At 62.9% G+C, this 55,795-nt stretch carries 61 protein-coding genes (2 of these 61 running past the window's edge); 26 read left to right on the top strand and 35 right to left on the bottom strand.

All coding sequences use genetic code 11. From position 1 onward, the window contains the following. Positions 1-885 carry the final stretch of a T6SS phospholipase effector Tle1-like catalytic domain-containing protein gene (locus tag FHP91_RS05545; protein ID WP_144308612.1) on the top strand. Its footprint begins 1,044 nt before the window's first position, so only the last 885 of its 1,929 coding nucleotides appear in the window; the start codon falls outside the window, past its left edge; the stop codon is at positions 883-885. Between the two features lie 9 nt (positions 886-894). Then, positions 895-1,776 carry a hypothetical protein gene (locus tag FHP91_RS05540; RefSeq protein WP_144308611.1) on the top strand — a complete coding sequence of 294 codons (882 nt, stop codon included), beginning with the start codon at positions 895-897 and terminating at the stop codon, positions 1,774-1,776. A 15-nt stretch (positions 1,777-1,791) separates the two neighbouring features. Here FHP91_RS05540 and FHP91_RS05535 read toward each other — a convergent pair whose 3' ends face one another. Genes FHP91_RS05535 through fabG form a run of 3 tightly spaced genes read right to left on the bottom strand, consistent with a single transcriptional unit; the run spans position 1,792 to position 5,285 of the window. Next, positions 1,792-3,318 carry a class I adenylate-forming enzyme family protein gene (locus FHP91_RS05535; RefSeq protein WP_144308610.1) on the bottom strand — a complete coding sequence of 509 codons (1,527 nt, stop codon included), beginning with the start codon at positions 3,316-3,318 and terminating at the stop codon, positions 1,792-1,794. A gap of 49 nt (positions 3,319-3,367) precedes the next feature. Beyond that, positions 3,368-4,531 carry an acetyl-CoA acetyltransferase gene (locus FHP91_RS05530; protein WP_246116224.1) on the bottom strand — a complete coding sequence of 388 codons (1,164 nt, stop codon included), beginning with the start codon at positions 4,529-4,531 and terminating at the stop codon, positions 3,368-3,370. 10 nt (positions 4,532-4,541) lie between these two features. Then, positions 4,542-5,285: a 3-oxoacyl-ACP reductase FabG gene (gene fabG, locus FHP91_RS05525; protein ID WP_144308609.1), complete on the bottom strand. Its 744-nt coding sequence runs from the start codon at positions 5,283-5,285 to the stop codon at positions 4,542-4,544. 128 nt (positions 5,286-5,413) lie between these two features. On the opposite strand from fabG, the gene FHP91_RS05520 reads away from it, so the two are divergent. Next, a complete protein-coding gene (locus FHP91_RS05520) occupies positions 5,414-6,319 on the top strand; it encodes a LysR family transcriptional regulator (RefSeq protein ID WP_144308608.1) in 906 nt (301 codons plus the stop codon). Positions 6,320-6,332: 13 nt separating this feature from the next. Here the strand turns inward: FHP91_RS05520 and FHP91_RS05515 are convergent, their stop codons facing one another. Together FHP91_RS05515 and FHP91_RS05510 are read right to left on the bottom strand one after the other, a co-directional pair. Further along, a complete protein-coding gene (locus tag FHP91_RS05515) occupies positions 6,333-6,629 on the bottom strand; it encodes a hypothetical protein (protein ID WP_144308607.1) in 297 nt (98 codons plus the stop codon). Between the two features lie 68 nt (positions 6,630-6,697). Next, positions 6,698-7,615 carry a DMT family transporter gene (locus tag FHP91_RS05510; protein WP_144308606.1) on the bottom strand — a complete coding sequence of 306 codons (918 nt, stop codon included), beginning with the start codon at positions 7,613-7,615 and terminating at the stop codon, positions 6,698-6,700. A gap of 103 nt (positions 7,616-7,718) precedes the next feature. On the opposite strand from FHP91_RS05510, the gene FHP91_RS05505 reads away from it, so the two are divergent. Then, positions 7,719-8,612, top strand: coding sequence for a LysR family transcriptional regulator (locus FHP91_RS05505; RefSeq protein WP_144308605.1), 894 nt, complete (start codon positions 7,719-7,721; stop codon positions 8,610-8,612). A 148-nt stretch (positions 8,613-8,760) separates the two neighbouring features. Further along, a complete protein-coding gene (locus FHP91_RS05500; RefSeq protein ID WP_246116223.1) occupies positions 8,761-9,198 on the top strand; it encodes an oxidoreductase in 438 nt (145 codons plus the stop codon). A gap of 73 nt (positions 9,199-9,271) precedes the next feature. Here FHP91_RS05500 and FHP91_RS05495 read toward each other — a convergent pair whose 3' ends face one another. The 4 genes from FHP91_RS05495 to FHP91_RS05480 form a co-directional block, all read right to left on the bottom strand. Then, positions 9,272-9,610, bottom strand: coding sequence for a cupin domain-containing protein (locus FHP91_RS05495; RefSeq protein ID WP_144308604.1), 339 nt, complete (start codon positions 9,608-9,610; stop codon positions 9,272-9,274). A gap of 47 nt (positions 9,611-9,657) precedes the next feature. After that, positions 9,658-10,227: a Tll0287-like domain-containing protein gene (locus tag FHP91_RS05490; RefSeq protein WP_222105115.1), complete on the bottom strand. Its 570-nt coding sequence runs from the start codon at positions 10,225-10,227 to the stop codon at positions 9,658-9,660. Positions 10,228-10,332: 105 nt separating this feature from the next. Continuing rightward, positions 10,333-11,856 (bottom strand): helicase HerA-like domain-containing protein, encoded by a 1,524-nt coding sequence (locus tag FHP91_RS05485; RefSeq protein WP_144308602.1) that lies wholly within the window; start codon positions 11,854-11,856, stop codon positions 10,333-10,335. Between the two features lie 117 nt (positions 11,857-11,973). Then, positions 11,974-12,573 (bottom strand): hypothetical protein, encoded by a 600-nt coding sequence (locus FHP91_RS05480; protein ID WP_144308601.1) that lies wholly within the window; start codon positions 12,571-12,573, stop codon positions 11,974-11,976. Between the two features lie 148 nt (positions 12,574-12,721). On the opposite strand from FHP91_RS05480, the gene FHP91_RS05475 reads away from it, so the two are divergent. From FHP91_RS05475 to FHP91_RS05450, 6 genes are all read left to right on the top strand, one after another. Continuing rightward, positions 12,722-13,447 (top strand): YebC/PmpR family DNA-binding transcriptional regulator, encoded by a 726-nt coding sequence (locus FHP91_RS05475; protein ID WP_144308600.1) that lies wholly within the window; start codon positions 12,722-12,724, stop codon positions 13,445-13,447. 584 nt (positions 13,448-14,031) lie between these two features. Next, positions 14,032-15,162, top strand: a complete 1,131-nt coding sequence (locus FHP91_RS05470) for a branched-chain amino acid ABC transporter substrate-binding protein (protein ID WP_144308599.1) — start codon at positions 14,032-14,034, stop codon at positions 15,160-15,162. A 265-nt stretch (positions 15,163-15,427) separates the two neighbouring features. Continuing rightward, positions 15,428-16,360 (top strand): branched-chain amino acid ABC transporter permease, encoded by a 933-nt coding sequence (locus FHP91_RS05465; protein WP_144308598.1) that lies wholly within the window; start codon positions 15,428-15,430, stop codon positions 16,358-16,360. 14 nt (positions 16,361-16,374) lie between these two features. Beyond that, positions 16,375-17,463, top strand: a complete 1,089-nt coding sequence (locus FHP91_RS05460; protein ID WP_144308597.1) for an ABC transporter permease subunit — start codon at positions 16,375-16,377, stop codon at positions 17,461-17,463. Further along, positions 17,463-18,236: an ABC transporter ATP-binding protein gene (locus FHP91_RS05455; protein WP_144308596.1), complete on the top strand. Its 774-nt coding sequence runs from the start codon at positions 17,463-17,465 to the stop codon at positions 18,234-18,236. The genes FHP91_RS05460 and FHP91_RS05455 overlap by 1 nt, the downstream gene beginning before the upstream one ends. Beyond that, entirely contained in the window at positions 18,226-18,954 is a 729-nt protein-coding gene (locus FHP91_RS05450) for an ABC transporter ATP-binding protein (RefSeq protein WP_144308595.1), read from the top strand. Before FHP91_RS05455 ends, FHP91_RS05450 begins: the two co-directional genes overlap by 11 nt. 127 nt (positions 18,955-19,081) lie before the next feature. Here the strand turns inward: FHP91_RS05450 and FHP91_RS05445 are convergent, their stop codons facing one another. Next, positions 19,082-19,693, bottom strand: coding sequence for a hypothetical protein (locus tag FHP91_RS05445; protein WP_144308594.1), 612 nt, complete (start codon positions 19,691-19,693; stop codon positions 19,082-19,084). A gap of 328 nt (positions 19,694-20,021) precedes the next feature. Between FHP91_RS05445 and FHP91_RS05440 the strand changes: the two genes are divergently transcribed. Next, a complete protein-coding gene (locus tag FHP91_RS05440) occupies positions 20,022-21,218 on the top strand; it encodes an acyltransferase family protein (protein WP_144308593.1) in 1,197 nt (398 codons plus the stop codon). 13 nt (positions 21,219-21,231) lie between these two features. Here FHP91_RS05440 and FHP91_RS05435 read toward each other — a convergent pair whose 3' ends face one another. Continuing rightward, the gene (locus FHP91_RS05435) at positions 21,232-23,214 is read right to left on the bottom strand and encodes a UvrD-helicase domain-containing protein (protein ID WP_144308592.1); all 1,983 of its coding nucleotides are present in this window, start codon (positions 23,212-23,214) and stop codon (positions 21,232-21,234) included. Between the two features lie 201 nt (positions 23,215-23,415). On the opposite strand from FHP91_RS05435, the gene FHP91_RS05430 reads away from it, so the two are divergent. Beyond that, complete coding sequence (locus tag FHP91_RS05430; RefSeq protein WP_144308591.1) at positions 23,416-24,012, top strand: YIP1 family protein; 597 nt, start codon at positions 23,416-23,418, stop codon at positions 24,010-24,012. A gap of 22 nt (positions 24,013-24,034) precedes the next feature. Here FHP91_RS05430 and FHP91_RS05425 read toward each other — a convergent pair whose 3' ends face one another. From FHP91_RS05425 to FHP91_RS05365, 13 genes are all read right to left on the bottom strand, one after another. Beyond that, positions 24,035-24,718 (bottom strand): DUF4197 domain-containing protein, encoded by a 684-nt coding sequence (locus FHP91_RS05425; protein ID WP_144308590.1) that lies wholly within the window; start codon positions 24,716-24,718, stop codon positions 24,035-24,037. A 101-nt stretch (positions 24,719-24,819) separates the two neighbouring features. Continuing rightward, complete coding sequence (locus FHP91_RS05420) at positions 24,820-25,530, bottom strand: SIMPL domain-containing protein (RefSeq protein ID WP_144308589.1); 711 nt, start codon at positions 25,528-25,530, stop codon at positions 24,820-24,822. After that, positions 25,530-26,477 (bottom strand): lipoyl synthase, encoded by a 948-nt coding sequence (gene lipA / locus FHP91_RS05415; protein ID WP_144308588.1) that lies wholly within the window; start codon positions 26,475-26,477, stop codon positions 25,530-25,532. The genes FHP91_RS05420 and lipA overlap by 1 nt, the downstream gene beginning before the upstream one ends. 30 nt (positions 26,478-26,507) lie before the next feature. Then, the gene (lipB, locus tag FHP91_RS05410) at positions 26,508-27,158 is read right to left on the bottom strand and encodes a lipoyl(octanoyl) transferase LipB (protein ID WP_246116222.1); all 651 of its coding nucleotides are present in this window, start codon (positions 27,156-27,158) and stop codon (positions 26,508-26,510) included. Positions 27,159-27,161: 3 nt separating this feature from the next. After that, entirely contained in the window at positions 27,162-27,434 is a 273-nt protein-coding gene (locus FHP91_RS05405) for a YbeD family protein (protein WP_144308587.1), read from the bottom strand. Beyond that, on the bottom strand, positions 27,424-28,284 hold the full coding sequence (locus FHP91_RS05400) for a D-amino acid aminotransferase (RefSeq protein ID WP_144308586.1): 861 nt from the start codon (positions 28,282-28,284) through the stop codon (positions 27,424-27,426). Before FHP91_RS05400 ends, FHP91_RS05405 begins: the two co-directional genes overlap by 11 nt. Before the next feature lie 13 nt (positions 28,285-28,297). Continuing rightward, positions 28,298-29,425 carry a D-alanyl-D-alanine carboxypeptidase family protein gene (locus tag FHP91_RS05395; RefSeq protein ID WP_144308585.1) on the bottom strand — a complete coding sequence of 376 codons (1,128 nt, stop codon included), beginning with the start codon at positions 29,423-29,425 and terminating at the stop codon, positions 28,298-28,300. Between the two features lie 111 nt (positions 29,426-29,536). After that, positions 29,537-30,505 carry a septal ring lytic transglycosylase RlpA family protein gene (locus FHP91_RS21595; RefSeq protein WP_144308584.1) on the bottom strand — a complete coding sequence of 323 codons (969 nt, stop codon included), beginning with the start codon at positions 30,503-30,505 and terminating at the stop codon, positions 29,537-29,539. Positions 30,506-30,517: 12 nt separating this feature from the next. After that, on the bottom strand, positions 30,518-31,657 hold the full coding sequence (gene rodA, locus FHP91_RS05385; protein WP_391527559.1) for a rod shape-determining protein RodA: 1,140 nt from the start codon (positions 31,655-31,657) through the stop codon (positions 30,518-30,520). Positions 31,658-31,670: 13 nt separating this feature from the next. Further along, entirely contained in the window at positions 31,671-33,560 is a 1,890-nt protein-coding gene (gene mrdA, locus FHP91_RS05380; protein WP_144308583.1) for a penicillin-binding protein 2, read from the bottom strand. A 1-nt stretch (position 33,561) separates the two neighbouring features. Next, the gene (gene mreD, locus FHP91_RS05375; RefSeq protein WP_144308582.1) at positions 33,562-34,083 is read right to left on the bottom strand and encodes a rod shape-determining protein MreD; all 522 of its coding nucleotides are present in this window, start codon (positions 34,081-34,083) and stop codon (positions 33,562-33,564) included. 4 nt (positions 34,084-34,087) lie between these two features. Continuing rightward, positions 34,088-34,963 (bottom strand): rod shape-determining protein MreC, encoded by an 876-nt coding sequence (gene mreC, locus FHP91_RS05370; protein WP_144175931.1) that lies wholly within the window; start codon positions 34,961-34,963, stop codon positions 34,088-34,090. A 69-nt stretch (positions 34,964-35,032) separates the two neighbouring features. Continuing rightward, entirely contained in the window at positions 35,033-36,076 is a 1,044-nt protein-coding gene (locus FHP91_RS05365) for a rod shape-determining protein (protein ID WP_144175933.1), read from the bottom strand. Between the two features lie 90 nt (positions 36,077-36,166). On the opposite strand from FHP91_RS05365, the gene gatC reads away from it, so the two are divergent. From gatC to FHP91_RS05320, 9 genes are all read left to right on the top strand, one after another. Further along, positions 36,167-36,454: an Asp-tRNA(Asn)/Glu-tRNA(Gln) amidotransferase subunit GatC gene (gatC, locus tag FHP91_RS05360; protein ID WP_144175935.1), complete on the top strand. Its 288-nt coding sequence runs from the start codon at positions 36,167-36,169 to the stop codon at positions 36,452-36,454. 27 nt (positions 36,455-36,481) lie between these two features. Further along, positions 36,482-37,936 (top strand): Asp-tRNA(Asn)/Glu-tRNA(Gln) amidotransferase subunit GatA, encoded by a 1,455-nt coding sequence (gatA, locus tag FHP91_RS05355; protein ID WP_144308581.1) that lies wholly within the window; start codon positions 36,482-36,484, stop codon positions 37,934-37,936. A gap of 16 nt (positions 37,937-37,952) precedes the next feature. After that, positions 37,953-38,543: a hypothetical protein gene (locus FHP91_RS05350; RefSeq protein WP_144308580.1), complete on the top strand. Its 591-nt coding sequence runs from the start codon at positions 37,953-37,955 to the stop codon at positions 38,541-38,543. Between the two features lie 57 nt (positions 38,544-38,600). Beyond that, entirely contained in the window at positions 38,601-40,058 is a 1,458-nt protein-coding gene (gene gatB / locus FHP91_RS05345; protein ID WP_144308579.1) for an Asp-tRNA(Asn)/Glu-tRNA(Gln) amidotransferase subunit GatB, read from the top strand. A 78-nt stretch (positions 40,059-40,136) separates the two neighbouring features. Continuing rightward, positions 40,137-40,658 carry a DUF3617 domain-containing protein gene (locus FHP91_RS05340; RefSeq protein ID WP_144308578.1) on the top strand — a complete coding sequence of 174 codons (522 nt, stop codon included), beginning with the start codon at positions 40,137-40,139 and terminating at the stop codon, positions 40,656-40,658. Further along, complete coding sequence (locus FHP91_RS05335; RefSeq protein WP_144308577.1) at positions 40,655-41,113, top strand: DUF1499 domain-containing protein; 459 nt, start codon at positions 40,655-40,657, stop codon at positions 41,111-41,113. Before FHP91_RS05340 ends, FHP91_RS05335 begins: the two co-directional genes overlap by 4 nt. Before the next feature lie 28 nt (positions 41,114-41,141). Next, the gene (locus tag FHP91_RS05330; protein WP_144308576.1) at positions 41,142-41,963 is read left to right on the top strand and encodes a class II glutamine amidotransferase; all 822 of its coding nucleotides are present in this window, start codon (positions 41,142-41,144) and stop codon (positions 41,961-41,963) included. Between the two features lie 83 nt (positions 41,964-42,046). Continuing rightward, entirely contained in the window at positions 42,047-42,463 is a 417-nt protein-coding gene (locus FHP91_RS05325; RefSeq protein ID WP_144308575.1) for an HIT family protein, read from the top strand. Positions 42,464-42,555: 92 nt separating this feature from the next. Beyond that, positions 42,556-44,148 (top strand): hypothetical protein, encoded by a 1,593-nt coding sequence (locus FHP91_RS05320; protein ID WP_144308574.1) that lies wholly within the window; start codon positions 42,556-42,558, stop codon positions 44,146-44,148. A gap of 18 nt (positions 44,149-44,166) precedes the next feature. On the opposite strand, the gene phoR is transcribed toward FHP91_RS05320, so the two are convergent. Together phoR and phoB are read right to left on the bottom strand one after the other, a co-directional pair. After that, a complete protein-coding gene (gene phoR, locus FHP91_RS05315; protein ID WP_246116220.1) occupies positions 44,167-45,510 on the bottom strand; it encodes a phosphate regulon sensor histidine kinase PhoR in 1,344 nt (447 codons plus the stop codon). Positions 45,511-45,523: 13 nt separating this feature from the next. Next, on the bottom strand, positions 45,524-46,234 hold the full coding sequence (gene phoB / locus FHP91_RS05310; protein ID WP_144308573.1) for a phosphate regulon transcriptional regulator PhoB: 711 nt from the start codon (positions 46,232-46,234) through the stop codon (positions 45,524-45,526). Between the two features lie 190 nt (positions 46,235-46,424). Here phoB and FHP91_RS05305 point away from each other — a divergent pair, with 190 nt between their 5' ends. The 4 genes from FHP91_RS05305 to FHP91_RS05290 are packed head-to-tail and all read left to right on the top strand — an operon-like array spanning position 46,425 to position 49,027. Beyond that, the gene (locus tag FHP91_RS05305) at positions 46,425-46,853 is read left to right on the top strand and encodes a gamma-butyrobetaine hydroxylase-like domain-containing protein (protein ID WP_144308572.1); all 429 of its coding nucleotides are present in this window, start codon (positions 46,425-46,427) and stop codon (positions 46,851-46,853) included. After that, complete coding sequence (ubiE, locus tag FHP91_RS05300; RefSeq protein ID WP_144308571.1) at positions 46,853-47,593, top strand: bifunctional demethylmenaquinone methyltransferase/2-methoxy-6-polyprenyl-1,4-benzoquinol methylase UbiE; 741 nt, start codon at positions 46,853-46,855, stop codon at positions 47,591-47,593. The genes FHP91_RS05305 and ubiE overlap by 1 nt, the downstream gene beginning before the upstream one ends. 12 nt (positions 47,594-47,605) lie before the next feature. Then, positions 47,606-48,436: a Tim44 domain-containing protein gene (locus FHP91_RS05295; RefSeq protein WP_144308570.1), complete on the top strand. Its 831-nt coding sequence runs from the start codon at positions 47,606-47,608 to the stop codon at positions 48,434-48,436. Between the two features lie 3 nt (positions 48,437-48,439). Beyond that, positions 48,440-49,027, top strand: coding sequence for a ubiquinone biosynthesis accessory factor UbiJ (locus tag FHP91_RS05290; protein WP_144308569.1), 588 nt, complete (start codon positions 48,440-48,442; stop codon positions 49,025-49,027). A gap of 73 nt (positions 49,028-49,100) precedes the next feature. Here the strand turns inward: FHP91_RS05290 and FHP91_RS05285 are convergent, their stop codons facing one another. The 9 genes from FHP91_RS05285 to FHP91_RS05245 all read right to left on the bottom strand — a co-directional run. Continuing rightward, positions 49,101-49,526, bottom strand: a complete 426-nt coding sequence (locus FHP91_RS05285) for a F0F1 ATP synthase subunit epsilon (RefSeq protein WP_144175966.1) — start codon at positions 49,524-49,526, stop codon at positions 49,101-49,103. 54 nt (positions 49,527-49,580) lie between these two features. Continuing rightward, on the bottom strand, positions 49,581-50,981 hold the full coding sequence (atpD, locus tag FHP91_RS05280) for a F0F1 ATP synthase subunit beta (protein ID WP_144308568.1): 1,401 nt from the start codon (positions 50,979-50,981) through the stop codon (positions 49,581-49,583). Positions 50,982-51,006: 25 nt separating this feature from the next. Further along, positions 51,007-51,876: a F0F1 ATP synthase subunit gamma gene (atpG, locus tag FHP91_RS05275; RefSeq protein ID WP_144308567.1), complete on the bottom strand. Its 870-nt coding sequence runs from the start codon at positions 51,874-51,876 to the stop codon at positions 51,007-51,009. A gap of 21 nt (positions 51,877-51,897) precedes the next feature. Then, entirely contained in the window at positions 51,898-53,436 is a 1,539-nt protein-coding gene (gene atpA, locus FHP91_RS05270; protein ID WP_144175972.1) for a F0F1 ATP synthase subunit alpha, read from the bottom strand. Positions 53,437-53,446: 10 nt separating this feature from the next. After that, positions 53,447-53,983, bottom strand: a complete 537-nt coding sequence (locus FHP91_RS05265) for a F0F1 ATP synthase subunit delta (protein ID WP_144308566.1) — start codon at positions 53,981-53,983, stop codon at positions 53,447-53,449. A gap of 3 nt (positions 53,984-53,986) precedes the next feature. After that, on the bottom strand, positions 53,987-54,460 hold the full coding sequence (locus tag FHP91_RS05260) for a F0F1 ATP synthase subunit B (protein WP_144308565.1): 474 nt from the start codon (positions 54,458-54,460) through the stop codon (positions 53,987-53,989). A 47-nt stretch (positions 54,461-54,507) separates the two neighbouring features. Further along, the gene (gene atpE, locus FHP91_RS05255; RefSeq protein WP_144175978.1) at positions 54,508-54,756 is read right to left on the bottom strand and encodes a F0F1 ATP synthase subunit C; all 249 of its coding nucleotides are present in this window, start codon (positions 54,754-54,756) and stop codon (positions 54,508-54,510) included. A 63-nt stretch (positions 54,757-54,819) separates the two neighbouring features. Continuing rightward, complete coding sequence (gene atpB, locus FHP91_RS05250) at positions 54,820-55,647, bottom strand: F0F1 ATP synthase subunit A (protein ID WP_144308564.1); 828 nt, start codon at positions 55,645-55,647, stop codon at positions 54,820-54,822. Between the two features lie 2 nt (positions 55,648-55,649). Beyond that, positions 55,650-55,795, bottom strand: partial view of an ATP synthase subunit I gene (locus FHP91_RS05245; protein WP_144308563.1) — the 3' portion only. It continues 196 nt past the right edge of the window; the window shows 146 of its 342 coding nt (coding positions 197-342); its start codon lies beyond the right edge, outside the window — the gene reads right to left on this strand; the stop codon is at positions 55,650-55,652.

The raw sequence follows: 55,795 nt of genomic DNA, 5'->3' as shown, positions 1-55,795 counted from the left end.
TCGGATGTGGGTGGTGGTTATGCACCGGGCGAACAGGGCAAGGCACCGGGCCGTCGGGCCTTGCTGGCCTCGCAGGTGCCGCTGGTGAATATGTATCTGGAAGCGCGCAAGTCAGGGGTGCCGCTGCTCGATCCCACGACGCTTGTAACTGAAAACAAGGACGAAGTCGTCGACGACCTCAAAATCGACCCCACCCTCGCCACCCGTTTCCGCGACTACACCGTCTGGTCCGCCGGCTCGGCGGCGAAGGTCGAAGACCTGTTGTTCAAGCACATGCGCCTTTACTGGCGTTGGCGCCTGCGCGTGGCGCCGCAGTTCAAGAAGCTGACCAGCTACCAGCGCGCCAATGCGCAAGACCGCGAAGACCTGACGGCGAGTGAGGGCGACTTCCAGCGCGACGTTGCCCGGGCAATGGAGCGCAAGCGCCGGAAAGACGACATGGAGCGACGCCGGACAATGCACCCAATACCCGGCCGCCAGCTACCGCCGGCAACATCGACACCCGTGTATCAGGCGGCCATCGATGAAGCGGCGCGCACCAGCGAGGTGCCCGAACCGGTGCATGCCTTCTTTGACGAGCATGTGCACGATTCACATGCGTCGTTCTATCTTGCCGGCCCCTTGGGCACCTACGACAGGGCCGAAAAGCTGCAGTTAACTAAGGATAAGCAGCGTCGCGGCGAAACGCTCACCGCGTTCGAGGGACGCATGCTGGCAGAGGACGCCAGATCTCCCGGCAGCTTCCCGGTGATGCAAGACTCGGACTATGAGGACCTGCTGGACATGGAGGACAAGATCACTGAACTGACGGTCAAGCGCATGACGGACACGCGGCGAGAGAGCGACGGCCATGTGCGCCGCCGGGTGGTGTTTGATCGGAGCTGATTCGCAATCATGGAGAACACCCTCACCGAAGCCCCACCACCACACAAGTGCCGACTGGGCGTAGCTGGATGGGCAACGAGTTTCGCACTGCTGATTTCGGTGCTGACGCTGGCTTTGACCCTAATCGGCTACGGGTACGATCTTGCGTACCTGGAACCCTTCGGCCTAAGCCCAGAAATGGTCGGACGGTCGCCGCTGGATTTTCTGATGCGCAGCTATCGGCCGTTGATGCACTGGACAGAGCCGATGGCCCGCATATGGAATCTGGGAACCTTTCTTTCATGGCTAGAATCGTGGTTATCAAGCCAAACAGTCCAGCTGCTGATGGCGGCACTTGGCATAACATTGACGATCGCCATCTACCTGACCCAGGCTTGGCGCCCAATCATCAGGCCAACACTCGGCCAAATGACCACAACACTCAGAGCACATCACTACATCGCGCCAGCCCTTCGGGTGTTTCGCCGGCTGACACCTTGTCGATCCAGACTATTGGGGTATCTCGGCTGGCTGGCAGTGCCGTTGGGTTTTGTTTCCGCCGCCAGCGCGGTGTATTTGATCACGAGCCTCGTGCTTTCCTTGCTGTTTGTCATGATCGTGTATATCCCTTCTCTGGGGGTATCCAGCGGAAGCGCCGATGCAAAGATCCAAGTGATAACTGCACAGACGTGTGATCTTCGCCAAGCCCGAGTGGCGCCATGCGTGCGTATTCGCGACGAGAATGGTGCAGGTGAAAACGTCCAAGGACGGTTAATCGATATCTCCGGCGGCCGCGCCTATCTCTTCGTCGCAAATACCGGAAGTGACGGCCGGCAATTTGTTTCGGTACCCCTTGATCACAAGACGGTCGAGTTAGTAGCAACGCTTCGCGTCACCGAACCCCATCCATAATGGCAAGAGCACCTATCAAATCCGCCGCCCCGCCGCCTCCCAGTAAGGCTCACGCAACTCCCGTTTGAGAATCTTGCCCGCTGCATTGCGCGGGAACTGGTCAAGAAAGCCGAGCGAGCTGAGGCGCTGATAGCGGGCGCCGACGCGGGTGTTGGTCCATTCGCGCAGTACCTCGGCGTCGATGTGCTGGCCGGCTTTCAGGGTGACGGCGGCGGCGGGGGTTTCGCCCCATTTTTCGTCGGGGATGCCGAACACCACGGCTTCGAGCACGGCGGGGTGCTGGATGAGGATTTCTTCGATGTCGCGCGGGTAAACCTTCACGCCACCGGAGTCGATCATGTCTTTTTTACGGTCGACCAGGCTCAGGTAGCCGTCCTTGTCCACGAAGCCGAGGTCGCCGGTGTACAGCCAGCCGTCGCGGATGGCGTCGGCGGTGAGGTCGTCGCGGCGGTAGTAGCCGGGCATGAGGATGGGGCCGCGGCCGACGATTTCGCCGATCTCACCGACCGCCGCGGTCTTGCCGTCTTCGCGCACGATCTTCATGTCGAAGAAGGGCGGCGGTACGCCGACGGTGCCGCGTTTGCGCTTGGCGTCGTCGCGGTCGAGGATGGTGACGAAGCCTTCGGTGAGGCCATACAGCTCGTAGAAGCGGCCGGGCAGCGCGGCTTCGAGAATGTCTTTGTGCGCCACCGACAGCGGCGCGCCGAGCGAGAGCAGCATCTCAAGCGACTGCAGGCGCGCGGGGTCGAAGTTGGGGGCGTTGAGCAGGGCGACGATCTGCGAGGGCACCATCATGGTGTGGGTGACGCCCTCGGCGGCGATGGTGTCGATCGTCGCGGCGGCGTCGAAGCGCTCGGCCAGCACGTAGCGGGCACCGAGCGTGAAGCTCGGCATGAGGGTGACGAAAGCACCGTTGAAGACGATGGCGCCGGTGTGCAGCACCACCGATTCCGGCCCCATGCGCCAGGCATTGGCGAACAGCGTGCCGTAATGGGCGCGGATACGGTGGGTGTGCACGATGCCCTTGGGCAGGCCGGTGGTGCCGCTGGTGTACATGATGTTGAACATGTCATCGGGCGCAATGTCGGCGCCAATGTTACGCTCGGAGCGCCCGGCGGTGAAGTCGGCGTAGGGCCGGCAGCCATCGGCCAGTGCACCGACCAGCACACAGCAGCGCAGCGAGGTGAGCCGCGGCTTGGCGGGCAGCAGGATGGCGGCGGTTTCGCGCGAGGCGAACACGGCCTTGGGCGCGGCGTTGCGCATCAGGGATTCGAGCCCGTGGGTGGTCAACAGGGGCGACAGGGGCACAACGACGGCGCCGAGCTTGGCACAAGCCCAGTAGATGTCGAGCAGCTCCAGGCAGTTGGGCAGCACGGTGGCGACACGGTCGCCCTTGTCGATGCCGGCCTCGCGCAAGGCATGGGCGAGGCGATTGACGCGCCGGTTGAACTGGTCCCAGCTCAGGCGTTGGTCGCCGAACACGATGGCCAGGTGGTCTGGGCGATAGCGCGCGTGATGCGCGATCAGTCCGTCGATCTGCATGATGTCTCCTCCTCCGTGGCGGGCGGCCTCTGCGGACCGCCTTTGCCGGTTATTTGATGGCTTCGAGAATGCTCACGTAGCTGGCCACGGCCGAGCCACCCATGTTGAAAACGGCGCCGAGCCGGGCGTCGGGCACCTGGATGTCACCGGCGCTGCCGGTCAGTTGCATGGCACTCATCACATGCATGGACACGCCGGTGGCGCCCACCGGATGCCCCTTGGCCTTGAGCCCGCCTGAGGGATTGATGGGCAGACGGCCATCGCGGCGGCTGACGCCATCGAGAATCACCCGCGCGCCCTCGCCCTGTTGCGCCAGGCCCATGGCTTCGTAGCTGAGCAGTTCGGCGATGGTGAAGCAGTCGTGCACCTCGGCGAAGGCCAGATCATCCAGACGCGCGCCAGCGGCGGTCATCGCTTGGGCAAAGGCGCGACGCGGTCCCTCGAAGGCGATCACATCGCGCATCGACATGGGCAGGTAGTCGGTGACCTGGGCGGTGGCGCGAAAGCCCACGGCTTTCCGAAAATCGCCAATCCGCTCGGGCGCGACCACGATCATCGCTGCGGCGCCGTCGGCCACCGTCGAGCAGTCCGACACCTTGAGCGGCGGCGCCACCATGCGGTTGCGCTCGGACGCATGCCGGCAGTAGTCGAAGCCGAGATCCTTGCGGATGTGGGCATACGGGTTGAGCGCACCGTTGGCGTGGTTCTTGGCGGCGATGTGGGCCAGCGCGTCGAGCTGTTCGCCGTAGCGGTCGAAGTAGGCCTGGGCCATCTGCGCAAAGATGCCGGGGAAGCTCAGCTGCCCCTCCTCGGGCTGATAGCTGCACCCAGCCAGCACGCAAGCCACCTCGGGGGTGGTGAGCGCGTTCATCTTTTCGGCGCCGATCACCAGCGCGATCTGGCTGCGCCCGGCCGCGATGCGGTCGAGCGCGCCGTGCAAGGCAGCCGAACCGCTGGCGCAGGCGTTCTCGTAGCGCGTAGCGGGCTTGAAGCGCAGATCCGGCGCGGCCTGCAGCGGCAGGGCGGCTGGAAAAGACTGGGCGTCGAAACCCCCCAGATTGCCGATGTGGATCGAATCCACATCGTCCGCTGCGACGCCAGCATCCGCCAGCGCCTCGGTCGTCACCCGCAACACCAGGGATTCAAGCGTTTCCTCATCGAGCCGGCCAAAACGCGTGTGCGCCCAGCCGACCATTGCCGCCTGCATCTTCATCGCGGCGCCCTTAAATGGTGAGGCCGCCGGAGACTTCCAGCACCGCGCCGTTCATGTAGCTGGCGTCCTTCGACAACAAAAAGGCGGCCACCGCAGCAATCTCGGCCGGCTCACCCATGCGGCCCAGTGGCACTTCGGATTCCATGCTCTTGAGCACGTTCTCTGGCATCGAGGCCAGAATCGGCGTGGCAATGAAGCCCGGGCAGATCGCGTTGCTGCGCACGCCCTTGCGGCCCAACTCCTTGGCCCAGGTTTTGGTCATGCCGAGCACGCCCGCTTTGGCGGCAGCGTAGTTGGTCTGGCCGAAGTTGCCATACACGCCCACCACCGACGAGATGTTCACAATAGACCCGCTGCCCTGCGCCAGAAAGGTATCGACGAAAGCGCGCGTGCAGTTATAGACGCCCTTGAGGTTCACGCCGATGACGCGGTCCCACTGTTCTTCGCTCATCTTCTTGAGCTGGGCGTCGGCGACGATGCCAGCGTTGTTGACCAGGCCGTCGATGCGGCCGAAGGCGGCCACCACCTCAGCGGCCGCGGCATTCACCGCGGCGCTATCGGCCACGTTCACCGCCCAACCGCTGGCCGTCACGTTGCAGGTCTCGCTCAATTCAGCGGCTTTGGCCTTGGCAGCATCAGCGTCCAGATCCCACACCGCGATGGCCGCACCTTCGGCCGCGCAGCGTCGGGCGATGGCTTCGCCAATGCCCTGGGCCGCACCCGTCACAACCACCACTTTATCTTTCAAATTCATTTGCTTGTCCTCGTCAAGATCGCTGCATGGCGTGCAGTATCAGCGGACCTTATCACCCCATAAAAGCAGAACAAAGCGCATACTCACCGCATCGTTGTGCGTATTTGCACAACACGCCGGAGTGACCCGTGGACATTGACTGGACAGATTTTCGGCACTTTCTGGAGGTCGCCCGCACTGGCACGCTGACCGCCGCCAGCGCCCGCCTCGGGGTCGATCACACCACCGTGGCGCGACGCCTGTCTCGGCTGGAAACCGCGCTCGGCGCCACGCTGTTCGACCGCCGTCGCGATGGCTATGTGCTGACCGACACCGGCCAGGCACTGCAGGCCCACGCCGAGGCCATGGAGAGCGCGGCGCTGGGGGCGGAGGAATCTGCCGGGGGCGTGGGCGGCGCAATTGCCGGTGCGGTGCGCCTCGGGGTGCCCGAGGTGTTCGGCACACGGGTGCTGACCCCGCGCCTGCCCGCGCTCTTGAGCGACCACCCGGACCTGTCGGTCGAGTTGCTGCTGCAGCACCGCTTTGTGAGTCTGGCCAGCCGCGAGGTCGACCTGGCCGTGACGCTGGAACCACCCACCAGCGGGCGCTACGTGATCAGCCGGCTGACGGCGTTTCGCTATGTGCTCTACGCTTCGCCGGCCTATCTGGCGCAGCATCCGCCGATTCACAGTCGCGCCGATCTGGCGGGTCATGCCTTCATCGATTACGTGCAGGATCAGTTGATGAGCGACGAATTGCGCTATCTGGATCGGCTGGTGCACGCGCCCCGGCGGGTGTTCTCCTGCACCGGCATGCTGGCGCAAGCGCAGGCGGCCGAGGCGGGCCTGGGTCTGGCCATGCTCGCCCCGTATGCCGTGCCTGCCAACAGCCCGCTGGTGCAGGTGCTGCCCGGCGAAATCGTGGCCCACAGCGTGCTATGGCTGGCCGCGCCTGCCGACCTCTTTCGCCTGCGCCGGGTGCGTGTGGTGTGGGACTTCCTGCGCGCGCTCGTCACCGAATCGCCAGCGCTGTTTGGCGAGCCCGCACCTGACTGATCCGGCGCGCCGATCAACCCATGCCGTGTCGGCGCATCCAGCCCCGTACGTCTTCGCCCGCACCACGATCTTCCAGGCGCTGAACGTTGAGCAACATATTCTCAACCATGGCGTGGGCGGCGATGGCGGTCATCAGCTCAAGACGGGCCTCGACATCCAGCCCGCCCTCGGTCAGCTTGCGGTCAACTTCGCAAAAGTGGTTGGCCATCAGGCAACGGGCGTCATGCTCGTCGATGGACAGCATGCCGAAGTCGAGCGGGTCTTCGCGTTCGATGTCTTCCATCAGCACTTCCACGGTTTCCGGGGTCATGGCGTCGCTCCTCACGGTGGGCACACCGGTTATGACGCCCAAAACGCCAATAAGCTCCCGGGCTGCGCTCAGCGCTTGCCGCGCGCCATCACCAGCACCCCGCCCACCACCATCGCGCCGCCCGCCAGCTGGGCGACACCGATGGCCTCGTCGAGCATCACGGCACCCAGGCCGAGCGTCACGATCGGACCGAGGCTGCCAGTCAGGGCCACCGGCCCGGCGCCGATGCGGCGGATCGCCGCGCTCACACACCAGATCGGCAATACGGTGGAAAACAACGCCATGGCAATCGCCAAGCCATAGACCTGCCAAGGCTGATCCAGCGTGCTTATCGGCCGCAGCAGCAGAAACTGACCGATGCTGAGCGCGCAGGCCACTGTCGACGCCCAGGCCGTGACCCGTGCCGCACCGAGTCGGCCCACCACCTGACCATTGCCCATCAGGTAGAGCGCATAGGCCACCGCGCTGCCAAACACCAACACGCTGCCGTTCATCACATCGGTCGTATCGTCACTCAGCGCCAGATCGTGGGCGACCGCAAAGGCCACGCCGACATAGCACAACACCAGCGCAACCACGGTTCGATGGGTCAGCGGCTTGCCGAGGAACAGTGCCGACAGGATCACCACGATGCTCGGATACGCAAACAGGATCAGCCGCTCCAGCGCGGCAGTGATGTAACCCAGACCGAGAAAATCCAGATAGCTGGCCAGGTAGTAGCCCGACAGCCCGAGCAGGAACAGCGCGCGCCAGTCGCGCCAGCCCAGCGGCGCCATCGCGCGCCGGCTGCCGTGCCAACCCATGAACAGAAAGAATGGCAGGCTGAACAGCATGCGCAAGGCCAGCAGGGTTTCAGCATCGACGCCATGCCGATAGGCCAGCTTGACCAGGATCGCCTTGAACGAGAAGCCCACAGCCGCCAATACGCCGAGCACGAGGCCAGCAAGAGGCAGACGGGCGGCATGGACTGATGAATCGGGCGACATCTCTCACGTGACTCCAACCTGAAGCGAGCGCCCATTTAGCCACCATCGACCCCATCGAACAATTGCTAAAATGCCAAGTCCGAGTTCGTCAAATACGAAACCCATGCGCTACGACCTGGTGGATCTGAAACTTTTCGTCGCCGTCGCCGACGCGGGCAGTCTGTTGCGTGGTGCCCGCCAGTGTCATCTGGCCACCTCGTCGGCGAGTCATCGCATTGCCAGGCTGGAGGCCTCGGTGGGCACCCTATTGCTTGAAAGAAGACCTCACGGCATGGCGCTCACGGCCGCAGGCGAGTTGATGCGCGAAGGCGCGCGACAGACGCTTGCGCGACTTGAACAAATGCACGCCGATTTGCTGCCCTATGCCAGCGGAGCGCGTGCGCAGGTTTCGATCAGGGCAAACACCACCGCCACCAACATCTTCCTGCCCGACGACCTGGCAGAGTACCTCCGCCAACAGCCGCAGGTCCGGATTACGCTGAAGGAGGCGGCCAGCCCGGACATCGTGCGTGCCGTCGCCTCGGGCGAAGCGCAGATTGGCGTGCTAGGCGGCGACGTCAGCACCGGGGACCTGCATGTACAACCCTACCGCCAGGATCGCCTGGTGCTCGTCGTACCCCCCGGAGACGCATTGGCCAGCCGGGCACGGATACGCTTTTCCGAGGTGGTAGACGCCCCCTTCATCACCTTGCACACCGGGACCGGCGTTCACACCTTCATCATGAACAAGGCGGCCGAGCTTGGCCGCCATCTCGACGTCCGTATTCAGGTACACGGCTTCGAAGCCGTGTTGGCCATGGTCTCGGCCGGGGTTGGCTGCGGCTTGGTGCTGCAGTCGACACTGACCCAGATGCCGCGGCCGCAGCGCGTGGTCTCTCTCGCGCTTGAAGACGACTGGGCACCTCGCCAGTTGCGGCTCTGCGTGCGCGACCCAGCCAAACTGTCGCACCACGCACGGGCGCTATTCGCATTGCTTGCCGCTCACAACACCATCTGATTCCGCACCAGTGACACGCTCCGTTCGCCGTGACCTGCGACGCTACGCTCAATCACGCACCTTTTTAAAGGTTGAACATCTTGATGCCGCTATTGCAAAAAAGGACGCATTCCAAATGCGTCCGGTACGCCCCAGCCAGAGAGTTTGATTGATTCCGTTGCTGGTGAAACACACCAGCCTTCTCTTCCCGATTTACTGGAGAATTGCGATGCAAAAAATCCGCATCGGCATGATCGGCGCCGGTGAAACCGGCACTCCCCTTCTACGTCAGCTACTGGATGCGAGTTTCGTTGAACTTGTCGGCGTAGCAGATCTGTCGAACGATCAACCTGGCATGCAGCTGGCCCACGACCGCGGCGTACACACAACCAACGACTTCATGGACATCGGCCGCATGGATGCGGCGGTGGACATCATCATCGACGCCACCGGTGTTGCCCAGGTGCGCGACAGCCTGCGCCGCCACTTCCAGGCCAGTGGCAATCACCACACGGTGATCATGCACGAGACCATCCTGCTGCTGATGATGTCGCTATCTCAGGGCCAGTTGGTAAGCGGCAAACACGGCGCCCGCGACTACGACTGAGCCGCGTACCGCATCCTCGACTCACGGCTCGCTCTGTGCGGGCCATTTTTTTGCGCTCCCGCGCACTACCAAATCAAGCATCGTCGCGATAAGCCGCAATATCAAAACGCGGGCTGCAGACCGCGAGAAAGATCAGATCAACCGCGGCGGCATTGCGAATGCGCTGGCGCTGCCCCGGCAGAATCACCACCGTGTCGCCGGCGGCCACCCGACGCGCCGGCGCGTCACCCACCCACACCTCGCCCTCGCCGGACTCGATCAGATAGCGCTCGGTAATGCCGGCCAGCACATGCCAGCGGGTGGTGACCCCGACCGGCACCCGCGCACGGGCGACCGACACGGCCGGATCGTCGGCGCGGTTGTGCCACTCGGTAATGAAACAGCCTTCTTCAAAGTAATATTCGTCCGCCATGGGCCTATCCCTCCTGAACTCCGTCAGAAACGATACGCCCACGACGCTTACAACGGGCGTTCGACGCTCAACGCACCCCGTATCTGCCCTTTCGAATAACCGGTGGCGCGGTCCTGCGGGTAGGTCTTGGCCAGCTCGGCCTTGATCTCCGGCGCGATGTCGGCCGGGTCGCCATGGCAGCTCAGGCACACGTCGCCCACTGGGATGGCGCGCATGTAACGGAACATCGACTTGCCATCGGCCTGCGTGACCACCTCGCCCACTTCCAGCGCGGTGGCTGGCTCGCCCGCGGCGGCGCGCAGGTCGAAGGAGGTCAGCTGCGCGGTCTCCCAGGCGTCGGGGGTGCCGCGCTCAGGGTTGCGCGTCTTCAGGCTGACCCGCCGCATCGTCCAGCCGAGTTCCTCAGCCCGTGCCTTGAGCAGCGCGGGGGCTTTCTCCTTGCACACCGGAATGGCACCGGCCACACCCTTGTCGGCGACGGTGTCCTGCATCATCTTGACCACTTTGGGCAGCACCGGCAGGGCTTTTTCGCGGGTGTCGAGTTTGAGGGCGTCAATGTCTTGGGCGACAGCGCTTCCGGCCATCAGCAGACCCGTACAGAGGATGAGGGATCGCATGCGCATCTCCATTAGATAAAACTAATATTCTACCGCCAATAGATGATGCGCACATGAAAAAGGCAGGCCATCGGCCTGCCTTCGGGTGCGTCAAACCGTCGCAGCTCAGCGCCGAGTGCTGCCGCCGAGGATGGAACCGAGCACACCGCGGATGATCGCCCGCCCGACCTGCGTACCGATGCTTCGGGCCGCGCTCTTGGCGGCCGACTCGATGATGCTGTCCGAACGACTGGACTTGCCGCCCCCCAACATGCCACCGAGCATGCCGCCCAGCCCGCCGAACAGTCCGCCACCCTCATCGGCGGCGGGTGCGTTGGCCGCTGCGGGGGCGTCGGCCTCGGCTTTTTCCTGACCAAAACCGGCCTGAATCTTTTCGAAGGCCGATTCGCGGTCGAGCGCTTTTTCGTAGTGCCCGTAGAGCAGCGAGCCTCGAATGGTCTGTCCGCGCTCGGCGTCGGTCATGGGACCGAGCCGCGAGCCCGGCGCGATGACGAAACAGCGCTCGGTGATGTTGGGGCGGCCTTTTTCGTCGAGGAAGGAAATCAGCGCCTCGCCCACGCCCAGCTCGGTGATGGCCTCGGCCGCATCGAAGGCCGGGTTGGCGCGCATGGTGTCGGCGGCGGTCTTGACCGCTTTCTGGTCGCGCGGAGTAAAAGCACGCAAGGCATGCTGAACACGGTTGCCAAGCTGGCCGAGGACCGAATCGGGCACATCGAGCGGATTCTGGGTAACAAAGTAGACGCCGACGCCCTTGGAGCGGATCAGCCGCACCACCTGCTCGACCTTTTCGAGCAGGGCCTTGGGTGCGTCGTTGAACAGCAGATGAGCTTCGTCGAAGAAGAACACCAGCTTTGGTTTGTCGGGATCGCCCACTTCGGGCAACTGCTCAAATAACTCGGCGAGCAGCCACAGCAGGAAGGTGGAGTAGAGCTTGGGGTTGTTGTAGAGCTTGTCGGCGGCCAGCACGTTGATCACGCCACGACCGTCGGCACCGGTCTGCATCAGGTCGGCGATGTCGAGCATCGGCTCGCCGAAGAACACATCCCCGCCCTGCTCCTCAATCATCAGCAATCCGCGCTGGATGGCGCCGATCGAGGCGGTGGAGACGTTGCCGTACTGCGTCTTGATGGTCTTGGCGTTGTCGCCAACGAACTGCACCATGGCGCGCAGGTCTTTGAGATCGAGCAGCAACAGGCCATTGTCGTCCGCCACCTTGAACACGATCTGCAGCACGCCGCTCTGGGTGTCGTTGAGGTTGAGCAGTCGTGACAGCAGCAGCGGACCCATGTCGGACACGGTGGCGCGCACCGGGTGACCGGACTCGCCGAAGACGTCCCAGAACACCGCGGCGTTCTGCACCGGCTCGAAGGTCTCGATGCCGATCGCATTGAGCCGCTTCATCAGCTTTTCAGAGGCCGTGCCAGCCACGCCGATACCCGACAGATCGCCTTTGACGTCGGCCAGAAACACCGGCACGCCAATGCTGGCAAAGGATTCAGCCAGGCGCTGCAGGGTGACCGTCTTGCCGGTGCCGGTGGCGCCGGTGATCAGTCCGTGACGGTTAGCCAGGCGTGGCAACAGGGCAACATCGCGGCCGTCGGCCTTGGCGATAAGAAGCGGTTCGGTCATGAGCAGAATCCGGACGTGGGGATCGTCATAGTCTAGCCCAGGCCGGGGCGAGATCGCAGCCCTCGGGGACCGCCGGGGCGCGCCGACACAGCGTGTGACACCGCGGCCGGAAAAAGATCAGCGCGGGCAGGCCGCCTGGCAATTGTTGTAGGTGGACAGGCAGCTGGCACTCTGACCGCAGTGGAACAAGCGGTCGCCGCAGCGATGCACACACTGGTTCCAGGCCGGGTTGCTCTTGGGCACGGCGCGACGCGTCGGGCAGCTGTTGAGATCGAAGCCGCGCGGCGGACCCGGCAGGCGCGCCCATTGCTCGGGCGAGAACGCCAGCATGGACTGCAGGGCCGTCACGTCACCATCCCCCACCAGCATGCCGGAGCGCTGCAGCGTGGCCAGCCCCTCACAATCGGCACGCTGCGCCGCCTCGACCGTCGGCACATCGCGCGTGATGCCGAGGCTGTGCCGGGCGCACTCGTGCGCATACACGAAGGCACGGACCGCATCGGTCACGTCGGGGAGCGCGCGCGGGTTGTAAATGATCCGCGCCCCAGATTTGCCCATCTGTGTCGTCACCAGCGAGGGCGATTCAACATCGAGTTGGCTGGGCACGGCCCGACCCGAGGCGTCGGTGCAGCCACGGAAGGTGAGATCCTGCGCACTGGCGGGCACGGACATCACGGCCAGCCACAGCACGCTGAGCAAAGTAATTAGAGGCTTCATGCGGTCACTCCCGATCCGGTTGTCATGCCTATCCTGTGCAATCTAGCAGACTCGTCGCCGCTTGTGCGGACCGGGGCCCCGCCACGACCGGGTCGATAGGTATAATGGTGGCTTTTCGAACAGCAAGTCTGCAGGAGTCGAGGGCGCTATGGCAGGTCATTCCAAATGGGCCAACATCCAGCACCGCAAAGGCCGTCAGGATGCCAAGCGGGGCAAGGTCTTCACCAAACTGATCAAGGAAGTCACCGTGGCCGCCAAGATGGGCGGCGGCGATCCGGCATCGAATCCGCGTCTGCGTCTGGCCATCGACAAGGCCCGCGGCGAATCCATGCCCAAGGACAACATCGAAAACGCTATCAAGCGCGGCACCGGCCAACTCGAAGGCGTCAGCTATGAAGAGGCGCGCTACGAGGGCTACGGCATTGGCGGCGCGGCGGTGATCGTCGACTGCCTGACCGACAACAAGGTGCGCACCGTGGCCGATGTGCGCCACGCCTTCAGCAAGTACGGCGGCAACCTGGGCACCGATGGCTGCGTGGCCTTCCAGTTCAGCCACTGTGGCCAGCTGATGTTCGCCCCCGGCGTCGATGAAGAAGCACTGATGGACGCCGCGCTCGAATGCGGCGCCGAAGACGTCATCACCGATGACGACGGCTCCATCGAGGTGGTCACCTCGCCGGCCGACTTCTCGACCGTCAAGGACGCGCTCGAAGCCGCAGGCTTCAAGGCCGAGTTCGGCGAAGTCACCATGAAGCCAATGAACGAGACCGAACTGGCCGGCGACGACGAGGCCAAGATGCAGCGCCTGCTCGACGCGCTGGACAGCCTCGATGATGTTCAGGAGGTTTATACCAGCGCCGTGTTCGGCGACTGAACGCTTCGCCGGTGCGGCAAATGAAAAACCGCCTGGAATACGGCGGTTTTTTGTTGACCTCCGGGCCGTTCAGGAAGTGACGGTGGCCGCGAAACGGGCGAAATCCGGGGAGATCCGCAACGCACCGGACATGTTTCGCAACACACGCTAGGGAAAACCCCTATCGGCCATTTTTGCTGCACTGCAATCACCGAAACGCATGCTTGAGAATGCGCCACCCTCAGGCCATGCTTGCACTTGACCGCTTCGCGTGTCAGGAATCGTCCGACAAGCAAAGAACAGATCTTCCAAAGTAGTGCACTGCCGCATGGCACGCACTCATCAGCCATGCGCTTTTCAGGCAAAAATTTTTCTTTCCCTATCGGTTTTTTTGCAGAATAAGCACACCTTTGCCTTTGCGCCTTTCGTACCATTCGCCCACCCCGTAAAAAGGGTGGGTGCGGACAGAGAACAAAGACCGACCACGAGGCCACACAAACGCGTGGCCCGAACCGCGGAAAGCCACACCCCGACCGATTCATGTCGAACCGGTCGGAATCGGAACCACCCAAACTCACACAAGAGTCAGCTGGAGGATACGAGACATGAAAAAAACCGGTATCGCTATTGCGATCATGGGCCTGGGCTTCGGCCTGATGAGCGGCGGCGTCAGCGCCGCCGACATGGTGGTCAAGCTTGGCCACGTCGGCCCGCTCACCGGCAGCATCTCCCACCTAGGCAAGGACAACGAAAACGGTGCCCTGCTCGCCATTGAGGAATACAACGCCAAGGGCGTGACTATCGGCGGCAAAAAAATCAAGTTCGAGATCATGGGCGAAGACGACCAGGCCGACCCGCGCGCCGGCACCACCGTCGCCCAGCGTCTGGTCGATGCCGAAGTGGTCGGCGTGGTCGGCCACCTCAACTCCGGCACCACCATCCCGGCCTCGCGCATCTACCACCAGGCCGGCATCCCGATGATCTCCCCGTCGGCCACCAACCCCAAGCTGACCCAGCAGAACTACGCCGGCGTGTTCCGCACCATCGCCAACGACGTCCAGCAAGGCGGCGCGATCGGCAAGTTTGCCACCGGCGCACTCGGCGCCAAGAATATCGCCATCATCGATGACCGCACCGCTTACGGCCAGGGCCTGGCAGACGAAGTCGAAAAATCCGCCAAAGCCACCGGCGGCAAGATCGTCGCGCGTGAATTCACGAACGACAAAGCCACCGACTTCATGGCCATTCTGACCAAGATCAAGGCTCAGAACCCGGACGTGATCTTCTTCGGCGGTATGGACGCCCAGGGCGGCCCGATGTTGCGTCAGCTCAAGCAGCTGGGCATCAACGCCAAGTTCATCACCGGTGACGGCGCCTGCTCGGGCGAGATGCTCAAGCTCGCGGGTGACGCGCTGAGCGGCAACGCTTACTGCACGCAAGCCGGCCTGCCGCTGGACAAGATGCCGGGCGGCAAGGACTTCAAGGAGCGCTACAAGAAACGCTTCAACCTGGATGTGCAGATCTACGCACCGTATGCCTACGACGCGGCTGCCGCCATGATCGAAGCCATGAAGGTGGCCGATTCGACCGTACCGGCCAAGTACCTGTCGGCACTGAAGGCGATCAACTTCCAGGGCGTCACCGGCAACGTCGCCTTTGACGCCAAGGGCGACATCAAGGAAGGCGCGATCACGGTGTATCAGTACAAGGATGGCGGCTGGAATCCGGTCCCCTGATCCGAACCAAGGCACTTGTAGAACGTGGGCTTGCCCACAGCCAGGGGCCGCGATCCACAGTGGTTGCGGCCCCTGAATTATTCCGGTTTCCATCCGGCGCATCGGTCGGACGGCACATCGGAAGGACTCAGCAAACAACCCGCGCTGCGGGATTGAGAACAGCAACACGGAACCCCGCCTCTCGGCCCCACAAGGGCACATCCGACCGGAATCATCCCGGCACCGGGGCGACGGCCTCCGTCACACACCAAGCAAAAGGTGCGATATGGAAACCTTATTACAACAGATCGTGAACGGTCTGGTCGTCGGCAGCGTGTATGCGCTGGTGGCACTGGGCTACACGATGGTCTACGGGATCTTGGGTCTGATCAACTTTGCCCACGGCGAAGTGGTCATGATCGGCGCGCTCACCGCGCTACAGACCCTGCTCATCCTGATGGGCGTTGCGCCCGACATGGCGCCGCTGCTCAAACTGGCGATTGCCGTGCTCGTCGCCATGCCCGTGTGCATGCTCCTCGGCTTCCTGATGGAACGACTGGCTTACCGGCGTCTGCGTGGCGCGCCGCGTCTGGCCCCGCTGATCACCGCGATCGGCATGTCCTTTCTGCTTCAGACGCTGGCCATGATCATCTGGGGCCGCAACTATCACACCTTCCCGCAGCTGATTTCCACCGCACCGATGCAGCCGATTCCGGGCGTTTTCGTCACCCCGGTTCAGGTCGCCATCGTGATCGTGTCGGCGCTGGTGATGGCCGGCCTGATCCTGCTGGTCACCAAGACCCGCCTCGGTCGCGCCATGCGCGCCACGGCGGAAAACCACCGCGTCGCGGCCCTGATGGGGGTCGACACCAACGCCATCATCGCGCTGACCTTTGTCATCGGCGCGGGTCTGGCAGCGGTGGCCGGCGTGATGTTCGCCAGCAACTACGGTATCGCCCACTACGCCATGGGCTTCATGCCCGGCCTGAAAGCATTTACCGCGGCGGTGCTCGGCGGCATCGGCAACCTGGGTGGCGCCATGCTTGGCGGCATCGTGCTGGGGCTGGTCGAAGCGGTCGGCGCCGGTTATATCGAAACCATGACCTTCGGCTTCCTCAACTCCAGCTACCAGGACATCTTCGCCTTCGTCATTCTCGGCATCGTGCTCATCTTCCGGCCCACCGGCCTGTTGGGTGAGCGGGTTTCCGACCGGGCCTGAGGAGGGATCACACCATGAACGAACTCATCGAAGCCGTACCCTTCCTGGGCAAGCGCAACCCCAAGCTCACCAAGTGGCTGATCATCATCCTGGCGCTGGTGGCGCCGCTGATTGCCGCCTACTTCGGTCGCAGCTGGATGCGCATCCTGGACTTCGCCCTGCTGTACATGATGCTGGCCCTGGGCCTGAACCTGGTGGTCGGCTTTGCCGGCCTGCTCGACCTGGGCTACATCGCCTTCTACGCCGTGGGCGCCTACACCTGGGCCTTCCTCGCCTCACCGCATTTCGGTGTGCACATGCCCTTCTGGATCGTGCTGCCCCTGGGCGCCGCGTTTGCGGCGCTGGCGGGCATCATATTGGGCTTCCCGGTCTTGCGATTGCGAGGAGACTACCTCGCCATCGTGACCCTGGGCTTCGGCGAAATCGTCCGGATTTTCATGAACAACCTGAACCATCCGGTCAACATCACCAATGGCCCGCAAGGCATCAACGCCCTGGACTCGCTCAATCTGTTCGGCTGGAACCTGTCGCAGAGCCTCTCGTTCGGCGACTTCAAGATCCACTACCTGTACCTGTATTACTACTTCTTCCTGCTCTGCGTGGTGGGCTCCATCATCTTCATCAAACGCTTGCAGATCTCCCGCGTCGGCCGCGCCTGGGCTGCCATGCGTGACGACGAGCTGGCCGCCAAGGCGATCGGCATCAACGTGCGCAACATGAAGCTGCTAGCCTTCTCGCTCGGCGCCACCTTTGGCGGCGTGGCGGGCGGACTGTTCGGCTCCTTCCAGGGCTTCGTGTCGCCGGAGTCCTTCTCGCTGATGGAATCCATCGCCGTGCTGACCATGGTGGTGTTCGGCGGCATGGGCAACATCGCCGGCGCCATCGTCGGTGCGCTGGCGCTCACCGCCCTGCCCGAGATCCTCCGCAACATTGCGCTGCCCGTGCAGGAAGCGCTGTTCGGCACCGTGATTCTCGACCCCGAAGTGCTACGCATGCTGTTGCTGTCGCTGGCCATGATTCTGATGATGTTGCTGCGCCCGGCCGGCCTGGTGCCCGCCCACGCGCGCTACTCCCGTCCCGAGCTGCTCAAGGGAGGTGCTTGATGATCAAATTGCTTGAAGCCCGCGGTGTGGGCAAACGTTTCGGCGGTCTGACCGCCCTGTCCGATGTCTCGCTGACCATCAACAAAGGCGAGGTCTATGGCCTGATCGGCCCGAACGGCGCCGGCAAGACCACCTTCTTCAACGTGCTGACCGGCGCCTACATTCCCGACGACGGCGAGTTCGTCTTCAACGGCACCGAGCTGCCCACCGGCAAACCCCACCTGGTGGTGCAGCAGGGTATCGCCCGCACCTTCCAGAACATCCGGCTGTTCGGTCAGCTGACCGCCCTCGAAAACGTCATGGCCGGCCATCACATCCGCACCAAGGCCGGGCTGTGGGGCATCCTGATACAGAGCAAGCACGCCATCGAAGAGGAGCGTCTGACCACCGAGCGCGCCTTCGAACTGCTCAAGTATGTGGGCATCGAGCGCTTCGCCCATACCATCTGCAAGAGCCTCTCCTATGGCGACCAGCGCCGTCTCGAGATCGCCCGCGCACTGGCCTCCGAACCGCAACTGCTGGCACTGGACGAACCCGCCGCCGGCATGAACGCCACCGAAACCGGCCAACTCAAGGTGCTGATCGAACAGATCCGCCGCGACGGCATCACCGTGCTGCTCATCGAGCACGACGTCAAACTGGTGATGGGCTTGTGCGACCGGGTCGCCGTGCTCGATTTCGGCAAGAAGATTGCCGAAGACGTGCCTGCCGTGGTCCAGAAAAACGACGCGGTGATCAGCGCCTACCTGGGAGGACCCAAGCATGCACACTAACCCCGCCTCCCCGCTGCTTCAGCTCGACGACATCAAGATCGCCTACGGCGGCATTCAGGCCGTCAAGGGCGTCAGTCTCGAGCTCTACAAAGGCGAAATGGTCTGCCTGATCGGTGCCAACGGCGCCGGCAAGACCACCACGCTCAATGCCATCTCCGGCACGCTGGGCGTGGCCAGCGGCAGCATCACCTACGACGGCGAAGACATCGGTGCCATGCCCACCCACAAGCGCCTGCGCAAAGGCATTGCGCTGGTGCCCGAGGGCCGCGGCATCTTCACCCGCCTGACGGTCGAAGAAAACCTGCGGATGGGCGCCTACATCCGTAACGACACGGCCGGCATCGAGGCCGACCTCGAGCGGGTCTACACCATGCTGCCGCGGGTCAAGGAGCGTCTGGCGCAGGTGGCCGGCACGCTGTCGGGCGGCGAGCAACAGATGGTCGCCATCGGCCGTGCCCTGCTCTCCCAGCCCAAGCTGCTGCTGCTCGACGAACCCTCCATGGGCCTCGCCCCACTGGTGGTCGAAAAGATCTTTGAGGTGGTGCAGACGGTCAAGGACGAAGGCGTGACCATCTTGCTGGTCGAACAGAACGCCAACCTGGCGCTCGAGTTTGCCCAGCGCGGGTACGTGATGGAAAGCGGCAAGCTGACCCTCACCGGCACCGGCCAGGAACTGCTGGCCGACCCGAAGGTGCGAGCGGCGTATCTGGGCGAGTAAGCCAGGCGCCCGTTGAACAAATAGGGGCGCACTTCGGTGCGCCCCTATTTGTTCGTCCTCACCCGGCGGTCGATCAGCGGCTTTTCCGCCAGAAAGCAGTGCCATAAGATTCCGGGGACAGCAACACTCAGGGCAATACACCCTTGGCCAGCAGATCTTTGAGCATCGCATCGGCCAGTATCCGCACCACTCGCTCCAGCTTGTTCGAATCGAGCACCTCGGTACTCGCCGTCCACAGCAGATGGTCACCGCGTATGGCGTACAGGCTCAATTCCACCACCGCGATGCGCACCCTCTCGTAGTAACCCGTATCCATCATGAACGGATAACCAATCGGGCCGCGGCGCCCGTAATAGCCAAAACCAGGGCCGAAGAACGGACTCACACCGGGCTGATAGACCAGCTCATCGCGCGTCGACACCACTCTCACGACGAGCACCGAGCCATAGCCAAGTCGCGACGCCTGCGCTTTGGCCCTGGCCAGCGCCGACGCGTCTGGCAGCGCCTCAGCCACGACGGCGTAGCCGGCTGTCACATCCATCGCCGGTGCCAGCACTTGTGCAAACAAGTCCTCAGATCGCCGCCGGTCGGCCTCCACGGGCAACATCACAAACGCAACTGTTTTGCCTAGCGGGTGCGCCTGCGCGTCGGACGCGCTCCAGGACTGCCGGAAGGTCGAAGTCGCGCAGCCATTCAGTGATATCGCCAAAACAAGCGCAAGAAGAAAGCGATATGCCATGGAATATTCCACAAAAAAGCACAGAGACACGGTTGAATAACGTCCGTGCAAGGATGCGCTGCATCACCGCACGCACCAAACCCGCTCAAACCCACCCCGCAAGCAACCGCTTCGGTTGCAACGGCGTCTTGCTAAGACATCGCCATGCTACAACCGTTGCATGGATCAACGCTGAACATACAAAAAGAACGCGAGTGGCCCAGCCAGAACTGTGCTTTTCTTCACGTGCCACAAGATTTGTGGTCGATCGCATCGCCATAATGCGCGACACTTCCCAGAAGGGAAATGCCCTGTTCAGGCGCTGCTGCAAGAAAGGAGAACGAAAAAGGTGGATGACAAGAAAAAGCTCAACTCTGTGGAGGGCGTCCGCGGACTGGCTTGTTTCATGGTTCTAATGTCCCATCTCAGCCTGATGTTCTTCCCCTTCGTCCACAACTTTGGCGAGGGCAGCGGCGCCAATTTCCCCGTTCAGCAATTCATTCACCACGCCCCCCTCGGGTTTCTTTACTCGGGAACGGCCGCCGTCTTCATCTTCTTCGTTCTGAGCGGCTTCATCCTGTCCAAGATCACGCTCGCCACCCGACATCAAGACCGGCGGATTCTCTCGATGTTCATCAAACGGTATCCGCGACTTGCCATCCCGGTTACCGCATCATGCGTGCTTTCGCTGATCGCCCTCAGTCTTGTCACCGTGGACAAATCCCAGCTCGGCCAATGGATGGCCAATTTTGGAAATTTTCCGCACTCACTCAATGGCGCACTGTATAGCGGCGCCATCGACAGTTTTTTCATTGCCGGTGAAAGCGCCTACAACCCAGTGTTGTGGACAATGAAGATAGAGATATTCGGCTCTTATCTCATCTTCGCGCTATGCGCCATACGAATGAAATCCGCGATGATCACCGCGGGCGGAATCGCCATTGTCGCTTCGGTCGGACTTTTTGCGCTGGGCAGCATTGGCGGAGGGTTCTGTCTCGGATTGATTTCCTTTGTCATCGGACACTGGTTTCATCTTTTCGGGAAGCCGATTCGGGACTCTATGGCGTTGCTGCTGCTGATCGTTGGACTGTATTTTGCAGGCGCACACAACGACAGCCAGTCATACCGGTACGTCGCATCGGTGTTTGGCGAAAAGACCTACACGGTGTCCAACTTTCTCTCCGGAATATTCGTTGTATACGCCGCATTGTTTGGACAAAAGCTCAGCACCTTCGTCTCAGGAAAGCCTTTCGTCTTCATGGGGAAAGTGTCCTTCTCCGCTTACTTGATTCAGGTGCCCATCCTCGCCACAGCCGGCGTGTTTGCCTTTACCGCGCTGTTCCGATACACCGGCCGCTATGATTTTTCCGCATTTATTGCATCGGGACTATCAATAGTGATCGTGTATACCCTCTCGGATGTTTTCTACCGATATGTCGACCGGCCTGCCATGACGTTTTCATCGCGCTGCGCAAATCGACTCCTCGCTATCGGACGGTCGTCCGTTATCGTTGATCCCGCACCGGCAAAACAATCGGCCGATTGATCCACACATCCGCCTATGGCTTGCTCCCCAACAGCGCCCGCAGATTGGCGAGCCGCTCCCGCCCCTCATCCTGACTCACCGGCGCGTCGTTCTTTTTCGCCACGGCTACGCCCTCGCCCATCTCGCCAATGAAGCGTGAGGCTTCGCAGACACGCACATCGGGCCCGGCTTTACGGCGTTCGCACCAGGTGACGGTGAGCGAACGCTGGGCGCGGGTGATGCCGACGTACATCAGCCGCCGCTCTTCGGCGAGATTACCTTCGTCCAGCGCCGATTGATGCGGCAGCAGACCTTCTTCAACGCCGATGAGGAAGACGTGCTTGAACTCCAGCCCCTTCGAGGCATGCAGTGTGGCCAGTTGCACGCCGTCGAATTCCTCATCGTTCTTGTCGAGCATGGAGATGAGAGCGATGGTCTGGGTGAGTTCGAGCAGGTTCTTTCCGTCTTTCTCGCCCTTGCTGCCTAGCCATTCGACGAAGTCACGCACATTGCTCCACTTGGTTTCGGCCTCGCGGGTATCGAAACTGCCTAGCAGCCAACCCTCGTAGTTGATTTCGTGGAGCAGGGCTTCGAGCACCTGCGCGGCGCTTTCGCGCTCGGCTCGGTGGGTCAGCTTGTTGATGAACTGGCCGAACTCCTGCACCGATTCGAGCTGGCGGGTGTTGAGATGGTGGGCCGCGCCCTCTTCGAAAGCGGCTTCGAACAGGCTCACATGGCGCTGACCCGCGTAGCGGCCGAGAGCCTCGATGGTGCCAGCGCCCACCCCGCGGCGAGGGGTGGTAATGGCGCGGATGAAGGCCAGGTCGTCGTCACCATTGACCATCACGCGCAGGTAGCTGATCAGATCGCGGATCTCGGCCTTGTCGAAAAAGGACTGGCCGCCGGAGATGACATAGGGAATCTTGTTGTTGCGCAGCTGCTTCTCGAACAGGCGCGCCTGGTGGTTGCCGCGGTAGAGGATGGCGTAGTCGGAGAACTTGGTCTTGAACTCGAAGCGATGCGCCTGGATACGCATGGCCACCAGTTGGGCCTCGGCTTCGGGGTCGCGCGAGGCGACCACGCGGATCGGCTCGCCGGGGCCGTGGTCGGACCACAGCTTCTTCTCGAACAGCTTTTCATTGTTGGCAATCAGCGTGTTGGCCGCGCCGAGGATACGCGCGCTGGACCGGTAATTTTGCTCCAGCTTGATAACCTTGAGGCGCGGGTAGTCAGTCTGCAGCAGGTTGAGGTTTTCGACGTCGGCGCCGCGCCAGGCGTAGATGGCCTGGTCGTCGTCGCCCACCGCGGTGAAGGCGCCGCGCACGCCGGAGAGCTGGCGCAGCAGGCGGTACTGGGCGCGGTTGGTGTCCTGGTATTCGTCGATCAGCAGGTAGCGCAGGCGGTTTTGCCAGCGCTCGCGCACCTCGTCGTTCTCTTCGAGCAGACGCACCGGCAGGCCGATCAGGTCGTCGAAGTCGACGGCCTGATAAGCGCGCAAGGTGCGCTCGTATTCGCCATAGACCTTCGCGGCGGCGGCAGACACATCATCATTGGCCAGCTTGACCGCCTCTTCGGGCGGGATCATGGCGTTCTTCCAGCCGGAGATGACCCATTGCAGCGAGCGCGCGTAAGCGCGGTCGGCGTCGGCGACGAGGTCGGCGATGATCTGGTTGGCATCGGCCGCATCGAGAATCGAGAACTGCGGCTTGAGCCCGCAATGCTTGGCCTCCTGCCGCACCATGCGCACACCCAGCGCGTGAAAGGTACACACCGTCAGCCCCTTGGCCTTGCCGCCGCCGAGCAGGCCACCGACCCGCTCCTGCATTTCCTTGGCGGCCTTGTTGGTGAAGGTGATGGCGGCAATGTTGCTGGGACTGAAGTCACAGGTCTCGACCAAGTGGGCGATCTTCTGCGTGATCACCCGCGTCTTGCCGCTGCCGGCGCCGGCGAGCACCAGGCAGGGGCCGTCGAGATAGCGGATCGCTTCGCGCTGGGGGGCGTTGAGATGTGCGGACATGGGACCTGAGAATGAAAAACGGCGCCGCCCGGACGGGGCGGCGCAGGGAACACCGAAGGCATTTTACGCCGAGCCTGCCCGCTTCGCCCGGCCGAGCGACCGGGGGAGGGCTGCGAACCTTGGCGCACGCCAGCGGCCTGATGAGTGTCATGCACCCGGCGCCGGCCACGGGTCGGCGCCACCGATTCAAGGAGGACGACCATGACACTCACCAATCTTCCCCGCATGCTGGTCTCGGAGACCGACGGCTGGCGCGATGTCGAACACATGCATCCGGCCGTTGGCAAGATGCTGCTGGCGGTGGTGGTGCCGCTATCGCTGCTGCCACCACTCATGTACGCCTACGCCAACATGGCACATCCCGGTCAGGTCTTTCCGCTGCTCGAACCGCCTTTGGGCATCACAGAAGCGCTGATCGTCGGCGGCGTATTCTTTGTCGTCGAAGTGGTCATGGTGTTCATGATGGCCGACCTGATCCGCCAGATCACCCAGTCGATGGCGGCCCGCCCCGGCTTTGCACAAAGCTTTTCGCTGGCTGCGATTGCGCCAGTCCCGCTGTGGCTCGCGTCGCTGGCGCTACTGGTGCCGAGCCTGTGGTTCAACCTGGCGGTTGGCGCATTGGCCTGGGTGGGCACGGTGGCGCTCATTCGCCACGGCGTCGGCCCCTTGCTGCATGTGAGCGACAGTCACCTGGCACATGGCGTGGCCAACCGCATCACGCTGGTCGGCGTCGCCGCCTGGATTGGCCTGGTGATGATGATGGCCCTGATCGTCAGCGCCATCCTGGGTTGGCGCTGACGCACGACAGCAGCTGCCGTATCTAGCGACCGAGGGCGCCAAACACCTGCTTGGCCAGCGAGCCGGCGGCTTGCATGGGGTTCTGCCGAATCGCGCGCTCCTGCTCGGCGATGGTGAGGTAAAGCCCGTCGAGCGCCTTGGCGGTCACATACCGCTCAACCGAGGCCTCGTCACCTTCGAGCAGGCCGGTGGCGCTCGCCTTGTCGGCCAGCTTGTTGTACTGCTTGGCCAAGGACAGACGGTTGGTCTGCTCGGTGACCACCGGCATGAAGCGGCCGGTCAGGGCCTCACGGGTTTTCGATTCGAAATAACGGGTCACCGAATCCTCACCGCCGGTGAGAATGTTCTTGGCGTCTTCCACGCTCATCTGCTTGACCGCGTCGACCAGCAAGGTCTTGGCCTCCGGCACGGCGGCTTCGGCGGCCTGGTTCATGGCCGTTTCGAGCTTGTCCATGTCCTTGCCACGGCCGAGCATGCTGAGAATCGGCTTGGCTTTTTCGAGCACGCCGGGCAGCGGGATGCGGACTTTGGGGTTATTCAGAAAGCCGCCGTTCTGGCCCAGCTGGCTGACCGCGGCGCGGGCGCCCTGGTCGAGCGCTTCACGCAGGCCCGAGGTGGCCTGGCGATTGGTGAGACCGTCGAGGCCACCGGCCCAGGCCGGCAAGGCAATGGCCAACACGGCCAGGGTTCGGATCAAAATTCGCACGGAAAAACCTCCAGCCATGACGTCGGTGAAGGCTCACTCTAGCACCGGAGCGGATACCGACGGCCTCCGCTCACGCTTGTTTTCAAACTCGGCGCAATTGCTCAGTCAAGCATGAACACGAAGGTGGACACCACCCGCAGGCGTTTGCCGATGCTGCGGCCGGTTTCGAACTCGCCGCCATCGTCGTCGAGCACACGGATCACACCCTGATTGGCGCTCTTCAGCATGCCCAGGCCGGCGCCGGCATCGGCGGCAAATTTCTCGGCCTGCTCACGAGCATTCCGTGTGGCGGCAGCCAGCAAGGCGGGCTTGAGTGCATTGACGCCGCGCAGCTGGTACTGGGGCACGCCCTGGCCTTCGCCCTCGCCGGTGAGCGGGACGCCGGCTGCGATGAGTGGGTCGAGACGGTTGGCCGCCGCCGCCACGGCATCGACTCGCGGCGACTTCACGCTGACCCTGCCCTGCCCGTTGTAGCGCAAGGGCAGATTGGCCTGCGCATACTCCCGAGCGAACAGATCCTGCACCTGCACCGGATGGATTTCCAGCTCGTCGTCACCAAAACCCTGCTCTCTCAGGAAGGCCACCACCCGCTCCCGATCGTCGGTCAGCTCGCTCTGCACCGCGCCAAAGGCTTTGCCACCACGACGGAAGCTCAGCGTCCACACGGCAAAATCGCTTTTGACAGACTGCTCGGCCAGCCCCTTGATGGTGACCGACCGGTCGGCCATACGGAACTGCTGCAGCCCGCCGCCGATGAGGAAGCCGGCCGCCGCGATGGCGATGGCCAGCAGCGCGGTGGCGAAGCGATCCATCACACCACGCCGGCGCCGTGGGCTTGCTGGTCGGCCCAGTAGGAAGAGCGCACCATCGGGCCGCAAGCGGCGTTCTTGAAGCCCATCTTGAGCGCTTCGGTTTCAAACATCTTGAAGGTGTCGGGGTGCACATAGCGCAAGACCGGCAGGTGGCCGTTGGACGGCTGCAGATATTGGCCAATGGTGAGCATCTCGACGTCGTGGGCGCGCAGGTCGCGCATCACTTCGAGGATCTCCTCGTCGGTCTCGCCCAGACCCACCATCAGGCCAGACTTGGTCGGCACCTCGGGGTGACGCGCCTTGAACTGCTTGAGCAACTCGAGCGAGTAGGCGTAGTCGGAACCGGGGCGGGCCTGCTTGTAGAGACGGGGCACGGTCTCGAGGTTGTGGTTCATCACGTCGGGCGGCGCCTGATCGAAGATTTCGAGGGCGATGTCCATGCGGCCACGGAAATCGGGCACCAGCACTTCGATGCTGGTTTTCGGCGAGGCTTCGCGCACGGCACGGATGCACTCGACAAAGTGCTGGGCACCGCCGTCGCGCAGGTCGTCGCGGTCGACCGAGGTGACCACCACATAGTTGAGGCGCATGGCGGCCACGGTGCTGGCCAGGTCTTTGGGTTCTTCGGCGTTGAGCGGATCGGGGCGGCCATGGCCCACGTCGCAGAAGGGGCAGCGACGGGTACAGATATCGCCCATGATCATGAAAGTGGCCGTGCCCTTGCCGAAACATTCATGGATGTTCGGGCAGGAGGCTTCTTCGCAGACGGTGTGCAGCTTTTGGTCGCGCAGCGTGGCCTTGATCTCGTTGAAGCGCTCGACCTCTTCCCCGCTGCCGAGCTTGATGCGGATCCACTCGGGTTTGCGCAGGCGCTCGGCGGGCACGATCTTGATCGGGATGCGGGCTGTTTTTTCGGCGCCACGCTGTTTGCGGGAGGGGGTATCCATGGGGGTTTCCTTCATTGATTCATCGCGCCTTCAATCGGACGCTGATTCCAACGCGCCTGAGCGCAGCGGCGGCAACAGGCGTTCTAAATGGCCAATCAGACGATCGGCGACGACGGCTTGCTCGGTGTCGACGCCCAGATCGCGAAGCTGGGTGGTTTGCAGACCACTATAGCCGCAGGGGTTGATCCAGGTAAATGGTGTCAAGTCCATATCGACATTGAGACTCAAGCCATGGTAGCTGCACCCGTTCTTGACGCGCAGACCCAGTGCGGCGACCTTGGCACCACCGATATACACCCCGGGCGCACCGCTCTGACGCTCGGCGGCGAGACCATCGTCGGCCAGGGTGTCGATCAGCGCCTGCTCCATCAGATGCACCATTTCGCGCACCTTGAGGCCACGGCGACGCAGATCGATGAGCAGGTAGACCACGATCTGGCCGGGGCCGTGATAGGTGATCTGGCCGCCGCGATCGATGCGCACCATGGGGATATCGGTCTGGCGCAGCAGGTGCTCGGGCTTGCCGGCCATGCCTAAAGTGTAGACCGGTGGGTGCTCGAGCACCCACAACTCGTCAGGTGTGCTCGCGTCGCGCGCGTCGTTGAGCGCCTGCATCTGTCGCCAGGTGGGCTCGTAGGGAACGCGGCCGAGATCGCGCCGCACGCAACTGGCCTTCATCATGAGTTAGAGGACGACCTTGACCATCGGGTGACCGGACAGCTCGCGGTAGAGGTCATCGAGCTGCGGCTGCGACACCGCCCATACCGTGCAGGTGAGCGACAGATAGGTGCCCTTGCTGGACGGGCGCATCTCGATGGTGGCCGGGTCGAAGCTGGCGTCATGCTTGAGCACCACCTCGGCCACGGTCTGAGCGAAGCTGTCGACCTTCACGCCCATGATCTTGAGCGGGAAGGTGCAGGGAAAGTCGATCAGCGAGGTTTTGGGTTCATCCGCCACGGCGCATCACCTGGTTCTTGTAGTCCTGATACCACTCAAGCATCTGCTCGGCCATCGGGCCGGGCTTGCCCTTGCCGACGGCACGATCATCCAGACGGGTGATGGGCAGCACTTCCTTGGTCGAGGAGGTCATCCACAGCTCGTCGGCCGAGCGGACCTCTTCTTCGAGCACTTCGCGCACCTGACAAGGCATGCCGCGGTCGCGGGCCAGTTCCAGCACCACATCGTAGGTGATACCGGGCAGCATCAGATGGCTCTTGGGCGGCACATGCAAGACGCCATCGTGCACCACAAAAATGCTCGAGGCCGCACCTTCGGTCAGGAAACCGTCGCGGAACAATACGGTTTCCATACAGCCCTTCTCGGCCGCCAGCTGCTTGAGCATGCAGTTGGCCAGCAGCGAGACGGTCTTGAGATCGCACCGCAGCCAGCGAAAATCCGCCGAGCTGACCGCGGCCACACCGGCCGCACGCATCTCGTCCGAGGGCATGACCAGCGCTTCGCTCATCAGAAACACGGTGGGCGTCACTTCCGCCGGATAGGCGTGGGTGCGCACCTCCGCCACACCGCGCGTGACCTGCAGATAGATGGACTGATCCGGCCACGGATTGCGTTCGACGATGCCGCGCAGCGTCTGGCGCCATTCATCCCGGCTCATCGGGTTGGGCAGGCCCATGCTCGACAGGGTCTGCTCCAGACGACGCAGGTGTTCGTCGAGGCGGAACAGCTTGCCAGAGTAGGCCGGCAGGACTTCATAGGCGCCGTCGCCAAACAGGAAGCCGCGGTCCATCGGCGACACCCGCGCTTCGGACAGTTCCAGCCAATCGCCGTTGAGGTAGCACACGCTCATGTCAGACTCCGTCTCAGAGGTTCTTGATCCACCAGCGAATCGCATCCCACATCCGGCCAAACCAGCCGGCCAGGGTGACTTCTTCGAGGGCGACCACCGGATAGGTGCCAATGGCCTGCCCGTCGAGCGACAGCGTCATCGCACCGACTTCCTGACCTTTACGCACCGGCGCCTCAAGCGGCTGAACGCTGTTCAGGCTGACCTGCAACTTGTCGGCCTGGCCCTTGGGCACCGACAACACAAACGCGTTGAGGAAGCCGACCGGCACCTCTTCGGCCGTGCCTTGCCAGACGCGGAAACGCGACACCGGCGCGGCGTTCTCGTAAAGCGTCACGGTGTCGAAGAACTGGAAGCCGTAGTTGAGCAGCTTGAGCGATTCCTGCGCGCGCACGCCATCGGAATCCGCACCCAGCACCACCGAAATCAGCCGGCGCGGCCCCCGCACCGACGACGACACCAGGCAATAGCCGGCCGCTTCGGTGTGACCGGTCTTGACGCCATCGACCGTCGCGTCCATCCACAACAAGCGGTTGCGGTTGGGCTGACGGATGTTGTTGTAGGTGTATTCCTTTTCCGAATACAGGCGGTAGTCCTCCGGAAAGTCACGAATCACCGCCATCGCCAGCACGCCCAGATCGCGGGCGGTGGTGTAGTGCTGGTCATCCGGCATGCCGGTCGAGTTCCTGAACTGGGTGCCGGTCATGCCAAGGCGCTTGGCTTCGCGGTTCATCAGCTCGGCAAAGGCTTCTTCAGAACCGGCGATCGCCTCCGCCAGGGCCACGCTGGCGTCATTGCCCGACTGGATGATCATGCCGTGCACCAGCTGATCGGCCGTCACTGCATGGCGCGGCTCGATGAACATGCGCGAACCGCCCATCTTCCAGGCCCGCTCGGAGACCGGGATCACCTGCTCGCGCGTGAGCGTGTTGGCCTTGAAGGCCGAGAAGGTCAGGTAGGCCGTCATCAACTTGGTCAAGGACGCCGGCTCGATACGCTCGTCGGCGTTATGCGCGGCCAGCACCTGATTGGCACCGTAGTCGACCAGCAGCCACGCCTTGGCGGCCAGGGCCGGCGGCGGGGCACTTTGCGCCAGCGACGAGAGAGACATCAACGAAAACAGCAATGCAGCAAAGAAACGCATGGGCAAGGGGACATCCTGAAAAAACACGGGGAAAGGCGATTAGCCAACGCCAGCTAAGGCCGGACGATTATAGGCCGACCGCAGTGCCTGACCAAAATCACGGGCGTCGGTTCAACGCGACACCAAGAAAGGCTGGACATCCAGCGCATCGGCAATGCGCGCCGCGACCGCGCGGGCGACGGCCGCGCTGGCATACGGCCCGGCCTGAAGACGAAATCGGCCGTCGTGGTCCAGCACCGATAATCGCTCACGCAGCCAGTCGAGCTCGGCCGCCACATGGCCGCGAAAGCCTTCGGCATTATCGCGGGTCTGAAACGCGCCCAACTGGAGGTACACCCCCTCATCCGTCGCCGGCAAGGCGGTGACGTGCGCGCCGTTGAGGATGGCGGCCGGGTCGACAGAAGCCGATGACGCCACCTCGGTTGCGCTTGCCACCGGCGCCGCTGCAGCCACCTGAACGGGCGGCGTCGGCTCGGCCGCGCGCAACACCGGCGCGTCGTCCGGCCCGACGGTTTCGATCTCGACCTCCGCGCTGCCCTGCCCGAGATAGCCGAGCTTGTAGGCCGCCGCGTAGGACAGATCGATGATCCGCCCCGAGTGGAAGGGGCCGCGGTCGTTCAGGCGCACGACCACCGAATTGCCATTGGCCACGTTGGTCACCCGCACATAGCTGGGCAGCGGCAAGGTCTTGTGTGCGCCCGTCATGGCATACATATCGTAGGTTTCGCCGATCGAGGTTTTCTTGCCATGAAACTTTCGGCCATACCAGCTGGCCCGACCGCGTTCGCGAAAGTCGTCGCGCACCGCCATCGGCGCGTAGTCCTTGCCAAACACGGTGTAAGGCCGCGTACTGGCCCGATGCACGGGTTCGTCACGCGGCACCGCGTCGGGAATGGTGTGCAGGTCGGCCGGCGCGTTGTCGCCCGGACCGTCGTCCTTGTAGTAACCGCCGCCACGACGCGGCAAATCGGGGATGGCGCCCGGCACCGAGCCGCCGCTCTTGCTGGGAGGCGCACTGGCGCAGGCCGCCAGCGTGGCGGCGAGACACATCAACAACAGGCGGGCAGACAATAGACGCATTGGGTCGCGAAGTCAGGACTGGCTGAGCGCACGCTCGCGCTGGATGCTCATCAGGATGCCGACCCCGACGCACAAGGTCACCAAGGCCGTGCCGCCATAGCTGATGAAGGGCAAAGGCACCCCGACGACGGGCAGGATACCACTGACCATCCCCATGTTCACAAAGGCATAAGTGAAGAAAATCATGGTGATGGCGCCGGCCAGCAAACGCGTACCGAGCGTCGGCGCGACTGCGGCGATCATCAGACCACGCAGCAGGAGCATGAACAACACCGCCAACAAGACCAAGGCGCCGATCAAGCCAAATTCTTCGGCCATGACGGCAAAAATGAAGTCGGTGTGGCGCTCGGGAATGAAGGATAAATGCGTCTGGGTGCCCTGCATCCAGCCCTTGCCAAACATCCCGCCGGAGCCAATCGCGATGGTCGACTGGATGATGTGGAAGCCCTTGCCGAGCGGATCGGAGGTCGGATCAAGCAGTGTGCACACGCGATGCTTCTGGTACTCGCGCAACACCTGCCAATCCACCCCGGGCTGGCAGAGCGTGTCGCCAAACGCCACGATGGAGCCCAAGCCGACGACCGCCACCAGCACCAGCGGCACAATCAGCTTCCAGCTCAGCCCGGCAAAGAAAATCACGTACAAGCCCGCCGCCGCCACCAGCAGGCTAGTGCCCAGGTCAGGCTGGGTGACGATCAGGGCGACCGGCACGGCCAGCAACACACCGGCGAGCACGAACTCGCCAAAACCGATGGCGCCTTCGCGCTGCTGAAAGAACCAGGCGAGCATCAAGGGCATGGCGATCTTCATCAGCTCGGAAGGTTGAATGCGGACCACGCCCAAATCCAGCCAGCGCTGCGCGCCCTTGGAGATTTCGCCAAACAGCGCCACGCCAACCAGCAACACCACGCCAAGCACATACAGCGGCATCGCCAGCGACAGCAGCCGTGCCGAGGGAATCCGGGCCGTCACCCACATCAGTGCGAGCGCCACGCCAGTATTGACCAGTTGCGCTTCCATCCGCGCTGGCGATGCGCTTTGCATTACCACCAGGGCCGCCGCCAGCAGCACGGTCAGCAACAGGAACAAGGGCGGGTCGATCGGGCGCAGGATGGCGCGAATCAGGGCCACCGGATGTAGGCGAAATTCCATCAGCCGGCCTTTCTCAATGGTCCGCCGGGGCGTCTTCGTCTTCCGACGCCTGGCCGGCCGGGCGTTTGCCCAGCAGATAATAGTCGATGACCTGACGCGCAATCGGCGCCGCCGAGCGCGAACCAAAGCCGCCGTTCTCAACCAGCACGGCCAGCGCAATCCTGGGTTTGTCGGCCGGCGCAAAAGCGATGAACCAGGAGTGATCGCGCAGTCGCTCGGCGACGTTGCCTTCCTTGTATTTGGTGCCTTTCAAGGAATACACCTGCGCCGTGCCGGTCTTGCCGCCGGCGGAATACTCCGCACCCGCAAAGGCACGCGCACCGGTACCGGTCTTGTTCACATCCACCATCGCCGCACGTACGGCCGCCAGATGGGCCGGCTTGAGCGGGATCTGGCGGATCGGCTTGGGCTCAACCTCGCGGCGTGCGCCCGTCTGCGGATCAACCACGTACTTGACCACATGCGGCTTGAACACCACGCCGTCGTTGACCAAGGCCGACAAGGCCGTGGCCAGCTGCAGCGGCGTGTAGGCGTTGTAACCCTGGCCGATGCCGACCGAAATGGTCTCGCCGCCATACCATTTCTGCTGCCCCGGCTTCTTGAAACGCTTGCGCTTCCAGTCCGGCGAGGGCAAAACGCCGTCGGCCTCGCCGGGCAGATCGATACCGGTGAGTTGACCGAAACCGAAGGGGCGCATGAAATCCGCAATCCCGTCGATGCCCAGATCATTCGCCAGCATGTAGTAATAGGTGTTGCAGGACTGCACGATGGAGGTGTGCAGATCGACCATGCCGTGCCCGCCGATCTTGTCGTCCATGAAGCGGTGACCGCCAAACACATAGAAACCCGGATCGGCGATCGCCTGCTGCGGCGTGCGCTTGCCGGTGCTCAGCCCCGCCAGCCCCATGAAGGGCTTGAAGGTGGAACCCGGAGGATAGGCCGAGTAGATGGCACGGTTGAGCAGGGGGCGATCGGGCGACTCGTTCAGACCCTTCCAGTCCGCGACCGAAATGCCATCCACGAACAGGTTTGGATCGAAGCTGGGCGAGGACACCAGCGCCAGCACGCCGCCGGTGGACGGCTCGATGGCCACCAGCGCGCCCCGTCGCTCGCCGAAAGCCTGGTGGGCGACGGCCTGAAGGCCGGCATCCACGGTCAGGATCAGGCTGTTGCCGGGCACCGCGGTGCGGCGGCTGAGCAAGCGTACCTTGCGCCCGCCGGCATCCACCTCGACCTGCTCGGAGCCGGTCTTGCCATGCAACTCGGCCTCGTAACTCTCTTCCAGCCCCCGCTTGCCGATATGCTCGGTGCCACGATAGTTGGCGGTTTCGCCGCGCGCCTCGATATGGTCGACGTCGCGGTTGTTGATGCGACCCATGTAGCCGACCACATGCCCGAGCAGGTCGCCCTGCGGGTACTCGCGGAACAGGCGGGCCTGCACGTCCACGCCGGGGAAGAGATAGCGCCGGGCGATGAAGCGCGCGACCTCTTCGTCGGTGAGTTTGGTACGAATGGGCACGCTCTCGAAGAACTTGCTCTCTTCACGGAATTTCTTGAAACGACGCCGATCGTAATCCGAAATATCCACAATCTCGGCAAGGCGGTCGATCGTCTCGTCCAGGTCTTCCACCTGCGAGGGCGTGATATCCAGCGTGTAGGCCGCAAAGTTGCGCGCCAGCACCTTGCCGTTGCGATCGACGATGGCACCCCGATTGGGCGGCACCGGCACCAGCGCGATCCGGTTGTCTTCGGCACGGGTGTGGTAGTAGTCGAAACGCATCACTTGCAGATACACAAACCGGGCCGCCAGCAGGCTGAGGCATAGCAGCATGAACACGCCAGCGACCACCAGCCGCACGCGCAGCCGGCTGACCTCCTGATCGGGAGAGCGAAACTCGGTCATCTCAGATCGGCCGGTTGTCGTCGCGGTCTTCGGGCTGGTACTGAGGCAGCAACAACACGAAATGCAGCGGCAACCACAGCAGCGCACCGGTCGCGCTGCTCAGGAAGTAGCTCCAGCCCGGGAACTCCGCACCGGCAATCATCCGTACCAGCACCATCACCACCTGGGCGCCCAGCAACAGCGGCAGGATCTGCACCGACTGCTGGATCGGTGCGAACCACAGCACCCGCCGCGACACCGCATTGGCGGCATAGGCCAGCAACACATAGGCCAGGGCGTGCTGCCCCATCGCCGCCCCATGGCCGATATCGACCAATACCCCGAACACGAAGGCGGCGCCCATGCCGACGACCTGGCGCTCGCGCACGCACCAGAAGGCCAGCAGCAGCGCCACCCAGTCGGGCACGCCGGGCAACTGGCCGGTCGGAATATAGGACAGCAACAAGGCCACGAACAGCGACAGGTACACAAACCAGATGCGGACCGGGCGGAGAATGCGGCGGGAGCGGTGCGTCGGTTGCATGCCGTCAATCCTTCGGCGTGTCGGCCGGGGGCACCTGACGCTCGGGCGCTGGCTGGGCACGACCGAGGATCAGCACCTGCGCGGCATGGCCCACCCGCGCCACCGGCTCGCAGACGATCTGTGCGAAAGCTTGCAGTTCGCGATTGACACTGACCACCCGCGCCACCGGCAAGCCGGGCAGAAAGAGGCCGTCCAGCCCGGAGGTGACCAGCCGGTCACCCGGCTGCACATCGGCATTGGCGAGTAGATAGCGTAATTCGAGCATGCCTTCGCCCGCGCCATACACCACGCCACGCTGACCGGTACGCTCCACCCGCACGGGCACGGCCTGGGCCTTGTCGGTCAGCAATGTCACCTCGGACTGAATGGGATAGACCCGTGTGACCTGGCCGACCACCCCGAGTTCATCGACCACCACCTGACCGGCGGTGACGTCTTGCTGCGAGCCGTGATCGACGATCACCTTGCGCGAGAACACATCGCGCGCTTCATACAGCACGTCGGCGGCGACGGAGGTGACGCTGATGCGCTCGGACATCGCCATCAGCCCGCGCAGGCGCGTGTTCTCCTGCTCCAGATCGGTCTGACGCAGCAGACGCTCGGCGTCGGCCAGCGCCTTGCGGCGCATCTCGCGATTCTCGCGCTGCACCTTGATCAGCGTGGCGAAGTACTTGGACGCATTGCTGACGAACTCGGCCGGCGTGGCCGCGGCCATTTCGACCGGATAGAGCACCACCGACAAGGTCTGGCGCACCACTTCGAGATAACGGAAATGCAGGTCGGCGACGAGCATCGCCAGACAGACGATAACAAAAAACCACAGGCGGACCAGCGGGGCGGGTCCACGGCGGAAGATAGGTGGAGGAGCGTGACCTACCACGGCATCACTTCAAGGCTGCGTTGCAAGCCGTGCCACAGGCGCAGGACCGCACGCGCCCGTTTGCATCGATCATTCAGAAGTAAAGATGGAGCCTAGCTTGTCCATCTTTTCGAGCGCCATGCCCGAGCCGCGGGCAACGCAGGTGAGCGGGTCTTCGGCCACGATCACCGGCAGGCCCGTCTCTTCCATCAGCAGACGGTCGAGATCGCGCAGCAAGGCGCCGCCGCCGGTCAGCACCATGCCGCGATCGGCAATGTCGGCACCGAGTTCGGGCGGGGTTTGTTCGAGGGCGATCTTGACCGCCGAGACGATCTGGTTGAGCGGCTCATTGAGCGCTTCGAGGATCTCGTTGGACGAAATCGTGAAGCTGCGCGGAATGCCCTCGGCCAGGTTGCGGCCCTTCACTTCCATCTCTTTCACTTCAGAACCGGGGAAGGCGGAGCCGATTTCTTTCTTGATGTTCTCGGCGGTGGTGTCGCCGATCAGCATGCCGTAGTTGCGGCGGATGTAATTGACGATGGCGTCGTCAAACTTGTCACCGCCCACCCGCACGGAACCGGAATACACCATGCCACCCAGCGAGATCACGCCCACCTCGGTGGTACCGCCGCCGATGTCGACCACCATCGAACCGGTCGCATCGGCCACCGGCAGGCCGGCACCAATGGCCGCCGCCATGGGCTCTTCGATCAGATACACCTGGCTGGCACCGGCCGCCAGCGCTGCATCACGGATCGCGCGGCGTTCGACCTGGGTCGAGCCGCAGGGCACACAAACGATGATGCGCGGGCTGGGCGAGAACAGGCGCGTGTCGTGCACCCGTTTGATGAACTGTTTGATCATCTGCTCGGTGACGACAAAGTCGGCGATCACGCCGTCTTTCATCGGCCGGATGGCGGTGATGTTGCCGGGCGTTTTGCCCAGCATCTGTTTGGCCGCATGCCCAACGGCCTGAATCGTCTTCTTGGCGTTGGGTCCGCCTTCGGTGCGGATGGCGACCACCGACGGTTCGTCAAGCACGATGCCTTTTGCCCGCACATAAATGAGGGTGTTGGCGGTGCCGAGGTCGATGGCAAGGTCGTTGGAAAAGTAAGAGCGCAGAAAACCGAACATGAATATCCCGGGAAGTGCTGTGGGGCAGTGGGAAGATAAACGATTATGATAACCTACAAACCCTTGTGATTTAAGCAGGTTTGTTTCCCCATGTCTCTGTCCATCGACGAGGTTCGTCACATTGCGCGGCTGGCCCGCATCGAGTTGGGCGAAGGCGAGGCGCAGGACACCCTCGACAAACTGAATAATATCTTCGGCCTGATTGAGCAGATGCAGGCTGTCGACACGTCCCAGGTTGAACCCATGTCGCATCCGCAGGACGTTGCCCAGCGCCTGCGCGACGACATCGTCACCGAATCCGACCGCCGCGACGCCTACCAGCGCGTCGCCCCGCAAGTCGAAGCCGGGTTGTACCTGGTTCCGAAAGTCATCGAGTAATCCGCCCGCCGCGGCCCCCACACAGCCATGATCGAAGCCAGTCTCAAAGACCTCGCGGCCGCCCTGCGCGCCGGGACGCTCTCCAGCGTCGAACTCACCACGCTCTTTCTTGATCGCATCGACGCGCTCAACCCGTCGCTCAACGCCTTCATCACGGTCGACCGTGACGGCGCGCTGACCGCGGCACGCGCCGCCGACGCCCGCCTCGCCGCCGGCACGGCGGGCCCGCTGACCGGCATTCCGCTGGCGCACAAGGACGTGTTCTGCACCGAAGGCGTCCGCACCACCTGCGCCTCCAGAATGCTCGAAAATTTCGTCAGCCCCTACGACGCCCATGTGGTCAGTCAGCTCAAGGCCGCCGGCGCGGTGATGCTCGGCAAGACCAATATGGACGAGTACGCGATGGGCTCATCCAACGAAAACTCGCATTTCGGCGCCGCCAAAAACCCCTGGGACGCGTCCCGCGTGCCCGGCGGCTCTTCCGGCGGCTCGGCCGTGGCCGTGGCCGCGCGTCTGGCGCCGATGGCCACCGGCACTGACACTGGCGGCTCGGTGCGCCAGCCCGCGGCACTCACCGGCGTCACCGGCATCAAGCCGACCTACGGCGTGGTCAGCCGCTACGGCATGATCGCCTACGCCTCCTCGCTCGACCAGGGCGGCGCCTTTGGCCGCTCGGCCGAAGACTGCGCGCTGCTGCTCTCGGCTATGGCCGGCTTCGATCCGCGCGATTCGACCAGCGTCGAGCGTGAGACCGAGGACTACACCCGCGATCTGGGTAAACCGCTGGCCGGCCTGCGCATCGGCCTGCCCAAAGAATTTTTCGCCGAGGGCATGGACGATGACGTCCGCGCCGCCACCGAGGCCGCGCTCGACCAGTACCGCCAGCTCGGCGCCACCACGGTCGAAGTGAGCCTGCCCAACGCCAAGCTGGCGATCCCCGCCTATTACGTGATCGCCCCGGCCGAGGCCAGCTCCAACCTGTCGCGCTTTGATGGCGTGCGCTACGGCCACCGCGCCCCCGAGTATGGCGATCTGGCTGACATGTACAGCAAGAGCCGCGCCCAGGGCTTTGGTGCCGAGGTCAAGCGCCGCATCCTGGTCGGCACCTATGTGCTCTCGCATGGCTACTACGACGCCTACTATTTGCAGGCGCAAAAACTGCGCCGCCTGATCGCCGAAGACTTCATCGCCGCCTTCAAGCAATGCGACGTCATCGCCGGCCCGACCAGCCCCACCGTGGCCTGGCCGATTGGCGAGAAAAGCGACGACCCGGTGCAGATGTATCTGCAGGATATCTACACCATCGCGGTCAACCTGGCCGGCCTGCCCGGCCTGTCGCTGCCCTGCGGCACCGGCGCGGGCGACCTGCCCGTTGGCCTGCAGCTGATCGGCAACTATTTCGACGAAGCGCGCCTGCTCAATGTGGCGCACGGTTTCCAGCTGGCCACAGACTGGCATCGGCGCATGCCGGCAGTGGGCTGAGCCCAGGCGACCCCGCATGCTGGCCACCGGCACCATCGCACTCGCCCCATGGCGCGCCCGCCGGCTCGCTGTGCTCGGTGCGGGCACGCTGCTGGCCGCTTGCAGCACGCCGTTTCCACCGGCCGAGCGCACGCCGGAGCAGCCCATCATTCTGCCCACGCCACAGCCCGAGCTGCGCGAGTTGCCTGCCGAACCGCTGGCGGCCACACCGCCTGCGCCGCCGGCCCCGCGCGCCACGCGCTCGGGTCGTGCCATGACCGCGACACCTATTGATCTGGCCATGCGCTGCGCCGCACGCGACGAACGCAAACACACGGTGCAAGCCGATGTCGATGTGGCACGCGGCCAGGTGCGCTACCTGCGCGCCCGCGTGGCGCAACCCAAGGGCGCTTGCGAATTCACCCTGGCCGACTTTGAACAAACCCGCATCCTGCCAAGCATCGAACTGCGCGCACGCGACAACAGCGGCTGCACGCTGATGCTCTGGGAGCAAGGCCCGCAAGTGGTGCTGGCCTATAACAACTGCGCGGCGCACTGCGCGCCGCAAACCGTTTTTTACGATGCGCTGCCGATCCTGTTTGACCGCCGGGTCGGCCGCTGCGACTGAATTGAATGACAGGGCGTCGATCTGCGGCGCCCCAATAGACACAAAGAGCACAACGCCATGAGCCGACCGGATTGGGAAGTCGTCATCGGGCTGGAGATTCACGCCCAGCTCAACACCGCCTCGAAGATTTTTTCGGGCGCCACCACCGCCTTTGGCGCCGAGGCCAACGCCCAGGCCAGCGCGGTGGATATCGCCTTGCCCGGCGTGCTGCCGGTGCTCAACAAGGGCGCGGTCGAACGCGCGATCCGCTTCGGCCTGGCCATTGACGCCGAGGTGGCGCGCAAGAGCGTGTTCGCTCGCAAGAATTACTTCTACCCCGATCTGCCCAAGGGCTATCAGATCAGTCAGTTCGAGCTGCCGGTGGTGGTCGGTGGCCAGATCACGATACGTGTCGGCGAGGGCGACGCGGCTTACGACAAAACCGTCACTCTGACCCGCGCCCACCTCGAAGAAGACGCCGGCAAGAGCCTGCACGAAGACTTCCACGGCATGAGCGGCATCGACCTCAACCGCGCCGGCACGCCGCTGCTCGAGATCGTCTCCGAACCCGACATGCGCTCCTCCGCCGAGGCGGTGGCCTATGCCCGCGCGCTGCACTCCCTGGTGCGCTGGATCGACATCTGCGACGGCAACATGCAGGAAGGCTCCTTCCGCTGCGACGCCAACGTGTCGGTGCGCCGGCCCGGCGCCGAGCTGGGCACCCGCCGCGAGATCAAGAACCTCAACTCCTTCCGCTTTCTGCAGCAGGCCATCGACTACGAAATCCAGTGGCAGATCGAGCGCATTGAAGACGGCGGCCGCGTCGAGCAGGCCACCGTGCTGTTCGACCCGGACAGCGGCGAGACGCGCATGATGCGCTCCAAGGAAGACGCGCACGACTACCGCTACTTCCCCGACCCCGACCTGCTGCCGGTGGTGATCAGCGAGGACTGGATCGCCCGCACCCGCGCGGCCCTGCCCGAGCTGCCCGGCGCCATGCGCGCGCGCTTCGAGGCCGACTGGGGTCTGTCGGCCTACGACGCCATCACACTGACCAGCAGCCGCGACGCCGCCACCTATTTCGAAGCCGCGGTCGCCGCCGCCGGCGACGCACTGGCCAAGCCCTGCGCCAACTGGATCATGGGCGAACTGGCTGCGCGCCTGAACAAGGCCGAACGCGAGATCACCGATTCGCCGGTCAGCCCGGCGCAACTGGCCGCGCTCGTCGCACGCATCGCCGACGGCACCATCTCCAACAACGCCGGCAAGAAAGTCTTCGACGCGCTGTGGAATGAGGCCGGCGCCGAGGTCGACGCGATCATCGCAGACCAAGGCCTCAAGCAGATGAACGACAGCGGCGCGCTCGAAGCCATCGTCGACGAGGTGCTGGCCGCCAACGCCAAATCGGTCGAAGAGTTCCGCGCCGGCAAGGAAAAGGCGCTCAACGCGCTGGTCGGTCAGGTGATGAAGGCCTCGCGCGGCAAGGCCAACCCGACCCAGGTCAACGAAGTGCTGCGCAGCAAACTCGGCGGCTGACACGCCCCACGCGACGCCCCTCGCGGCGTCGCGGCTTTTGCTATGCTGGCGGCCTGACCCCCTCGTTCCGAGACCGCCATGCGCCTCATCTGCTGCACCGCCGCACTGCTTGCCCTCGCCACCGCCCCCGCGCTGGCCACCAACGACATCCCCAAGCGCAAGCCTGGCCTGTGGGAACACGCCATGCAGATGGATCAGCTGCCCGGCTATACCCATCGTGCACAGGTCTGCGTCGGCGAGAACCTCGATGATCTCGCCCGCCACGAAGCGGCCGGCCGCTGCGACAAAACCCATGTCGTGCGCGTCGACGACCGGGTGTTGATCGAATCCGTCTGTCAGGCCGAAGGCAGCAAAGTCACCACCAAAGGCAGCTTCAGCGGCGACTTCGCCAGCCGGTACGCCGGCCAGCTCACCAGCACGTTCCAGCCGCCGCTCAACGGCATGGCCAGCACCCGCATGCGCATGGAGGCCAAGTGGCTCGGCCCCTGCCGACCGGGGCAGAAGGTTGGCGACGTGATCCTGCCCGACATGCCGCAAGGCATGGGCGGCATCGACCTCAACAAGATGATGCAAAACCTGCCCAAGATCCCGGGCCGATGAACACGCGCTCACTGGCCACCTTCGCCTTCACGCTCATGACGCTGACCTCGCCGACCCTCGCCGCCACCCCCTGGCAAAGCTGCAGCGGCCCGCCGGTGGCCGATGCGGCGAACGAACTGCTGCCCTGCACCGACCGCCCCAACTGTGTGTCCACTGAGCATCCGGCCGACGAACGTCGCATCACGGCGCCGCAGGGTCTGTCATTTGAGGCACTACGCAAGGCATCGCTGGCCGAGCCGCGCGGCGAGATCGTGGCCGAAGGCCCAACGTGGTTCATCGCCCATTTCCGCTCGCGGCTGTTCGGCTTCATCGACGAAGCGCATGTCATCCAGCGCCCCGACGGTCAGCTTGCCATCCGCAGCGGCGCCTGCAGTGGCTACTCCGATTTTGGCGTCAATCGCGCGCGTCTGTTACGCATCTTCACTCGGGCTTCCGACACGAAGCGCCTAGAATAGAGAGAGCCCCCGAACCGAGGACAGCCCCATGTGCCAACTGCTGGGCATGAATTGCAACGTGCCGACCGATATCTGTTTTTCCTTCACCGGCTTTCAGGCGCGAGGCGGGCTGACGGACATTCATCAGGACGGCTGGGGCATCGCTTTCTTTGAAGGGCGGGGCTGCCGGGTATTTCTTGACCCGCGCCCGAGCATCGAGTCGCCGGTGGCCGAACTGGTGCGTAGCTATGCGATCCGCTCGCTCAACGTCATCGCCCATATCCGCAAAGCGACGCATGGCGACATCAATCTAGAGAACACCCATCCGTTCATGCGCGAGTTGTGGGGGCAGTACTGGTTGTTTGCCCACAATGGCGACCTCAAAACCTACGCGCCCGAACCCACGGGACGCTTCCAGCCGGTTGGCACCACCGACTCCGAGCGCGCCTTTTGCCAGATCCTCAATACGCTGGCCGAGCGCTATCCGGACGGCCCGCCCGTGGTGGCCGAGTTGCACGAGACGCTGCGCGAACTGGCCACCGATATCGGCGCCTTCGGCGAGTTCAACTTCCTGCTCTCCAATGGCGACAAACTGTTTGCACACTGCGCCTCGCGGCTCAGCTACATCATCCGGCAGGCACCATTTGCCGAAGCCCACCTCACCGATCAGGACGTAACCATCGATTTCGAGCAGGTCACCACGCCAGATGACCGGGTGGCCGTGATTGCCACCACGCCGCTGACCGACAACGAGGCTTGGCACACCATCGCCCCAGGCACCTTGCTGACGTTCTGCGACGGCGCGCCGATGATGATGGAAAATTACGTTACACGCCCGTTTTTTCGTCCCGAAAGCTGTCCGTCAACGTGACATACCGTCACGACGCGGACAAAATTTGGAGGCATACTGCACTTTGAATTGTTTTGAAATATCTTTCATCAACAGGAGATCCGATGGCATGTCCGCTGTGCCAGCCTGAGGCCGAACGCATACTGTGGCGCGACGACCGATGTCGTGTCATTCGGGTCGCCGACGCGCACTATCACGGCTATTGTCGGGTGATCTGGCATGCACATGTGGCGGAAATGACGGATCTGACGGTGCCCGATCGCGCCCATCTAATGCACATCACGCTGGCGACAGAAGCCGCCGTGCGCCAAGTGTTTTCGCCCACCAAGATCAATCTGGCGAGCCTGGGCAACATGGTGCCGCACCTGCACTGGCACGTCATTGCCCGCTATGCCGACGACGCCCACTTTCCCGACCCCATCTGGGCTGAGCCAAAACGCGCCGCCCCCGCCCAGCCGGCGGTCAGCGACACCCAACTGGCAATTGCGCTGACCGAAGAGATTGGCCGAATGGATGATTGATCGCGAGCACAGGGCAGGTCATCATGCAGGGCAGTCAGACGCAGTGCAGCATGACTTGACGCAAAAACAATAACGCGCCCAAAAGGGACACCATGAATTATTCCGATCCGACCGTCGCACTGGCGACAATCCGGAACCTCAACCCGGTCAACGTGGGCGAAAGCCACACGACGCTCGCGGCCATTGTGGCGGCGCTGCATGCCACGCCGCCATCGCCCGAGCTGCATTTCGAGGTGCTGGAGAGTGCACGGTCGTCGATCGCTTTCGTTCAGGAAGAACTGGCCAAACGCTACGCCGATCATCCGCTGCCGCCCGACAGCCTGGAGGAGGCGACGCTCGCCAAGGTAGTCAAACTGTGGCAAGAACTCGCCCAGTCTTACGCACAGATCGCCCAACGTGACGCCACCCGCGAGGCGCTCGGCGCGCAGCGTCCGACGCTACTGCAACGTCGCCTGCACTACAGCGGCAATGTGCTGCTCGAATACTTCCGTGCCCATCGCGCAGTCCCCAAGGGCCTGTGGCTGGACTTCCATGCTGGCTACGCGGTCGCCGAACAGCAAGGCGTCGCCCGCACCCGGGTGGCCGACCCGCTGAACGAGGTCTGGAAAGCGCAAAGCAGCGTCGAGGCCTATGTCGCCGTGTTGCTGGTCGACCTGTCCAACCCCTTTGGCCGCAGCCAGCGCGAGTTCGTCTGGGTCTGCCGCTGGGCACAGCGCTTCGCGCCCTACTGCACCCTGCATCTACCGCAAGAGTCCGACAAGCCCAGCACCTATGCCATGGACCTGAGCCGCGACCACGGCCTGCGCCCGATCGCCACGCTGACCAGCTCGCCGCACCTGCGCCGCTTCGACGGCAGCCGCCTGGCCGGCCAGATCCAAGCCGTCCTCACCCAGTTCAAACAAGGCGTCACCCCCACCTCACTCGGCCTGGGTGACGACTGCTCGACTGAGGCCGGCGGCCGCCTGCTACTCTCGCTCTACCGCCCCTGGGGTCTCGCCTCAGCCGGCCGTCGCTACACCCGCCGCGCTACGCGCGGTCGCCTCGGCCTGTGCTCGGAGTGGGAAGCGATTGGCTTCTATGTGCTGGGCAAGCCTTTCGAGTCGCCAAAAATCAGCGCCTTCAACCCGCTGCAGACCGACATCGCCGCCATCACCTTCGGCGAGCGCGCCGAAGAGGTGCCGATGCAGCCCGAGGCGCTCAAACGCCTAGCCATCGAACGCGGCTACATCCCCCAGCTGTGGGAGATTCTCGACCAATCCGTGGGCGGCTTCCGGCTCCAGTCGCAACCGAGTGCCAAACGATTCGAACATCACCAACTGGTCGGCATCCGTCCGCCAGACGGCCAACACTATCTGCTGGCACACATCAGCTGGCTGATGTATCGACCCGATGGCGTGATGGAACTTGGCGTACATGTCATGCCGGGCTTACCCGAGGGCGTTGCCGCCCGCTTGATCGGCCTGCACGCAAACACGAAAGATCCGTACAAGCTGGGCTTTCTGCTGCCGGCCGTTCCGGCGCTGAAGGCCGGTCCGAGCCTGGTGTTGCCGGCGGCCTGGTATCAGTCGCAACGCATTGTCGAGCTCAAGATGGGCGGCGAAGTCATGCAGATCCGGCTCACCCGCCTGGTGACCCGCGGCAGCAACTTTGACCGGGTGGAATTCACTACCCTGGGGCGGTCCTGAGCGGCGCGGCGCGCCACGTCAAGACCGTGTCGGCACAATCCGGCGTGCCGGCAGCACGGCACAAAAACAGCTGCCCTCACCCGGATCACTGGTGATTTTCAGCTCGGCCTGATGCCGCGTCAGCACATGCTTGACGATGGCCAGACCCAGGCCGGTTCCCCCGGTCTCGCGCGAGCGCCCGCGATCGACCCGGTAAAAGCGCTCCGTCAGCCGCGGAATATGCTCCGGCGCAATGCCGATGCCGTTGTCGCTCACACAGAACTCCCCGGCGCCCGAGTCCAGCAAACGCCAGCGCAGCTGAATCTCGCCCCCATTGGGTGAATACCGAATCGCGTTGCTGGCCAGGTTGGCAAAGGCGCTGTGAAGCTCCTTGGCGCTGCCTTGGATCTGGCACATATCGCTGGCGACCACCGTCACCTGATGACGTCCCGCGGACAGCGCCTCGGTCTCGCGCGCCACTTCGCGCACCAGCCCGACCACGTCAAAGACATCCTCGACCGGCTGCGGCGCCCCGGTTTCGAGCGCGGACAGCATCAACAAATCCTGAATCAGGCGCTGCATGCGGGCGGCCTGCTCGTGCGCCATGCCCAGGTAGCGCAACACATCTTCGCGCGGCACATCGTCCAGACCATCCAGCACGGTTTCAATGAAACCGGACACCACCGTCAGGGGCGTGCGCAGCTCATGCGACACATTGGCGACAAAGTCGCGGCGCATGGTTTCAAGCTTTTCGATCTGGGTCACATCGCGTGAAATCACCATCCGCCGGCCGTCACCGAAAGTAATCACCTGAACCAGCAAGGCTGCGCCCTTGCGCCGAACCGGATGAAACAGGAAAGGTTCGCTGTAATCACCCGCCTCGAGGTAGTGCACGAAGTCGGGTTGGCGGACGAGATTGGTAATCGGCGCCCCGCGGTCGCGGTCGAGATCGAGCCCGAGGTCTTCAGCCGCACGACGATTGATCCACTCGATGCTGCCGGTCAGGGACAGGTACATCACCCCGTCCGGCATGGCCTGGCTGGCATCACGAAAGCGTTCCAGCTCCGCACTGAGCTTTGCGCGCTCGATAGTCGCTTGCCGTACATTGCGATTCAGATCGGAATAGACCAGATCCCACAGGCCACTCGCCTGGGGCAAAGGGGCCTGACCAATCGGTCGGTGGGCCCAGCGCACCAGGCGGGCCAGATGGGCATGGTGTTGAAACAGCATCCATAACACGCCAACAAGCGCGACCAGACTCCCCAGCAAGGGCGAAATCAAGATGGCGCACAGCGTGGCGATCACCGCGATAAGCGCCAATGCGCCGACGAGCGCCGTCCAGACATAACGTGCAGTGTGAATGGCGAATCCCCTGTCAGCCAAGACGACCGCTGGATTATCGCACGGTCGATTCGCTGTCCGCCTGGGCGGAAAGGCGATAGCCACTGCCGCGCACGGTCTGAATCAGGCGATCATGCAGGGTCGGCTCAAGGGCGCAGCGCAGGCGGCGGATATGCACGTCGACGGTGCGCTCTTCGACAAACACATGGTCGCCCCAGACCTGATCGAGCAACTGGGTGCGCGAGTGCACCCGTTCGGGGTGGGTCATGAGGAAGTGCAACAGCCGGAACTCCGTCGGGCCGAGCGCAATCGGTGTGTCGCCAGCCGTGATGCGATGCGTTACCGGGTCCAGCAGCAGACCACCGATCAACACCGGATCTTCGGTCGCCTGAGGCGCCCGGCGGCGTAACACGGCCTTGATCCGAGCCACCAGCTCACGCGGGCTGAAGGGCTTGGTGATGTAATCGTCGGCCCCGGTCTCCAGGCCCTGCACCTTGTCCTGCTCTTCGCCCCGCGCGGTGAGCATGATCAGCGGAATGTCCCGCGTCCGCTCCTCGGCACGCAGCCGGCGGGCCAGATCGATGCCGGGCATGCCCGGCAGCATCCAGTCGAGCAAGATCAGATCCGGCAAAGCCTCGCGCACGATGCGCTGCGCCGTCTCGGCATCCGCTGCACGGATGACGTGATGGCCAGCACGGCCGAGGTTGGCGGCAATGAGTTCCTGAATCGCAGGCTCGTCTTCAACGACGAGAATATTGGCGGACATGATCGACACTCCAAATCGTTGTGCGACAGTCTATTGCAGCTATTTGACGGTTTCATGACACGTCACGCCATCGCAACGTCGCGTCTGCGCCGCCCAACTCGCCAGCCGGTCAAATGTAAGCGGCGCCTGCCATCAGGTATCATTGCACACTCCGTTAACTCTACGGGCCCAACCGCCCGGGTGGCGCATCATGGCTGGCCTCGACTCGACCACACCCCTCCCCACCGACATCGTCCTGCGTACCCAGTCCCGGGTGCTTGAGGTCGCGTTCGACAATGGTGCGCGCTATGCGCTGCCCTTTGAATTCCTGCGCGTCTACTCGCCCTCGGCGGAAGTCCGCGGCCACGGCGCCGGCCAGGAAGTCCTGCAAACCGGCAAACGCAATGTGGGGGTCAATGGCGTGGAGCAGGTGGGCAACTACGCACTCAAGATCATCTTTTCCGACGGACACGACAGCGGGCTGTACTCTTGGGACTACCTGCTCATGCTCGGCGAGCAACACGACACCCTGTGGCAAGACTACCTTGAGCGGCTCACGGCAGAGAACGCCAGCCGCGATATCGACACCACCACCCGCCCCGCCACGGGCGGCGGCTGCGGCGCAGGACACAAGCACTGATGAACGACAAAACCACGCATTTCGGCTTCGAATCGGTGGCCGAAACCGAAAAAGCCAAACGGGTTGCCGGCGTTTTCTCCTCGGTGGCCAGCAATTACGACATCATGAATGACCTGATGTCGCTCGGTCTGCATCGCATCTGGAAGACCTTCACCATTCAGATCGCCGGCGTGCGTGCCGGCCATCGCGTGCTGGATGTCGCCGGCGGCACCGCCGACCTGTCGCTGGCCTTTGCCAAACGGGTCGGGCCGACCGGGCAGGTCTGGCTGACCGACATCAACGGCGCCATGCTCTCGCATGGTCGCGACCGTCTGATCGACCGCGGCCATCCGCTGCCCGTCGCCCAGTGCGACGCCGAGAAGCTGCCCTTCCCCGACAACTACTTCAATGTCGTGACGGTCGCTTTCGGGCTGCGCAACATGACCCACAAGGACCAGGCGCTGGCCGAAATGCGCCGCGTCCTCAAACCCGGCGGTCAATTGCTGGTACTCGAATTCTCGCAAGTCTACAAGCCGTTGGCGCCGGCCTACGACCTCTACTCCTTCAAACTCTTGCCCTGGCTTGGACAAAAGGTCGCGGGCGATGCCGATAGCTATCGCTATCTAGCCGAGTCGATCCGCATGCATCCGGGCCAGGAAGAATTGAAAACCCTGATGGAACAAATCGGCCTCGAAAAAGTCGATTACTTCAACATGACCGGTGGCGTTGTCGCGCTGCACCGGGGCTTCAAAATCCACTGACCGGAGTATCCAATGATTCGTAGCTTTGTCGCCCTGATCGCCTGCGCCTTCGCGCTCGGCCTGTCGGCCGGAGAAGCTGAAGCCAAGCGCTTCGGCGGTAGCAAGTCCTTTGGTATGCAGCGTAGCGCGCCAGCGGCCACCCCCAAAGCCGCACCCACCGCGCCCAAGGCTGGCGCCGCCACCAACGCAGCCCCCAAGCGCAATAGCTGGCTCGGCCCGATTGCCGGTCTGGCTGCCGGCCTCGGCCTCGCCGCCCTGTTTTCTCACCTCGGCATGAGTGAAGAACTCGGCAGCCTGCTGCTGATGGCACTGCTCGCCTTCGTCGCCTTCAGGCTCTTCCGCCGCTTCGCGGGGGGCGCCACTCAGCACGCACCGCAGGGCATGCAATACGCCGGCCCCACGCCAACCAACGACGCCGCCGACACGCGCTTCAATACCGCGCCAGCCGGTGGCAGCAGCGCTGCAGCCGCACAAAGTGACTTCGACGAAGCCGGTTTTGTTCGTCAAGCCAAGATCAACTTCATCCGCATGCAGGCCGCTTACGATGCCGGCAATCTGGACGACATCCGCGCCTTCACCACGCCGGACGTCTTTGCCGAGGTCAAGATGCAGCTCGACGAGCGTGCCGATGGCGGGCAGCAGACCGACGTGGTCGACCTCACGGCCGATGTCATCGAGGTGGTCACCGAAGCCGAACGCTATATCGTGAGCGTGCGCTTCCATGGCCTGATCCGCGAAAATCGCGATGCGGCACCGGAAGCCTTCGACGAGGTCTGGCACCTGACCAAGCCGATCAGCGCCGATGGCGGATGGTTGATCTCCGGCATTCAGCAAGCCCACTGACGCATGCTCACAAAGGTCGCCGCCGGCGGCATCAATCACCTGCTCGCACAGGCTGAGTGGGCACGCAAGCGCCTTCGTGAACACGAAGGCGCGGTAGCAGCCGTCGTCATCGGCGGCATCAGCCTGAGCTTTGCGATCGGACCTGACGGTTACTTTGCGAAAAGTGCGCCGGACGTCACCCCCTCGGTCATCATCACCCTGGCGCCAGATGCCCTGGCCAAGCTGCCGGATGGCGTTGACGCCGCCATGTCACAGGTCAAGATCAGTGGTCAGGCGGATCTGGCCGACAGCCTGAGTTTCGTGTTCCGCCATCTTCGCTGGGACGGCGAGGCTGACTTGGCACGCATTTTCGGCCCCATCATCGGCCGTCGTGCGCACCAGACAGCCAGCCACATCGTGCAGGCCATTCCAGAAACCGGCGGGCGAATTGCCGCCAACGCCAGCGAGTATCTTGCACACGAAGGGCGCTTGCTGGTCCCGCAAGCTGAGCTGCTTCTGCACGCCGAGCGACTGAGGCACATTCGCGACACGATGAGTCGTCTGGACAAGCGCATCAAACGACTGACGCACACCGAGGCATCCACGACTTAAGCCCGCGCTGGGACCACCAAAGAAAAAGCAGCCCGAAGGCTGCTTTTTCTTTGCCGACACACTGCCGTACGTCTCAGTGGCGCGGGTTACGCAGCTTCTTGATAGCAGCCAGCTGGGCAATCGCTTCGGCCAACTCGGCTTGCGCCGCGGCGTAATCGATATCGCCCTTCTGATTCTGCAAGGCTTCCTCGGCACGACGCTTGGCCTCGAGGGCTTTCGCTTCGTCGAGATCCTTGCCACGGATGGCCGTGTCGGCCAGCACGGTCACACGACCGGGCTGAACTTCCAGCAAACCACCTGCCACAAAAATCAGCTCTTCCTCTGCCTGATTCTGGACCTTGACACGCACCGCACCCGGCTTGATCCGGGTCATCAGCGGCATGTGCCCCGGCAGAATGCCGAGCTCACCCGTCTCGCCCGGGAGGGCGACGAATTCAGCCAGGCCGGAAAAAATTTCTTCTTCCGCGCTGACGATGTCTACATGAACGGTCATAGCCATAGCTTTATCCTCCGATTCTGCCCCGCCCGCAAGGGGGCGGGGCATTGGGCATGCTTACTGGAGGGTCTTGGCCTTCTCGATGGCTTCTTCGATGCCACCAACCATATAGAAGGCCTGCTCCGGCAGCTGATCACACTCGCCGCTCACGATCATCTTGAAGCCCTTGATCGTGTCCTTGAGCGTGACGTACTTGCCCGGCGAACCGGTAAAGACTTCAGCAACGTGGAAGGGCTGCGACAGGAAGCGCTGGATTTTCCGTGCGCGGGTCACTGCCAGCTTGTCTTCCGGCGACAACTCGTCCATACCCAGAATCGCGATGATGTCGCGCAATTCCTTGTACTTCTGCAGCGTCTGCTGAACCTGACGGGCCACGTTGTAGTGCTCTTCGCCAACGACCAGCGGATCGAGCTGGCGGCTGGTGGAGTCGAGCGGATCAACGGCAGGGTAGATACCCAGCGCGGCGATGTCACGCGACAGCACGACGGTGGAGTCGAGGTGCAAGAAGGTCGTTGCGGGCGACGGATCGGTCAAGTCATCCGCAGGCACATACACGGCCTGAATCGACGTAATCGAACCCACCTTGGTCGAGGTAATCCGCTCTTGCAGACGACCCATCTCTTCAGCCAGCGTCGGCTGGTAGCCTACGGCGGAAGGCATACGACCCAGCAGCGCGGACACTTCGGTACCGGCCAGGGTGTAACGGTAGATGTTATCAACGAAGAACAGGATGTCACGACCGTCGTCACGGAAACGCTCGGCCATGGTCAGACCGGTCAGCGCGACGCGCAGACGGTTTCCCGGGGGTTCGTTCATCTGACCGAACACCATCGCGACCTTGTCGAGCACGTTGGAGTCTTTCATCTCGTGATAGAAGTCGTTACCTTCACGAGTGCGCTCACCCACACCGGCAAACACCGACAGACCGGCGTGCTGCTTGGCGATGTTGTTGATCAGCTCCATCATGTTCACGGTCTTGCCCACACCGGCGCCACCGAACAGACCGACCTTACCGCCCTTGGCGAACGGGCAGATCAGGTCAATCACCTTGATGCCAGTTTCGAGCAGCTCGACCGACGGGGACAGCTCGTCGAATTTCGGGGCCTTCTGGTGAATCTGACGCAACTCGTCGGAGTCGATCGGGCCGGCTTCGTCGATTGGGCGACCCAGCACGTCCATGATGCGACCCAGGGTGCCGTGACCGACGGGAACCGAAATACCTTGCCCGGTGCCGGCCACTTTCATGCCGCGGCGCAGGCCATCGGAAGAACCCATGGCAATCGTACGCGCCACACCATCACCCAACAGCTGCTGAACCTCGAAGGTCAGACCGGCTTCGGCGAAGGAGTTTGCTGCGTCCTCAAGCTTCAGGGCGTCATAAACTTTGGGCATCTCATTGCGCGGGAACTGGATGTCCACCACCGCGCCGATGCACTGAACGATCGTACCAGTACTCATCGTTTTTCCTTAAATCAATAATCCGTTAGACCGCAGCGGCACCAGCGACAATTTCCGAGAGCTCTTTCGTAATGGCGGCCTGACGGGTCTTGTTGTAGACCAGTTGCAGATCGCCAATGACGGTCTTCGCATTGTCGGAAGCAGCCTTCATTGCCACCATCCGCGCGCTCTGTTCGGAAGCCATGTTCTCGGCCACAGCCTGATACACCAGGGCTTCGACGTAACGCACAAGCATTTCATCAATCACCACCTGGGGATCGGGCTCGTACAGGTAGTCCCACGACCCTTCAGGCGCACCCAGTCGCTCACCGGTCAGCGGCAGCAGCTGCTCGACCTGACCCTCCTGCTTCATCGTGTTGATGAAGCGGGTATAGGCCAGATAGACAGCGTCAAGTTCGCCGTTCTGGAATGCATCCAGAATGACTTTGACCGGACCGATCAGCTTTTCGAGATGCGGTGTATCGCCGAGCTGGATGGCATGCGAGGCGACTTTGACGCCGACCCGCTGCATGAAGCCGTAGCCCTTGTTACCGATACACGTGGCGCGAATTTCCGTCGCCCCCTGTGCTTGCCACCCCTTCATCTCGCCCATGAGCTGGCGCAGGATGTTGGTGTTCAAGCCGCCGCAAAGCCCCTTGTCCGTGGTGACCACGATGACGCCGACACGCTTGACGTCATCTTTCTTGGTCAGGAACGGGTGCTGATACTCGGTGATATTTGCCTGAGACAGGTTCGCGGCGAGTCGGCGGATCTTCTCGGCGTACGGACGGGCGGCACGCATGCGTTCCTGCGCTTTGCGCATTTTCGATGCGGCCACCATTTCCATGGCCTTCGTGATCTTTCGAGTGTTTTGAACACTCTTGATCTTCGTACGGATTTCCTTACCGCTTGCCATATTCCGTCTCCGTACGCAGGTTTAAGCCCAGCTCTTCTTGAACTCGTCGACCGCAGCAGCCAAGGTCTTCTCGTCGTCGCCGTCGAGATTCAGGGTGCTGGCAATCTTTTCAAGCAAAGCCGAATACTTGGTTTTGATGAACTGGTGCAGCGCGGCCTCGAATGCCAGCACGCGGCTCACTTCGACACCGTCGAAGTAACCGTTGTTGGAGGCATACAGGGTCACCGCCATGTCCGCAACCGACATCGGCGCGTACTGCGGCTGCTTCATCAGCTCGGTCACCAGGCGACCACGCTCAAGCTGCTTGCGGGTGGCTTCGTCCAGATCGGAAGCGAACTGTGCAAACGCAGCCAACTCGCGATACTGGGCCAGCGCCAGACGCACACCGCCACCGAGCTTCTTGATGACCTTGGTCTGGGCAGCACCACCCACGCGCGACACCGAGATACCGGCGTTGATGGCGGGGCGGATACCGGCGTTGAACAGGTCGGTCTCAAGGAAGATCTGGCCGTCGGTAATCGAAATCACGTTGGTCGGCACGAAGGCAGACACGTCACCTGCCTGGGTTTCGATCACGGGCAGGGCGGTCAGCGAACCGGTCTTGCCTTTGACTTCACCGTTGGTGAACTTTTCAACGTAATCCGCATTCACACGGGCAGCGCGCTCGAGCAGACGGGAGTGCAGATAGAACACGTCACCCGGGTAGGCTTCACGGCCCGGCGGACGGCGCAGCAGCAAGGACACCTGACGGTAGGCCCAGGCTTGTTTGGTCAGATCGTCATAAACGATCAGTGCGTCTTGACCACGGTCGCGGAAGTACTCGCCCATGGTGCAGCCGGAGTAGGCTGACAGGTATTGCATGGCGGCCGATTCGGAAGCGGTCGCGGCCACGACGATGGTGTATTCCATCGCGCCGTTCTCTTCCAGCTTGCGCACCACGTTAGCGACGGTCGACGCCTTCTGACCGATAGCCACGTAGACGCAGAACATGTTCTGGCCTTTCTGGTTGATGATCGCATCGACGGCGACAGCGGTCTTGCCTGTCTGACGGTCGCCAATGATCAGCTCGCGCTGACCACGGCCCACCGGCACCATCGCGTCGACCGACTTCAGACCGGTTTGAACCGGCTGAGAAACGGACTGGCGATCGATCACGCCCGGGGCGACCTTTTCGATCTTGTCGGTCATCTTGGCGTTGATCGGGCCCTTGCCGTCAATCGGCTGACCCAGCGCATTGACGACGCGACCAATCAGCTCGGGGCCGACCGGGACTTCGAGAATGCGGCCAGTGGCCTTGACGGTGTCGCCTTCGATGATGTGCTCGTATTCACCGAGCACCACCGCGCCAACCGAATCACGCTCGAGGTTGAGCGCCAAACCAAACGTATTGCCGGGGAACTCCAGCATTTCGCCTTGCATCACGTCGGCGAGACCGTGAACACGACAGATACCGTCCGTAACGGAAACGACGGTACCTTCGTTGCGCGACGTCGCGGCAAGCTGCAGGTCCTGGATCCGGCTCTTAATCAGGTCACTGATTTCAGAGGGGTTAAGTTGCATTCCAATGCTCCTAGTTCTTAAGCGCAGCGGCCATGTTCGCGAGCTTGCCGCGGACCGAGGCGTCGATAACGTCATCGCCGATAGTAATGGTGACGCCACCGATCAGTTCGGGGTCCACCGACACCGACACGCTCAGCTTGGCCTTGAATCGGGCTTCAAGCTGTTCGGTCAGCGTCTTCAGCGCTGCGTCGTCGAGCGGGAAAGCGGAAACAATTTCCGCATCCAGCACGCCTTCGTGTTCGTTCTTACGTACAACGAACAGGTCACGGATCTCGGGAAGCACCTGCAGACGTTCATTCTCGATCAACACATGCACAAAATTCTTCTGCGCATCGTCGAAGGAACCACCAACGATCCCGATAAACAGCTCGGCGAGCTTGTCAGCGCCGAGCTTGGGATCGTTGATACATGTTTTCATCCGTTCATCGGAGGCGGCAAAGGCCATCCGATCCAGGGCTTCCGACCAGGGCCCCAGCGCACCAGCCCCTTCAGCCAGCTTGAAAGCGGCTTCGGCGTAGGGGCGCGCGATGGTGACGTTCTCGGCCATGACTTATTGCAGTTCCTGTTTCAGGTTTGCCAGCAGTTCGGCGTGGGCCTTGGCGTCGACTTCCTTGCGCAGGATTTTCTCTGCGCCGGCGAGCGCCAGGATGGCAATTTGGTCACGCAGGGCTTCCTTGGCGCGTTGAGCGGCAGCGGCGGCTTCGCCTTCTGCTGCTTCACGCGCGGCGGCGATGATGCGGCCAGCTTCGGCACGGGCCTCGTCGATCAGAGTGGATGCCTGCTTTTCAGCAGAGGTGCGCACATCGCCAGCCGACTCGCGGGCTTTGCGCATTTCCTCGACAACCTTCTTCTCGGCGTGGGCCAGATCGGCCTTCGCTTTATCCGCAGCCGCCAGCCCGTCCGCGACCTTCTTCGCCCGTTCGTCGAGTGCCTTCACAATGGGCGGCCACACGAATTTCATCGTGAAGACGACCAGAATGAAGAACACCACGAGCTGAGCGATCAGGGTAGCGTTCAGATTCACGTTGCGATGTCCTTATGGTTCGTTGGGTAAAACAAACGACCCGGAGATCAGGCGAGCTGGAACGGGTTGGCGAACGCGAACATCATGGCAATACCAACGCCGATCAGGAATGCAGCGTCGATCAGACCGGCCAGCAGGAACATCTTGGTCTGCAGCGCGTTCATCAGCTCGGGCTGACGAGCCGACGCTTCGAGGTACTTGCTACCCATGATGCCGATACCGATACATGCACCGACGGCACCCAGACCGATGATCAGACCAGCGGCCAGCGCAACAAAGCCCAGAACGTGTTCCATGACAACTCCTTCAAAGAAAAAACGGTTTTCTGCTGAAACCCGGGGTTAAAAAGAAACTTTTTATTAGTGGCTCTCGTGAGCCTGACCGATATACACCAGCGCCAGCATCATGAAGATGAATGCCTGCAAGGTAATAATCAGAATGTGGAAGATTGCCCAGACCGAGCCGGCAATCACGTGACCGACAAAGCCCATCACCGTCGCCGTACCACCGAGCAGCGCGATCAGCATGAACACCAGCTCACCCGCGTACATGTTGCCGAACAATCGCATGCCGTGCGAGACAGTCTTGGCCAGGAACTCGATCATCTGCATGATGAAGTTCACCGGGTAGAGCAGGGGATGGTTACCGAAAGGCGCGGTGAAAAGCTCGTGAATCCAACCCTTGGCGCCCTTGATCTTGATGTTGTAGTAGATGCACACCAGCAGCACGCCGATCGACATACCCAGGGCGCCGTTGAGGTCAGCCGTGGCGACCACACGCATGTAGGGAATGCCGAACATCTCGCCGATGCGCGGCAGCAGATCGACCGGCAACAAGTCCATCGCGTTCATCATGAAGATCCAGACGAACACGGTCAGCGCCAGCGGTGCGACAAATTTGCGCGACTCGGCGGAGTGAATGATGCCCTTGGCCTGATCAGCCACCATGTCGACCAGAATCTCGACAGCGGCCTGGAAGCGGCCCGGCACGCCGGAAGTCGCCTTGCTGGCGGCACGCCAGAGGAAGTAAAGGGAAACAGCACCAATCAGAACGGAATAAAAGACCGTATCGATGTTGATGATCGACCAGTCAATGACGTTCTGCTGTGCATGACCCGACGTGTTCAACTGGGTCAGGTGGTGGACGATGTACTCGGAAGCGGTGGGAGCGTGCCCTGCTGTAGCCATGGTTAATTCTTCACCCAAAATGCAAACAAATTCGCCTTGAGCGCCAGCACCATACCGATCAGAAGCGCCCCCCAGTGGAGACCTTCGATCAAGGTAGCTGCCAACACCAGTAATCCCACAATCGCGGCGACCTTAATAAACTCGCCGA

The sequence above is a fragment of the Denitromonas halophila genome, assembly GCF_007625155.1.
In the GTDB taxonomy this organism is placed as follows: domain Bacteria; phylum Pseudomonadota; class Gammaproteobacteria; order Burkholderiales; family Rhodocyclaceae; genus Nitrogeniibacter; species Nitrogeniibacter halophilus.
The sequence above is the reverse complement of the archived record's forward strand: the minus strand, read 5'-3'. Positions and strand labels throughout refer to the sequence as shown.

Bases quoted from the DNA above. Each gene is read 5' to 3' on its own strand.
- FHP91_RS05540 (WP_144308611.1), top strand. From the start codon at position 895: ATGGAGAACACCCTCACCGAAGCCCCACCACCACACAAGTGCCGACTG.
- FHP91_RS05535 (WP_144308610.1), bottom strand. From the start codon at position 3,318: ATGCAGATCGACGGACTGATCGCGCATCACGCGCGCTATCGCCCAGAC.
- FHP91_RS05530 (WP_246116224.1), bottom strand. From the start codon at position 4,531: ATGAAGATGCAGGCGGCAATGGTCGGCTGGGCGCACACGCGTTTTGGC.
- fabG (WP_144308609.1), bottom strand. From the start codon at position 5,285: ATGAATTTGAAAGATAAAGTGGTGGTTGTGACGGGTGCGGCCCAGGGC.
- FHP91_RS05515 (WP_144308607.1), bottom strand. From the start codon at position 6,629: ATGACCCCGGAAACCGTGGAAGTGCTGATGGAAGACATCGAACGCGAA.
- FHP91_RS05510 (WP_144308606.1), bottom strand. From the start codon at position 7,615: ATGTCGCCCGATTCATCAGTCCATGCCGCCCGTCTGCCTCTTGCTGGC.
- FHP91_RS05505 (WP_144308605.1), top strand. From the start codon at position 7,719: ATGCGCTACGACCTGGTGGATCTGAAACTTTTCGTCGCCGTCGCCGAC.
- FHP91_RS05495 (WP_144308604.1), bottom strand. From the start codon at position 9,610: ATGGCGGACGAATATTACTTTGAAGAAGGCTGTTTCATTACCGAGTGG.
- FHP91_RS05490 (WP_222105115.1), bottom strand. From the start codon at position 10,227: ATGCGATCCCTCATCCTCTGTACGGGTCTGCTGATGGCCGGAAGCGCT.
- FHP91_RS05485 (WP_144308602.1), bottom strand. From the start codon at position 11,856: ATGACCGAACCGCTTCTTATCGCCAAGGCCGACGGCCGCGATGTTGCC.
- FHP91_RS05480 (WP_144308601.1), bottom strand. From the start codon at position 12,573: ATGAAGCCTCTAATTACTTTGCTCAGCGTGCTGTGGCTGGCCGTGATG.
- FHP91_RS05475 (WP_144308600.1), top strand. From the start codon at position 12,722: ATGGCAGGTCATTCCAAATGGGCCAACATCCAGCACCGCAAAGGCCGT.
- FHP91_RS05470 (WP_144308599.1), top strand. From the start codon at position 14,032: ATGAAAAAAACCGGTATCGCTATTGCGATCATGGGCCTGGGCTTCGGC.
- FHP91_RS05465 (WP_144308598.1), top strand. From the start codon at position 15,428: ATGGAAACCTTATTACAACAGATCGTGAACGGTCTGGTCGTCGGCAGC.
- FHP91_RS05460 (WP_144308597.1), top strand. From the start codon at position 16,375: ATGAACGAACTCATCGAAGCCGTACCCTTCCTGGGCAAGCGCAACCCC.
- FHP91_RS05455 (WP_144308596.1), top strand. From the start codon at position 17,463: ATGATCAAATTGCTTGAAGCCCGCGGTGTGGGCAAACGTTTCGGCGGT.
- FHP91_RS05450 (WP_144308595.1), top strand. From the start codon at position 18,226: ATGCACACTAACCCCGCCTCCCCGCTGCTTCAGCTCGACGACATCAAG.
- FHP91_RS05445 (WP_144308594.1), bottom strand. From the start codon at position 19,693: ATGGCATATCGCTTTCTTCTTGCGCTTGTTTTGGCGATATCACTGAAT.
- FHP91_RS05435 (WP_144308592.1), bottom strand. From the start codon at position 23,214: ATGTCCGCACATCTCAACGCCCCCCAGCGCGAAGCGATCCGCTATCTC.
- FHP91_RS05430 (WP_144308591.1), top strand. From the start codon at position 23,416: ATGACACTCACCAATCTTCCCCGCATGCTGGTCTCGGAGACCGACGGC.
- FHP91_RS05420 (WP_144308589.1), bottom strand. From the start codon at position 25,530: ATGGATCGCTTCGCCACCGCGCTGCTGGCCATCGCCATCGCGGCGGCC.
- lipA (WP_144308588.1), bottom strand. From the start codon at position 26,477: ATGGATACCCCCTCCCGCAAACAGCGTGGCGCCGAAAAAACAGCCCGC.
- lipB (WP_246116222.1), bottom strand. From the start codon at position 27,158: ATGATGAAGGCCAGTTGCGTGCGGCGCGATCTCGGCCGCGTTCCCTAC.
- FHP91_RS05400 (WP_144308586.1), bottom strand. From the start codon at position 28,284: ATGAGCGTGTGCTACCTCAACGGCGATTGGCTGGAACTGTCCGAAGCG.
- FHP91_RS05395 (WP_144308585.1), bottom strand. From the start codon at position 29,425: ATGCGTTTCTTTGCTGCATTGCTGTTTTCGTTGATGTCTCTCTCGTCG.
- FHP91_RS21595 (WP_144308584.1), bottom strand. From the start codon at position 30,505: ATGCGTCTATTGTCTGCCCGCCTGTTGTTGATGTGTCTCGCCGCCACG.
- rodA (WP_391527559.1), bottom strand. From the start codon at position 31,657: ATGGAATTTCGCCTACATCCGGTGGCCCTGATTCGCGCCATCCTGCGC.
- mrdA (WP_144308583.1), bottom strand. From the start codon at position 33,560: ATGACCGAGTTTCGCTCTCCCGATCAGGAGGTCAGCCGGCTGCGCGTG.
- mreD (WP_144308582.1), bottom strand. From the start codon at position 34,083: ATGCAACCGACGCACCGCTCCCGCCGCATTCTCCGCCCGGTCCGCATC.
- FHP91_RS05365 (WP_144175933.1), bottom strand. From the start codon at position 36,076: ATGTTCGGTTTTCTGCGCTCTTACTTTTCCAACGACCTTGCCATCGAC.
- gatC (WP_144175935.1), top strand. From the start codon at position 36,167: ATGTCTCTGTCCATCGACGAGGTTCGTCACATTGCGCGGCTGGCCCGC.
- gatA (WP_144308581.1), top strand. From the start codon at position 36,482: ATGATCGAAGCCAGTCTCAAAGACCTCGCGGCCGCCCTGCGCGCCGGG.
- FHP91_RS05350 (WP_144308580.1), top strand. From the start codon at position 37,953: ATGCTGGCCACCGGCACCATCGCACTCGCCCCATGGCGCGCCCGCCGG.
- gatB (WP_144308579.1), top strand. From the start codon at position 38,601: ATGAGCCGACCGGATTGGGAAGTCGTCATCGGGCTGGAGATTCACGCC.
- FHP91_RS05340 (WP_144308578.1), top strand. From the start codon at position 40,137: ATGCGCCTCATCTGCTGCACCGCCGCACTGCTTGCCCTCGCCACCGCC.
- FHP91_RS05335 (WP_144308577.1), top strand. From the start codon at position 40,655: ATGAACACGCGCTCACTGGCCACCTTCGCCTTCACGCTCATGACGCTG.
- FHP91_RS05330 (WP_144308576.1), top strand. From the start codon at position 41,142: ATGTGCCAACTGCTGGGCATGAATTGCAACGTGCCGACCGATATCTGT.
- FHP91_RS05325 (WP_144308575.1), top strand. From the start codon at position 42,047: ATGGCATGTCCGCTGTGCCAGCCTGAGGCCGAACGCATACTGTGGCGC.
- FHP91_RS05320 (WP_144308574.1), top strand. From the start codon at position 42,556: ATGAATTATTCCGATCCGACCGTCGCACTGGCGACAATCCGGAACCTC.
- phoB (WP_144308573.1), bottom strand. From the start codon at position 46,234: ATGTCCGCCAATATTCTCGTCGTTGAAGACGAGCCTGCGATTCAGGAA.
- FHP91_RS05305 (WP_144308572.1), top strand. From the start codon at position 46,425: ATGGCTGGCCTCGACTCGACCACACCCCTCCCCACCGACATCGTCCTG.
- ubiE (WP_144308571.1), top strand. From the start codon at position 46,853: ATGAACGACAAAACCACGCATTTCGGCTTCGAATCGGTGGCCGAAACC.
- FHP91_RS05295 (WP_144308570.1), top strand. From the start codon at position 47,606: ATGATTCGTAGCTTTGTCGCCCTGATCGCCTGCGCCTTCGCGCTCGGC.
- FHP91_RS05290 (WP_144308569.1), top strand. From the start codon at position 48,440: ATGCTCACAAAGGTCGCCGCCGGCGGCATCAATCACCTGCTCGCACAG.
- FHP91_RS05285 (WP_144175966.1), bottom strand. From the start codon at position 49,526: ATGGCTATGACCGTTCATGTAGACATCGTCAGCGCGGAAGAAGAAATT.
- atpD (WP_144308568.1), bottom strand. From the start codon at position 50,981: ATGAGTACTGGTACGATCGTTCAGTGCATCGGCGCGGTGGTGGACATC.
- atpG (WP_144308567.1), bottom strand. From the start codon at position 51,876: ATGGCAAGCGGTAAGGAAATCCGTACGAAGATCAAGAGTGTTCAAAAC.
- atpA (WP_144175972.1), bottom strand. From the start codon at position 53,436: ATGCAACTTAACCCCTCTGAAATCAGTGACCTGATTAAGAGCCGGATC.
- FHP91_RS05265 (WP_144308566.1), bottom strand. From the start codon at position 53,983: ATGGCCGAGAACGTCACCATCGCGCGCCCCTACGCCGAAGCCGCTTTC.
- atpE (WP_144175978.1), bottom strand. From the start codon at position 54,756: ATGGAACACGTTCTGGGCTTTGTTGCGCTGGCCGCTGGTCTGATCATC.
- atpB (WP_144308564.1), bottom strand. From the start codon at position 55,647: ATGGCTACAGCAGGGCACGCTCCCACCGCTTCCGAGTACATCGTCCAC.